Raw genomic sequence first — 57,671 nt, forward strand, 5'->3', positions numbered from 1 at the left:
CGCGGACCCGCAGAAGGTGCGCCGGCAGGCCGCCGAGAACCCGAAGGACGTCCAGGCGCAGATCGCCGCCGCCGACCTGGATCTGGTGGGCGGTCATGTCGAGGACGCCTTCGGGCGGTTGATCGAGACCGTGCAGCGCACGGCGGGCGACGACCGGGACGCGGTACGGCGCCGGCTGCTGGAGCTGTTCGAGGTCGTCGGCCAGGAGGACCCGCGGGTGGTGGGCGCGCGCCGCGCGCTCGCTCGCGCCCTCTTCTGACCAGTCGCTAAACGCACCGGTGTGTGATCCCGGAGTGAAAGGTTTGCCGACGAGGCGCCACATCGACCGCGCTTTGCCAAATCTTGGCAATCGCGGTCGCTGTTACTGCGAGTAAAACGAAGCCGTTGATCTGTCTGGATTCGTCCAGCGATCAACGGCTTTGCTCTGCCCAGCGATGCCACCGAGCGTCGCGCTCCGAGACCGGCTGGTCGTCCTCCGGTTATCCGCCCGTTACTAGCCAGTAACGAACCCCCTTGTGCGCGGGCCGAGAATGCACCACGATCGGCGACGCTCGGTCCATTTCCGCACCCCGGCATCCGGCCGGGTCGCGGGAGACTCTGGGTCCCCACCGAGCAGGACCGGCGGCAGTCGCGTCGGTTCCGGGGCAGGGGGGTCTTCGCCGGCCGGTGAAGCCTGTCCAGCAAGGTTGTGCGTGATGCGTGTCAGGCGCGACCAGTGGTTGTCGCTCGGGGGTGATCGCCGGTGATTCGGGCGCTGTTCGCGCCGCCGAGCGCAGGCGCTCTCCTTCCCGAGGACGTAGCACTTCTCCCATCCCTGTCCGGCCGAGCCACCGACTGTGGCGAGCCCGGGCCAGGAGATGTACGTCCGAGAAGGAGGAAATATGGAGTCCCAGGTGCGTGGCGGGACCAGATGGAAGCGGTTCGCTGTGGTCATGGTGCCCAGCGTGGCCGCCACGGCGTGTATAGGTGTCGCCCTCGCGCAGGGTGCTCTCGCCGCCTCGTTCAGCGTGTCCGGCCAGTCGTTCAAGGTGTCCGCCGACCAGCTCGTCGGCACCGGCTTCGAGCAGTACGGCGCCATCGACAGCGGCTACACGATGGACGGCAAGAAGACGGCGCACCCGGTGGCCGTCTCGGCGTTCAAGCACGCCGAGATCACCAACCTGTGCCAGTCCGTGGTCACGCCCGACGTGCCGATCTTCGGCAACGTCAGCCTGATCCTGCGGGCCGGCGGCGCGGGCCACGACAAGGTCCAGGCCGACAACATCTACATCGACGTCGCCGACCTCAACGCCGACGCCGTCTTCGACAACATCGACATCGGTGTGGCCACCCGGGACGCCTCCAAGGGCCCCGGCATGAAGGGCGGCGCCGAGCAGGCCAACCCCTTCGGTTTCGCCCAGCAGGCCGACAAGGCCACGCTGTCCGACGTGAAGCAGACGGCGTGGGCGACCACGGCCGGCACCTTCAAGCTGAGCGGCCTGAAGATGTCGCTGTCGACGGGTGTCAAGGAGTGCTACTAGGCACTCGCTGACGGGCGGGGGAGCCGGTGGCGCCCCCGCCCGTCCACTCTCCGGCCGCGTTCGCACACGCGGCACACATCACCACCACAGCAACGCCGCACCAGGGAGCTGTTTTCCATGAGCGCCGAGACTCCTGCCGCCGCACCCGGCCAGTTCACCAGCCGGAGGCTGCAGTTCCGCGCCTGGCGGGGCACGCGTCCGTTCTGGGCCGGTCTGTTCGTCATGCTCGGCGGCTTTCCGATCATGTACTTCCCGTACGCCCACCTCCAGTTCGGGCATCTGACGCTGGCGATGGCGACCACCGCGGGAGCCGGGTCCCTGATCATCGGCGTGCTGCTCATCGTGCTGGGGATCAGCCTCTGGTTCCAGAAGCACGTACGGACCTTCGCGGGCGTCGCCGCGATCCTGCTGGCGCTGGTGTCCATCCCCGTGTCCAACTTCGGCGGCTTCGTCGTGGGCTTCCTGCTCTCCCTGATCGGCGGGGCGATGGCCGTGGCCTGGGCGCCGGGCGCGCCTCCGCAGACACAGCCACCCGCCGAGGCCGCCCCGGACGAGGGCGGCGCCCCCGGCACGGCTCCGCTGCCGCACCAGGGCACGCACCCGGCCGCCGAGGCCCCCCAGGGGCCGTACAAGGCGCCGTGGGAGAACGACCTGTCAGGAACGAGCCCGGCCAACGGGGCGAACGGGAGGCACAGTGCCGGCTGACGAGGTGATCCGCGGGAGCGACGTGGACGCGTCCCGCGCGAGAACCGGGCCCCGCCACGCGGCCCCCAGGAAGCCCCTGTTCACCAGGTTCCACATGCCGGCCGGCAAGGCCATCGCGTCGGTGGCGATGCCCACGGCGGTGCTCATGGGCATGGGCTTCACCTCCACGCTCGCCCTCGCCGACAACAACGGCGGCAGCCCGTCCCCGTCGACCTCGGCGAAGAGCCTGACGGCCGACGAGTACAAGGACTGCGTCAAGGCGCTGGGCGACGACAAGACCCCCTCGGCCTCGCCGTCGCCGTCCGCGTCGGAGAGCACCACGGCCTCGCCGTCGCCGTCGAAGACCGCGGACGGCGGGAAGACCGGGGAGTCGGGCAAGTCCGCGCAACCGGAGTCGGGTTCCGGCGGTGACACGGCCGAGCCCGCACCGGCCGATACGACCGGCTCGGGGTCGGACTCGGGTTCCGGTACGTCCGGTTCCGGGACCGGCGGCTCCGACTCCGGTTCGTCCGGCTCGGGTTCCACCGGTTCCGGTTCGTCCGGCTCGGGTTCCTCCGGCGGCGACACGGCCACGCCGACGCCCACGAAGACCCAGGGCGGCGGCGGGAACATCCTGGACACCATCGGCGACACGATCGGTGACATCCTCACCGGCGGCGGCAAGGACTCCGGTACGGCGGCGCAGACCGCGACGCCGGCGCCGACGCCGACGGCCTCGCAGTCGTCGGACGCGGGCACCTCGTCGGCGGCCACCCCCGCCGGCGCCGGCAAGGGCTCCGGGACTGCCGGCACCGTCAAGGACACGGCGAAGAAGGCCGGCCAGACGGTCGGCAACACCGCCAAGAACACCGTGAAGGACACGGCGAAGGACACCTCCGGCACCGTCTCCAAGGCCGGTGAGGACGCCTCGAAGACGGCCGGGGACGCGTCCGCCACGCCCAGCCCGTCCGCCAGCGAGTCCGCCTCCGCCGCCGACTGCCCGGTCGCCACGGAGGACAAGAGCGGCGTCGACAACAAGGTGGCGGTGGCGGACGACCCCTGGTACCTGAACGCCAGCTCCCTGCTCCTCAAGGGCGCCGACTACCAGGGCATCGTCGAGGTGAAGACGGCCAACGGCACCACCAAGAAGGTGCTGAAGTACGTCATATCCGGCGGCACGGACATCGGCGACCTGCACCAGACGGTCCAGGACAAGCAGGCCAACAAGACCTACCACGTCCAGGCGGCCAAGGGCTCGACGTCCACCATCACCGGCGGCGACACGGTGATGTACACCGAGAGCATCTCGGGCAACCTGTTCGGGCTGATTCCGGTGACCTTCAGCCCCGACAGCCCGCCCCCGCTGAACATCCCGCTGATCTACTTCACCCACGTCAAGGTGGTGCAGGCGGCCCAGTTCGGCGGCAACCTGCACGTGCCCGGCATGCACCTGTACACGACCGACTGACCGGTCGCACCAGCCACTCCGGGAGCCGCACAACACCGAGGGGCGCCCCCCGTCACGGGGAGCGCCCCTCGGTGCCGTACGAAACCCGCCGACCTCAGCCGCTCTGGTTGCCCAGGTGGTGGACGCGGAGCATGTTGGTGGTGCCCGGGACGCCGGGGGGCGAGCCGGCGGTGATGATGACGGTGTCGCCAGCGTCGAACCGGCCCAGCTTGGCGATCTCCTGGTCCACCAGGTCGACCATCTCGTCGGTGGTGTTCACGAACGGCACGACGTGCGACTCCACACCCCAGCTGAGGGTCAGCTGGTTGCGGGTGGACTCGTCCGTGGTGAAGGCGATGATCGGCTGGGTGGCGCGGTAACGGGACAGGCGGCGCGCGGTGTCACCGGACTGGGTGAACGCGATCAGGCCCCGGCCGCCGAGGAAGTCGGCGATCTCGCAGGCCGCGCGGGCCACCGAACCGCCCTGCGTACGCGGCTTCTTGCCCGGCACCAGCGGCTGCAGGCCCTTGGAGAGCAGCTCCTGCTCGGCCGCGGTGACGATCTTCGACATGGTCTTGACCGTCTCGATCGGGTACGCGCCCACCGAGGACTCGGCGCTCAGCATGACCGCGTCGGCGCCGTCCAGGATCGCGTTGGCGACGTCGGAGGCCTCGGCGCGGGTCGGGCGGGAGTTGGTGATCATCGACTCCATCATCTGGGTCGCGACGATCACCGGCTTGGCGTTGCGCCGGCACAGCTCGATCAGGCGCTTCTGCACCATGGGGACCTTTTCGAGCGGGTACTCGACGGCCAGGTCACCACGGGCGACCATCACGGCGTCGAACGCCGCGACGACGTCCTCCATGTTCTCCACCGCCTGCGGCTTCTCCACCTTGGCGATGACGGGGACGCGGCGGCCCTCCTCGTCCATGACGCGGTGCACGTCCTGGACGTCCTTGGCGTCGCGGACGAAGGACAGCGCGACCATGTCGCAGCCCATGCGGAGGGCGAAGCGCAGGTCCTCGACGTCCTTCTCGCTCAGCGCGGGCACGTTGACGGCCGCGCCGGGCAGGTTGATGCCCTTGTGGTCGGAGACGACACCGCCCTCGATGACGATCGTCCTCACCCGCGGGCCCTCGACGTCCAGGACCTTCAGCTCGACGTTGCCGTCGTTGATCAGGATCTGGTCGCCGCGCGAGACGTCGCCCGGCAGCCCCTTGTACGTCGTACCGCAGAGGTGCTTGTCACCCGGCACGTCCTCGGTCGTGATGACGAACTCGTCACCGCGCTCCAGCTCGACCGGACCCTCGGCGAAGGTCTCCAGGCGGATCTTCGGGCCCTGCAGGTCGGCGAGGACGCCGATGGGGCGGCCGGTCTCCTTGGACGCGGCCCGGACGCGGTCGTACCGCGCCTGGTGCTCGGCGTGGGTGCCGTGGCTGAAGTTGAACCGGGCAACGTTCATGCCCGCCTCGATCATGGCGACGAGCATCTCGTGGGAGTCGACCGCGGGGCCGAGAGTACAGACGATTTTCGAACGGCGCATGGGGCGATCCTATCGGTTTGTTTCGCTACGGAATATTCCGTCTGGCGGAAGATACAAATGAGTGCCGCACCGCTCAGGTGCTATTCAGTTGTTCTTTCCGACCAGTGCGTAGGTCTGCGTCGCGATCTCCAGTTCCTCATCCGTCGGCACCACGGCGACCGCCACCCGGGCGGAGTCCGGCGAAATCAGCCGCGGCCCGCCGCCGCGTACGGCGTTCCGCTCCGGGTCGACCGCCAGGCCCAGGCCCGTCAGGCCCGCGATCGCCGCCTCCCGCACCGGGGCGGCGTTCTCGCCGACCCCCGCGGTGAAGGCCACCGCGTCCAGGGTGCCGAGCACCGCGTAATAGGCGCCGATGTACTTCTTGATCCGGTGAATGTAAATGTCGAAGGCGAGTGCGGCCTCTTCGTCGCCCTCGTCGATCCGGCGGCGGATCTCCCGCATGTCGTTGTCCCCGCACAGACCGAACAGACCGCTCCTCTTGTTGAGAAGAGTGTCGATCTCGTCCATGGACAAATCCCCAACACGCGCCAAATGGAAGATGACGGCCGGATCCAGATCACCGGACCGCGTACCCATCACCAGCCCCTCCAAGGGGGTCAGCCCCATCGAGGTGTCCACGCAGCGGCCTGCCCGCACCGCGGAGGCGGAGGCGCCGTTGCCCAGGTGCAGCACGATCACGTTGACCTCGGCCGGGTCCTTGCCCAGCAGCCGCGCCGTCTCCCGGGCGACGTAGGCGTGCGAGGTGCCGTGGAAGCCGTAGCGGCGGATCCGGTGCCGGTCGGCGATCTTCGGGTCGATCGCGTAGCGCGCCGCGGACTCCGGCATCGTCGTGTGGAAGGCGGTGTCGAACACGGCGACCTGGGGCAGGTCGGGGCGCAGCGCCTGCGCGGTGCGGATGCCGGTGAGGTTGGCCGGGTTGTGCAGCGGGGCGACCGGGATCAGCCGCTCGATCTCGGTGAGCACCTCGTCGTCGATGACGGTGGGCTCGGTGAAGAACATCCCGCCGTGCACCACCCGGTGCCCGATCGCCGCCAGTTCGGGGGAGTCCAGGCCGACGCCGTCGCGGCTCAGCTCCGCGGCGACCGCCTTGAGGGCGGCGTCGTGGTCCGCGATCGGGCCGGTGTGCTCACGGGTGTCGCCGCTGGTGAGGCAGGTGTGCTCGATCCGGGAGGTCTGCTCGCCGATGCGCTCGACCAGGCCCACCGCGAGCCGGCTGCTGTCGCGCATGTCCAGCAGCTGGTACTTCAGCGACGAGGAGCCGGAGTTGAGGACGAGGACACGGGTGGGGGAGCTCACTGCTGGGTCGCCTTCTCGTTGAGGTGCTGGGCCTGGATCGCCGTGATGGCGACGGTGGTGACGATGTCCTGGACGAGGGCGCCCCGGGACAGGTCGTTGACCGGCTTGCGCAGGCCCTGCAGGACGGGGCCCACGGCGATCGCGCCGGCCGAGCGCTGCACGGCCTTGTAGGTGTTGTTGCCGGTGTTCAGGTCGGGGAAGATCAGCACGCTGGCCTGGCCCGCGACCTCGGAGCCGGGCAGCTTGGTCGCGGCGACGGACGGCTCCACGGCCGCGTCGTACTGGATCGGCCCCTCGATCCTCAGGTCGGGCCGGCGCGCGCGGACCAGCTCGGTGGCCTCGCGCACCTTGTCGACGTCGGCGCCCGTCCCGGACGTCCCCGTGGAGTACGACAGCATCGCGATCCGCGGCTCCACGCCGAACTGCGCCGCCGTGCCCGCCGACTGGATGGCGATGTCCGCGAGCTGCTCGGCGTCCGGGTCCGGGTTGACCGCGCAGTCGCCGTAGACCAGCACCTTGTCGGCCAGGCACATGAAGAACACCGACGACACGATCGAGGCGTCCGGCCTGGTCTTGATGATCTCGAAGGCCGGGCGGATGGTGGCCGCCGTGGAGTGCACGGAGCCCGACACCATGCCGTCGGCCAGGCCCTCCTGGACCATCAGGGTGCCGAAGTAGTTGACGTCGGAGACGACGTCGTACGCCAGCTCCACGGTGACGCCCTTGTGGGCGCGCAGGGCCGCGTACTGCTCGGCGAAGGCGTCGCGCAGCTCGGAGTCGGCCGGGTCGATCAGCTCGCTGTCGCCGAGGTCGATGCCGAGGTCGGCGGCCTTCTTGCGGATCAGGTCGACCGGGCCGAGCAGGGTCAGGTCGCACACGCCCCGGCGCAGCAGCACCTCGGCCGCGTGCAGCACCCGCTCCTCCGTGCCCTCCGGCAGGACGACCCGGCGCCTGTCGGAGCGGGCCTGCTCCAGGAGCTTGTGCTCGAACATCATCGGGGTGACCCGGTCGCTGCTCGGCGCGGAGACCCGGCGGGCCAGACCGGTGGTGTCGGTGTACCGCTCGAACAGGCCGAGCGCGGTCTCCGCCTTGCGCGGGGTGGCCGCGGTCATCTTCCCCTCCATGGAGAAGAGGTGCTCGGCGGTGGGGAAACTGGTGCCGGACACCGAGAGCACCGGGGTGCCCGGGGCGAGCCGGGCGGCGAGGGTGAGGATCTCCTCCCTCGGCACCTCGTCCAGGGTGAGCAGCACGCCGGCTATCGGCGGGGTGCCGGCGCTGTGCGCGGCGAGCGAGCCGACGACCAGGTCGGCGCGGTCGCCGGGGGTGACGACCAGGCAGCCCGGGGTCAGGGCGGCCAGGAAGTTCGGCAGCATCGCGCCGCCGAAGACGAAGTCCAGCGCGTCGCGGGCGAGCCCGGAGTCGTCGCCGAGCAGCACCCTGGCGCCGAGGGCCTGGGCGATCTGGGCGACCGTCGGCGCGGACAGCGCGGGCTCGTCGGGCAGCACGTACGTCGGTACCGGCAGCCGGTCGGCGAGCCGCTCGGCGATCTCGTCGCGGTCCTCGCGGGCCACCCGGTTGGCGACCATCGCCAGCACGTCGCAGCCCAGGCCGTCGTAGGCGCGGAAGGCGTTGCGGGTCTCGGCGAGCACGGCCTCGGCGGGCTGCTTGCGGCCGCCGACCACCGGGAGCACGGAGGCGCCGAACTCGTTGGCCAGCCGGGCGTTCAGGGACAGCTCGTCCGGCAGCTGGGTGTCGGCGAAGTCGGTGCCGAGGACGAGGACGACGTCGTAGTCCCGGGCCACCAGGTGGAAGCGTTCGACGAGGGCGGAGACCAGCTCGTCGGTGCCCTGCTCGGCCTGGAGCGCGGAGGCCTGGTGGTAGTCCATGCCGTAGACGGTCGCCGGGTCCTGCGAGAGGCGGTAGCGCGCCCGCAGCAACTCGAACAGCCGATCGGGGCCGTCGTGGACGAGCGGACGGAAGACCCCGACCCGGTCGACCTGCCGGGTCAGGAGCTCCATGACTCCCAGCTCCACGACCTGGCGGCCGTCACCGCGGTCGATCCCGGTCACGTACACGCTGCGCGTCACGTGTCCACTCCGTTCCTTCTTGTCGCTTGTGTCGCCTCTGCCGGCTGTTCGGCATGAAAATCGCTCACCAAGGTGAGCGGAACCCTCTTGACAATACCCCCGCCGACGGATAAGGCGCCCGTCAAGACTTCACCTGTCCGGCGGACGTGAAACAATCGACACCGGCTCACCGGCACCGACAGCGAGCAGGAGACACAGCACGATGCGCATCGGAGTTCTCACCGCAGGCGGCGACTGCCCCGGCCTGAACGCCGTGATCCGGTCGGTCGTGCACCGGGCGGTGGCGCAGTACGGCGACGAGGTCATCGGCTTCGAGGACGGCTACCGGGGTCTCCTGGACCGCCACTACCGCGCCCTCGACCTGGACGCCGTCAGCGGCATCCTGGCCCGTGGCGGCACCATCCTCGGCTCCTCCCGGCTGGAGCGCGACCGGCTGCGCGAGGCCTGCGAGGGCGCCGCCGACATGGTCGAGGAGTTCGGCATCGACGCGCTGATCCCGATCGGCGGCGAGGGCACGCTGACCGCGGCCCGCATGCTCTCCGACGCCGGCCTCCCGGTCGTCGGCGTCCCGAAGACCATCGACAACGACATCTCCTCCACCGACCGCACCTTCGGCTTCGACACCGCCGTCGGCGTGGCCACCGAGGCCATGGACCGCCTGAAGACCACCGCCGAGTCCCACCAGCGGGTGATGGTCGTGGAGGTCATGGGCCGGCACGCGGGCTGGATCGCCCTGGAGTCCGGCATGGCCGCCGGCGCCCACGGCATCTGCCTGCCCGAGCGGCCCTTCGACCCCGCCGACCTGGCCAAGATGGTCGAGGAGCGGTTCGCCCGCGGCAAGAAGTTCGCCGTCGTCTGCGTCGCCGAGGGCGCCCACCCCGCCGAGGGCAGCATGGACTACGGCAAGGGCGAGATCGACCAGTACGGCCACGAGCGCTTCCAGGGCATCGGCACCGCCCTCGCCTACGAGCTGGAGCGGCGCCTCGGCAAGGAGGCCAAGCCGGTCATCCTCGGGCACATCCAGCGCGGCGGCGTCCCGACCGCGTACGACCGCGTCCTGGCCACCCGCTTCGGCTGGCACGCCGTCGAGGCCGCGCACCGCGGCGAGTTCGGCCGTATGACCGCGCTGCGCGGCACCGACATCGTCATGGTGCCGCTCGCGGAGGCGGTCACCGAGCTGAAGACGGTGCCGAAGGACCGGATGGACGAGGCCGAGTCGGTCTTCTAAGGGATTCCTGCCGGGGGATTCCTGTTGGGGGATTCCTTCTGGGGATTCCTTCAAGGGGCCCTTACGAGGCGTCCTTTCAGGGGTCCCTAGGCGGTCCGCTTCTCCACCGCGGTCCAGAAGTTCTCCACGATCCGGTCCAGGAACTCCCGCCCGGACTCGCTGGCGCTCCGACTGCCGCCACCCCAGCTGAGGGTGGCGGCCATGTGCCCCTGGTAGTCCTCGTACAGCTCGTGCAGCGCCCCTTCGAGGACGCCCGGCTCCAGCGGCACCAGCTTGCCGACCGGCCGCACGTAGGCCTGCCAGCGCGTGGTCACCGCACTGCGCAGCAGGTCGGCGAGTTTCGCCTCGCGGCCGGTGACGGCGACGAAGTCGGGCAGCGCGAGATCGAGGGCCCGGGCGAGCGCGGCCGACTGGCGCTCGTTGCCCCGCCACTGCCCGCTCTCCTCCATGCGCAGGTACGACCGCACGTCCACGCCGACGGCCCGGGCGACGTCCTCGGCCGCGACGGCGCGGGCGATGCGGTGCTCGCGCAGGGTTTCCGGCCGGCCGAGCAGTTCACCCGGTGAGCACCACAACACGCCCGCCAGCGCGGTGAGTTCGGGATGGCTCGGGGCGGCCGCACCGCGTTCCCAGGCGATCACGAGATCGGGTGTGACGTACGGCAGTCCGTACGAGACCCGCATGCCGTAGGCGACGTGCTCCGGGCCCATGCCGAGCGCGGCACGCAGTCTGCGGGCAGCCGGAGCGTTGAAGGGGGGAACTGAGGGGACAGAGGGTTCGCGCACCCCGCACAAGCTAGGGGCCCGCCCACCGGAAGGCTACGGTCCGTTCAGCCAGGACCACGGATTGTGTGAACGCACAGTTCCGGCCGTTCGGTATGCAAGGGACGGAACGCCCACGCCCTCACCCTCCCCGTCACCCCTTGACCGCGCCGCCGAGCGCGAAGCCGCCGCCCAGCCGCCGCGCCACCAGGACGTACAGGAGGATCACCGGCGTCGAGTAGAGCACGGAGAACGCGGCGAGCTGGCCGTAGGCCACCATGCCACGGTTGCCGAAGAAGTCGTTGATGCTCACCGAGGCCGGCATCTGGTCCGGGGTGAGCAGCAGCATGAACGGGACGAAGAAGTTCCCCCACATCATCACGAACGAGAACACCGTCACCACGGCGAGCCCCGGCCCCATCAGCGGCAGCACGATCCGCACCAGGGACTGCGCCGCCGACGCCCCGTCCGTCCAGGCCGCCTCCTCCAGCTCCCGCGGCACACCGTCCATGAAGTTCTTCGTCAGCCAGATGGCGAACGGAAGCTGGGAGGCGGCGAAGAAGAGGATCGTGCCCTGGAGGGTGTCGATCAGGTTCACCCGGACGAACAGGGCGTACACCGGCACCATGATCGCCGTGATGGGCAGGCTCGTCGCGAACAGGATCGTCAGCAGGAACGGCCGGTTCAGCCGGGACCGGAACCGGGACAGCGGATACGCGGCGAGGGCGGCGCAGCCGACGGTCAGCGCCGTGGCACCGCCGCACAGGACAAGGCTGTTGAGCAGCGGGGTGTAGGTGATGTCGGGGGTCAGGACCGCCCGGAAGTTGTCCAGGCTGACCCCGTCCGGGACCCGCACCCGGAGCCCGGCGTGCGGGTCCACGGCGGACAGCAGCACCCAGCCCAGGGCAGCGAGAAGGCGACCGCCACGGCCAGCAGCGAGACGTCGGCGGCGAGCCGCCGGGAGGTGCGCGCGCGGGGCATCAGACCTCCGTCCGCAGCAGCCGCAGATAGACGACGGAGAACAGGGAGCCGACGACCAGCAGGAGCAGGGCGACCGCGGTGCCGTACCCGATCATGCTGTTCTGGAAGGCCTGCTCGTACATGAACAGCGGCAGGGTCTGGCTCCGGTCGCCGGGGCCGCCCCGGGTCATCACCCAGATCAGCCCGAACACCGAGAGCGTCTGGAGGGTGTTGAGCATGAGGTTGGTGCCGATGGAACGCCGGATCATCGGCAGCGTGACGTGCCACAGCCGCCGCCACCCGCCGGCGCCGTCCACCTCGGCGGCCTCCGTGATCTCGTCGGATATCCCGTCCAGCGCGGCGGAGTACACGAGCATCGAGAACGCCGTCCCGCGCCAGACGTTGGCGAGGGACACGGCGAGGATCGGCAGCGTGAACAGCCAGTTCTGCCGGGGCAGATGCAGCCAGTCCAGGATCGCGTTCAGGGTGCCCTCGCGCCGGAAGAACGCGTAGAGCAGGAACCCGGCGACGACCTCCGGCAGCACCCACGCGGTGACGACGACCCCGCCGACGAGGGTACGGACGGGCTTGGAGGCACGCTTCATCAGCGCGGCCAGCGCCAGGCCCAGCGTGTTCTGCCCGACCAGCGAGGACAGCACCGTGAACACCAGGGTCAGCCGGACGGCGTTCAGGAACGCGTCGTCCCCGAACGCCCGGCGGAAGTTGGCGAACCCGACGAAGAAGGAGTGCGCCTGGCCGGTCAGCTGGAGGTCGGTGAAGGCGATCCACACGCAGTAGGCAACCGGCCCGGCGAGGAAGAGGAACAGCAGAACCAGGGCGGGGGCGAGGGGGAGGGCCCGTACGGCCGGGTTCCCGCGCCTCACTGGTGGACCACTTGGCCGCCGGTGACGTCCTTGACCGTGGCGTCGTACCCGCTCGCCGCCTCCGCCACGGACAGGTCGCCGGTCGTGACCCCCTCCATGGCCTCCTGCACGGCGGTCGACACCTTCGGGTACGCCGGGTACGCGGGCCGGTAGTGCGTGCTCGCCACCAGACCGGTGAAGAACGCGAGACCTGGCTGGGCCTTCGCGTACGCGGGGTCGGACGCGACGTCCTTGCGCACGGCGATCCCGGAGTTGGCGATGTACCACTTCCGGGCGTTGTCCTTCGTCTGCATCGTCCGGACGAACTGGAAGGCGAGGCCGGGATTGCCGGCCTTGGCCGGGATGGACCAGGTCCAGCCGCCGGACATGCTCACCCTGCCGGGCGCCTGCCCGTCCTGCGTCGGCATGGGGGCGAGCCCCAACTGCCGTGACCACGCGGGCCATGCGTGCCCGCTGCCCGGCAACCAGGCCTGCGGCAGCCAGGAGCCGTCGAGGTCGATGCCGAGTCTGCCCTCGGGGAGCAGTTCGCCGTTGACGGCGGTGTTGAAGTTGGGGTCGAGCGCGTCGGAGACGTCGGGGCCGAGCCCGTCCCGGTAGACGGTCCTGACGAAGTCGAGGGAGTCCCGGAACCCCCGCGACCCGATGACCCACTTCTTGCCGCGACTGTCGTAGAGCGGATCCCGCCTGCCGTCGCCGGTGCCGTACAGGAGCATCTCGAAGCCCTGCATGGTGGCCCGTTCGCCGGCCGGTTTGCCGGTGTAGACGTTGAGCGGGATGACGCCGGGGACCTTGCGCTTGATGGTCCGGGCGGCGGCGAGCACGTCACCCCAGTTCCTCGGCCGCCAGTCGGCCGGCAGTCCGGCCTTCCGGAACACCCGCCTGTCGAACCAGAGCCCGCGCGTGTCGGTCCCGTCCGGGACGCCGTACGTCCTCCCGTCCTCACCCCTGGCCGCCGCCTTCGCGGTGCCGATGAACTGCCCCCAGTCCGGCCACTTGGCCAGGTACGGGTCCAGCGGCCTCAAGTACCCGCTCGTGATGTCGGAGTTGATCAGGAACGTGTCCTCGTAGACCAGGTCCGGGGCGGTGCGCGGCGAGCGCAGCATCTGCTGGAGCTTGGTGTAGTACTCGGCGTCCGGCGCCTTGATCGGCACGAACTCGACCTTCTTGCCGGGGTGTTCGTGCTCGAACTGCTTCTTGATCCCGGCGAGGTAGGTGTCCATCACCTTGACGGAGTTGTCGGTGGACTGCTTGTACGACACCTTGATCGTGTCGGGACCACTCCTCGAACCGCTGCCGCACGCGGTGAGCGCGGTGGCGGCGAGCGCGGTGGCGAGGAGCAGCGGAACGGCGGCGGTGGGGCGCACGGGCATGACCTCCTGAGCACACGTGGGGGTGGCGCGGAGATTGCTGCGGTGTGAAGGTATGAGGGGCGGTCTGGTCGGGTCAATGCGTGTGCGGGTCAATCCCCGCTCCGGCGACCCGGGTACGGTCCCGGGAGGCCGACGGCGCGGGCCCCGGCAGGGCGGTCGGCGGTTGGGTGGGTGACCTGGGAGGCCACGCACCGGGGAGACGCCTTCCGTCGGGTGGACGGCATGGACCGGTGGTACGAGCGGCCGCCGACACGACCCTGCTCACCGCCCCTGGGACACCCACCGGTACACCAGCTCCGGTCGCCCCACCTGGCCGTACAGGGGGCTGCGGGCCGCTCGGCCCGTGTCCACCAGGTGCTCCAGGTAACGGCGTGCGGTGATGCGGGAGATGCCCACCGCCTCGGCCACCCGGGCCGCCGTCAGGCCCTCCGCCGCGGACTCGCGGAGAGCGGACGTCACTCGTTCCAGGGTCGGTCCGCTCAACCCCTTCGGCAGGGCCGCCGGTGAGGGTGCGCGCAGGGAGGCCAGGGCGCGGTCCACCTCGTCCTGGCCGCTCGCCTCGCCGACCGCCGCGTGGAACTCGGCGTAGCGGACCAGACGGTCCCGGAGCGTCGCGAAGGTGAACGGTTTGAGGACGTACTGGACGACACCGAGCGAGACCCCTTCCCGTACCACCGCCAGGTCCCGCGCCGACGTCACCGCTATCACGTCGGCGTGGTGGCCGGCGGCCCGCAGGGACCGGGCCAGTTGCAGGCCGTGGACATCGGGGAGGTGGAGGTCCAGCAGCAGCAGGTCCACCGCCGTACGGTCCAGGATCCGCCGTGCCTCCGCGCCCGTGTGCGCCTTCCCGACCGCGACGAAGCCCGGCACCCGCCCGACGTACAGCACGTGCGCGTCGGCGGCGACCGGGTCGTCCTCGACGACGAGGACGCGGATGGGCTGCTCCTCGTTCGTCATCTGACGCCGCCCAGGGGTGTGCGCAACGGCAACCGCACCTCGAACACCGCTCCGCCCTCGCCGTCCTCGCCGGACTCCGTCACCGTCAGCGTGCCCTCGTGGCGGTTCACCGCCTGCCGGACCAGGGCCAGCCCGAGGCCCCGCCCGCCGGGCCCGGCCGGCTTGGTGGAGAACCCCCGCTGGAACACCAGGTCGGCATGGTCCGGGTCGACCCCCGGCCCGGTGTCCGACACCCGCAGCACCACTTCGGCGGCCGTAGCGTACGCCGTCACCGTCACCCGCGCCCGCACGCTGCCCTGCGCCGCGTCCACCGCGTTGTCGATCAGGTTGCCCAGGATCGTCACCAGGTCGCGGGTGGACAGGCTCTCCGGCAGCAGCCCGTCGTCCAGCCGGCTGTCCGGCGAGACGACCAGTTCCACGCCCCGCTCGTTCGCCTGCGCGGTCTTGCCCAGCAGCAGCGCGGCCAGCACCGGCTCACGCACCGCGGCCACCACCTGGTCGGTCAGGGCCTGCGCCAGCTCCAGCTCGGCCGTGGCGAACTCCACCGCCTCCTCGGCCCGGCCCAGCTCGATCAGCGAGACGACCGTGTGCAGGCGGTTCGCCGCCTCGTGCGCCTGGGAGCGGAGGGCCTGGGTGAAGCCGCGCTCCGAGTCCAGCTCGCCCATCAGGGACTGCAACTCGGTCACGTCCCGCAGGGTCGCGACCGTGCCCCGCCGCTCACCCCCCGACACCGGGGAGGTGTTCACGACCAGCACCCGCGACCCGGTCAGGTGGACCTCGTCCACCCGGGGCTCGGAGGACAGCAGGGCGCCGGTCAGCGGGGCCGGCAGGCCCAGCTCGGCCACCGAGCGGCCGATCGCCTCCTCCTCCGGGCCCACGCCCAGCAGTTCCCGGCCGCCGTCGTTGATCAGGGCCACCCGGTACTGGCCGTCCAGCATCAGCAGCCCCTCCCGGACGGCGTGCAGCGCCGCCTCGTGGTAGTCGTGCATCCGGCTCAGCTCGGTGGCGTTCATGCCGTGGGTGTGGCGGCGCAGCCGGGCGTTGATCACATAGGTGCCGACCGCGCCCAGCAGCAGCGTTCCGCCGGCCACCCCGAGCAGGGCCGTGACCTGGTCCTGGACCCGCGCGCTGATCCTCTGCACCGTGATGCCGGCGCTGACCAGGCCGACGATCCGGCCGTTGTCCCTGACGGGGGTCACCGCGCGGACGGACGGGCCGAGCGTGCCGGTGTAGGTCTCGGTGAAGGTACGGCCGTGCTGGGCGGGCCCGATGGTGCCGAGGAAGCGCTTGCCGATCTGGTTGCGGTCGGGGTGGGTCCAGCGGATGCCGGACGGGTTCATGATCGTGACGAAGTCGACGTTCGCGTCCCGTATGACCTGCAGGGCGTACGGCTCGAGCCGGGCGGTGGGATCGGTGGTGCGGATCGCCACGCGGACCGAGGGGGAGTCGGCGATGGACCGGGCCACGGCCGTGGCCTGCCGGGCGGCGGCGTCCTCGGCCTGCCGCTGGTCGTTGACGTAGGTGAACAGCGCGTACCCGGCCACGACGAACGCGATCAGCACGGCCTGCATGGCGAACAGCTGGCCGGCCAGGCTGCGGGGTCGGGGGAGGACGGGCGGACGCATGTCAGCAGTGTGCCTCTCCGGTTCAGTGTGAACTAAATGAACGGAAGGGTGACCGCCCTCACAGGCCGGGAGATAGTCACGGCATCCCCCAATAACGCCCGGACGTGAGCCGCACGCCGGTGTTACGCCGACGAAGACGTCAAGGAGGGCAGTCGTGGCCGCCAGCACTTCCGATACGGCACCTGCCGCAGCCCGCGTGAAGCGGGACCGGACCCACTACCTGTACATCGCCGTCATCGTGGCGGTCGCGCTCGGCATCGCCGTGGGCCTGATCTGGCCCGACGCGGCGATGGAGCTGAAGCCTCTGGGCACCGGGTTCGTGAACCTGATCAAGATGATGATCTCGCCGATCATCTTCTGCACGATCGTGCTCGGTATCGGATCGGTACGGAAGGCGGCCAAGGTCGGTGCCGTCGGCGGTATCGCCCTCGGCTACTTCCTCGTGATGTCGCTCGTCGCGCTCGCCATCGGGCTCGTCGTCGGCAACGTGCTGCACCCCGGCGACGGGCTGCACATCACCAACGCGATCAAGGCGACCGGGCACAGCCAGGTGTCGGCCGACGCGCTGCCGCCGGTGGACTTCGTCCTGTCGATCATCCCGACCACGTTCGTGTCCGCCTTCACCGAGGGCCAGGTCCTGCAGACCCTGCTCGTGGCCCTGCTCGCCGGGTTCGCGCTGCAGGCCATGGGCTCGGCCGGGCAGCCGGTGCTGCGGGGCATCGAGCACATCCAGCGGCTGGTCTTCCGCATCCTGTCCATGGTGATGTGGGCCGCGCCCATCGGCGCGTTCGGCGCGATCGCGGCGGTGGTCGGGTCCGCGGGCATCGACGCGCTCAAGAGCCTCGCCGTGCTGATGCTCGGCTTCTACGTCACCTGCGTGCTGTTCGTCTTCGTGGTGCTCGGCACGCTGCTGCGGATCTTCGCGGGTCTGAACGTGTTCTCCCTGTTCAAGTACCTCGGCCGCGAGTTCCTGCTCATCCTGTCGACGTCGTCGTCGGAGTCCGCGCTGCCCCGTCTGATCGCCAAGATGGAGCACCTGGGCGTCAGCCGGCCGGTCGTCGGCATCACCGTGCCGACCGGGTACTCCTTCAACCTCGACGGCACCATGATCTACATGACCATGGCCTCGCTGTACATCGCGGACGCGCTGGGTACGCCGATGTCGGTGGGCGAGCAGATCCCGCTGCTGCTGTTCCTGCTGCTGGCGTCCAAGGGCGCGGCCGGCGTCAGCGGCGCCGGGCTCGCCACCCTGGCAGGCGGTCTGCAGTCGCACAAGCCGGCGCTGGTCGACGGGGTCGGGCTGATCGTCGGCATCGACCGGTTCATGAGCGAGGCGCGGGCGCTGACGAACTTCGCGGGCAACGCGGTCGCGACGGTGCTCGTGGGCACGTGGACCAAGGAGATCGACAAGGCCCGGGTCCGTCAGGTGCTGGCCGGTGACCTGCCCTTCGACGAGACCACGCTGCTGGACGAGACGCACCGCCCGGACACGCCGGACCTGCCCGAGCCGCAGCAGAACGACGAGAAGCAACTCGCCAAGGCGTGAGCTCGCCTGCCGGCGCCGGTGCCGGCGCCGGCAGGCGAGGGTGGCGCACCAAGAACCCGGCACACCCGTGCCGGCACCCTCTCCGGACGTCCGGCCCCGCCTGAACCCGGGCCGGGCGTTCGGTTCGAGCAGCCGGGCGATCGAGGCTCCCCCGTACTCGGTCGCCCGGCTTTCGGCTTGCCCGGGGGCTACGACACCTCGGCCACCAGCTCGGTGGCCCGTGAGGCGGGTACGCCCGCCGCGGTCAGTACGGCGACCGTGGCGGAGCGGCCCGCCTCCTCCGCTGCCAGGAGGCCGTCGTTCACCGCCTCCATCACCGCGAACAGCATCTGCTCGTGCACGTACGCGAGGGCCGGCGCGGGCAGCGGGGAGGCGAAGGCGCCCTCGTCCAGACCGCGCTGGAGGAGACGGACCTTGTGCTCGCGCAGCGGTGCCAGGCGGTCGCGGATGCCCTGCACGGTGACCGTGCGCTGGGCCAGGGCGATCAGCAGCCGGTAGCGGTCGGCGATCGGCCACAGCGCGAGCACCGAGCGGGCCACCGCCTCCGCCGGGTCGGTGACACCGGCGCCGGCGAGCGTGTCCGCGTCCACCAGCGCCTCCACGGCCCCGTCCACCAACGTGCTGATCAGCGCCTCCCGGCTGGGGAAATGGCCGTACACCGTGCGCCGTACGACGCCCGCGGCGCGCGCGATCTGATCCATGGAGGCGTCGGGATCACGCAGCAGTTCGGTGAGGGCGACGTCGAGGATGCGGTGCCGGTTGGCGTCGGCGCGGCTGGTGTTACCCGTGGTCATGGCGGTCATTGTGCCTCCCCGGGGCCTTCTCACGGACCCCGACTCGACTTGCACAGCGCTGTGCAACGACGTACATTGCACATGATTGTGCAATTGCACGTCACTGTGCAAATACCGTCGCGTACCCGAGGAAGGCGACCCCTGCCATGCGACTCGTCATGACCGAACCGGTCGACAGGACGGACCGCCCCTACGCCCGACGCTGGTGGGCGCTGCTGGTGCTCTGTCTCAGCCTGCTGATCATCGTGATGGCGAACACCGCGCTCACCGTCGCCGCGCCCGACATGACGAAGGACCTCGGTCTCTCCAGCGCCGACCTGCAATGGGTGATCGACGGCTACACCGTCCCGTACGCGGCGCTGATGCTCCTGCTCGGCGCGATCGGTGACAAGTACAGCCGGCGCGGGGCACTCGTCCTCGGTCTGGTGGTGTTCGGGGGCGGAGCCGTCTTCGGCTACTTCGCCGACAGCTCCACGACCGTCATCGCGGCCCGCGCCGTGATGGGCGTCGGCGCGGCCCTGATCATGCCCGCCACGCTCTCCCTGCTCGCCGCGACCTTCCCGCGCGCCGAGCGGGCCAAGGCGATCACGCTGTGGACCGCCACCGCCGGGCTCGCCATCGCCGCCGGACCGGTGGTCGCCGGCGCCCTGCTGCGCGACCACGGCTGGGCCTCCACCTTCCTGATCAACGTGCCCATCGCGGCCGTCGCGATCGTCGGCGCCTTCGTCCTCGTACCGCCCTCCAAGGCCGGCCACCACGACCGCATCGACTACGTCGGCGGCCTGCTCTCGGTGATCTGGACGGGCTCGCTCGTCTACATGATCATCGAAGGCCCGCACTTCGGCTGGGGCGCCAAGGCCGTCGGCGCGGCCGTCGTCGCCGGCGCCGGACTGGTCGCCTTCGTCCTGTGGGAGCTGCGCCACCCGCGCCCGATCCTGGACGTGCGCCGCTTCGCCGGCCGCCGGTTCGCCGGCTCCAACCTCGCCGTCGCCCTGTTCTTCCTCGCCGTCTTCGGCGCCTTCTACTACCTCACCCAGCACCTGCAGTTCGTCCTCGGCTACGACGCCCTGGAGACCGGTGTGCGCATGCTGCCGCTCGCCGGCGCCGTCTTCGTCGGCTCGGCGCTGACCGGCTGGCTCACCCCGCGCGTCGGCATGAAGTGGACGGTCAGCGCGGGCATGGTCGGCGGTACGACCGCCCTCGCCCTGCTCACCCGGATCGACGCCGGCTCCACCTACGGCGACTTCGTAGCGCCCCTGATCGTCCTGGGCCTCGCCATCGGCCTGGCCCTCTCGCCCTGCACCGACGCCATCATGGGGGCGTTCCCGGAGTCCGAGCTGGGTGTCGGCGGCGCCGTCAACGACACCTCGCTGGAGCTGGGCGGCTCGCTCGGCATCGCCCTCCTCGGCTCACTGCTCGCCACCTCCTACGGCAACCACCTCTCCGACGCCACCGCCGGCAGCAAGCTCCCGGCGAGCGCCCTGGACACCGCGCAGGACTCGGTCGGCGCCGGGTACGCCGTCGCGCAGGGCATCGGCGAGAAGGCGCAGCAGGCCGCCGCGCGGGCCCACCAGGCGGCCGACCCGCAGCAGGCCGCGCAGCTCAAGCAGCAGGCCGGTGAACTGGCCGCCGGCGCCCGGCAGATGGCCGACGCGGTCGGCTCCGCCTTCTCCGACGCGGTCGCCCACACCAGCCTGGTCGGCGCGGTGATCCTCGGCGTCGGCACGGTCCTGGTGGCCGTCCTGCTGCCGGGCCGCGAGGCGGCGACGCCGGAGGAGAAGGCCACGGGGAAGACCGAGGGGAAGACCGAGGGGAAGACGGAGGACACGGAACTGGTCGACAGCGCGGCCGACTGACCATCCCGCGCCCCATCCGTTAACGTGCCGCTCCGGACCACCGGAACGGCACGTTCGCGTATGGCGTCACTACATGTGGCGCGCGGACACGTGGCGCCCGGACATGTGGGTTTCGTACATGTGGGGTCGGGACATGTGGCGCCCGTACATGTGCGGCCCGTCCGTGTGGCGTCAGCACGGGCGTGACGGCAAGAGTGTGGAGGCACGGGGGATGAGCATCGACTGGGACCGGCGGACCTGCGCGCGCAAGGGCCATGTGACCTACGCGCCCGACGACCCCCGGCTGCGGATCCGGCTGCACGCCCAGACCGCGCTCGGTGAGGTCTGGCGCTGCCTGCGCTGCGGTGACTTCGTGCTGGGCGAGCCGCGCGGCTCGGGGCCGGCCTCCGAGGCGCCGCTGGTGCCGCGCGGCAAGGTGATCCGTGACCTGTTCGTGCTGCGCTTCCTCGCCGTCGAGCGGGCCGTGCGCGGGGTGTTCATCGTGGCCGTCGCCGTCGCGGTGTGGAAGTTCAGCAACAGCCAGGACGCGGTGCGCCGCCTGTTCGACGAGTACCTGGACGTCTTCCGCCCGGTCTTCCGGCACTTCCACTACGACCTCGACCACTCACCCGTCGTCGGCTCGGTGCAGAAGGCCTTCGGCTACCGGCACTCCACGCTGCTGCTGGTGGCCGCCCTGCTGCTGGCCTACGCGCTGATCGAGCTGGTCGAGGCGGTCGGCCTGTGGTACGCCAAGCGCTGGGCCGAGTACCTGACGGTGGTCGCGACGGCGGCCTTCCTGCCGCTGGAGATCTACGAACTCACCGAGCACGTCAGCTGGCTGAAGATCGCCACTCTCGTGCTGAACATCCTCGCCGTCCTCTACATCGCCCTGACCAAACGGCTCTTCGGCCTGCGCGGCGGCCGCCGGAAGTTCGAGGAGGAGCGCCGCAGCGCGTCCCTGCTGGAGGTCGAGGAATCGGCGGGCCTGGCCCACGCCTGACCCACTGCGAGACCGGGCCCGCGCGCACGGGCGGAACGCCGCCGGGCCCGCCTCCGGTGACCCCTGCGACGGCTGACCGATGCGGCGGTCTTGCGTTGACGCCGACGTCAAGCCCTACCGTCGTAGGCATGCGCATCGGCGAGCTGGCCGCGCGGGCCGGGACCACGACACGCACCCTGCGGTACTACGAGGCCAGGGGGCTGCTGCCGGCCCGGCGTGACGGCAACGGACACCGTACCTACGACGAGAACGACCTCAGGCTGCTGCGGCAGATCCGCACGCTGCAGGACTTCGGGTTCGACCTGGAGGAGACCCGGCCGTTCGTGGAGTGCCTGCGCGCCGGGCATCCCGAGGGCGACTCCTGCCCGGCCTCGCTCGTGGTCTACCGGCGCAAGCTGGCCGAGCTGGACGCGATCATCGGGCAGCTGACGGCGGTCCGCGAGTCGGTCGCGGGGCAGCTGGCGCGGGCCGAGCGGGCGCGGGACGAACTGGCCGTCGAGGCGCTGGTTCCGGGTGGTCCGGAACCGCTGTGCGAACTGGGAGGGCAGGATCGGTGACGAAGGCGGCAGGAGTGCCCGAGGTGGGCGACGCGGACTTCGGGACGGAGGTGCTGGCATCGGAACTGCCGGTGCTGGTGGAGTTCACGGCGGACTGGTGTCCGCCGTGCCGGCAGATGGCGCCGGTGCTGAGCGCCCTCGCCGCGGAGGAGGGGGAGCGGCTCAAGGTCGTCCAGCTGGACGTGGACCACAACCCGGAGACCACGAACGCGTACAAGGTGCTGTCGATGCCGACGTTCATGGTGTTCCAGGGCGGTGAGCCCGTGAAGTCGATGGTGGGGGCGCGGCCCAAGCGGCGCCTGCTGGAGGAGCTGGCGGACGTGCTGTAAAGCTCTCCGCCCGCGAAAAATCCCCCGAGCAATTGCGCTCGGGGGATTCCTGTGCGTATATTCAATGATTCGTGATTTCATTTCGCGAGCCATCGGCGAAGAACCACGAATGACGTTTAGTGAGCACAGTATATCCGGGCGGGAGCGGAATTGTCAAACACCGAATTTCCAGACGATGAAATCCGGCACGAGCAGGAATTCATCGACGGACTGTACGCGCGCGTGGACGTGCTGCGCGGCGAGGCCGAGACCTCCGTCGCGGACGCCCTCGCCCAGGGCGACAAGCCCATGCAGGCCCGGCTGGAGCGGGACATCCTGGTCGCCGAGCGCTCCGGGCTGCTCGCCGCGCTGAACGCCGTGGACGGCTCGCTCTGCTTCGGCCGCATCGACCTCGCCGACGGCACCCGGCACCACATCGGCCGGATCGGCCTGCGCGAGGACGACCCCGAGCGCACCCCGGTCCTCGTCGACTGGCGGGCCGACGTCGCCCGGCCGTTCTACCTGGCCACCGGTCACACCCCGATGGGCCTGCGCCGCCGCCGGCACATCGCCTCCGAGGGCCGTACCGTCACCTCCCTGCACGACGAGATCCTCGACCTCGGCGACGCCACCCGCACCGGGCACGAGGACCCGAGCGGCGACGCCGTCCTGCTGGCCGCGCTGAACTCGGCCCGCACCGGCCGGATGAACGACATCGTGCAGACCATCCAGGCCGACCAGGACCGCATCATCCGCGCGCCGCACCGGGGCGTGCTGGTCGTGGAGGGCGGCCCCGGCACCGGCAAGACGGCGGTCGCCCTGCACCGTGCCGCCTACCTGCTGTACGAGCACCGGGAGCTGCTGGCCCGCCGGGCGGTCCTCATCGTCGGCCCGAACCCGGCCTTCCTCGGCTACATCGGCGAGGTGCTGCCCTCCCTCGGCGAGACCGGCGTGCTGCTGGCCACCGTCGGCGAGCTGTTCCCCGGCGTGAAGGCCACCGCCGCCGACACCCCCGAGGCCGCCGCCGTCAAGGGCCGGGCCGGCATGGCCGACGTGCTGGCCGCCGTCGTACGCGACCGGCAGGCCCTGCCCGACCCGGTCATCGCGATCGAGCACGACCGCGAGGTGCTCATGCTGGACGACGGCCTGGTGGGCGTCGCCCGCGAGCGCACCCGCGCCGCCAAGCTGCCGCACAACGCGGCCCGCGAGCATTTCGAGGGGCACATCCTCAACACACTGACCGAGCTGTACGCCGAGCGCGTGGGCACCGACCCCTACGACGGCAGCAGCCTGCTCGACGCCTCCGACATCACCCAGATCCGCGACGAACTCGCCGAGAACCCCGAGGTCTGGGCCGCCGTCGACCGGCTGTGGCCCCGGATCACCCCGCGGCGGCTGGTCGCCGACTTCCTCGCCGCCCCGGACGACTACCTCCCCGAGGCGGACGCCGACGCGATCCGCCGCCCGGTCACCCGGGCCTGGACCGTCGCCGACGTGCCCCTGCTGGACGAGGCCGCCGAACTCCTCGGCGAGGACGACCGGGTGGCCCGGGCCCGCGCCGACCGCGAGCGCGAGACCCAGGTGGCGTACGCGCAGGGCGTGCTGGACGTCTCCTACGCCTCGCGGACCTACGAGTTCGAGGACCGGCACGACGAGGACTCGGAGGTCCTGTCGGCCCACGACATCATCGACGCCGAGCGGTTCGCCGAGCGGCAGGAGGAGGCCGACCACCGCAGCGCCGCCGAGCGGGCCGCGGCCGACCGCACCTGGGCGTTCGGGCACATCATCGTCGACGAGGCGCAGGAGCTGTCGCCGATGGCCTGGCGGCTGCTGATGCGGCGCAGCCCCACCCGCTCGATGACCCTGGTCGGCGACCCCGCGCAGACGGCGGAGGCGGCCGGTGTCGGCTCCTGGGCGGACATCCTCGCCCCCTACGTCGAGGACCGCTGGGAGCACACCCGCCTCGGCGTCAACTACCGCACCCCGGCGGAGATCATGGACCTGGCGGCGGCCGTGGTCCGTGCCGAGCACCCGGACTTCGTACCGCCCAGCTCGGTCCGCTCCACCGGCGAACACCCCTGGGTGCGCCGCGTCGGCGACGACCTGCCCGGCGCGGTCGCCAAGGCGGTCGCCGAACTCGCCCCGGCGGAGGGCCGGCTGGCGGTGATCGCCCCGCGCGCCCTGCACCGCTCGCTGGCCGCCCGCCTGGACGGCGTCACGGCCGGCGCCGAGCCCGACCTGACGCGGGCGGTCGTCCTGCTCGACCCCCGCCAGTCCAAGGGTCTGGAGTTCGACGCCGTCCTGGTGGTGGAGCCGGGCGCCTACGGCACGAGCGACCTGTACGTCGCCCTCACCCGGGCCACCCAGCGGCTCGGCGTGCTGCACACGGGGTCCCTGCCGCCGGGCCTGGCCGACCGGGCGTGACGGCGCCCGGTCCGTCCCTCGCCCCGGTTCAGGCCGGGCGGAGCCAGACCGTCGCCAGGGGCGGCAGGGTCAGCCGGAGGCTCGCCGGGCGGCCGTGCCAGGGCTGGGGCTCCGGCTTGACGATGTCGGAGTGGGTGACGTCGCCGCCGCCGTAGCGGGCCGCGTCGGTGTTCACGACCTGCACCCAGGCCGGGACGTCGTCCGGCACCCCGAGCCGGTAGTCGGGGCGGACCACCGGGGACAGGTGGGAGACCGCGAGCAGCGGGGTGCCCTCGGCGTCACGGCGCAGGAACGCGAAGACGTTGTCGTCCGCCGCGTCCCCGGTGATCCACTCGAAGCCCGCCGGGTCGGTGTCCCGCTGCCACAGCGCCGGGCTCGCCCGGTACACCGCGTTCAGGTCCCGTACGAGATCCCGCACGCCCCGGTGGTCCGCCTCGGCGCCGTACTCCGGGTCGAGCAGCCACCAGTCGGGCCCACGTGCCTCGGACCACTCGGCGCCCTGGGCGAACTCCTGCCCCATGAACAGCAGTTGCTTGCCGGGGTGGGCCCACATGAAGCCCAGGTAGGCGCGGAGGTTGGCGCGCTGCTGCCACCAGTCGCCCGGCATCTTCGACACCAGGGACCGCTTGCCGTGCACCACCTCGTCGTGGGAGATCGGCAGGACGTAGTTCTCGCTGTAGGCGTACACCATCGAGAACGTCATCTCGTGGTGGTGGTAGGCGCGGTGCACCGGCTCGTGGCCCATGTACGCGAGCGAGTCGTGCATCCAGCCCATGTTCCACTTCAGGCCGAAGCCGAGGCCGCCGAAGCCGCTGGGGCCCTTGTGGTGGGTGGGCCGGGTGACACCGTCCCAGGCCGTCGACTCCTCGGCGACGGTCACCACTCCCGGGCAGCGCCGGTACACGGTGGCGTTCATCTCCTGGAGGAAGGCCACCGCGTCCAGGTTCTCCCGGCCGCCGTGCTCGTTCGGCGTCCACTGGCCCGGCTCGCGCGAGTAGTCCAGGTACAGCATCGAGGCGACCGCGTCGACACGCAGCCCGTCGATGTGGAACTCCTCGCACCAGTACACGGCGTTCGCCACGAGGAAGTTGCGCACCTCGCGCCGCCCGAAGTCGAACTCCAGCGTGCCCCAGTCGGGGTGGGCGGCCCGCCGGGGGTCGTGGTGCTCGTACAGCGGGCGCCCGTCGAACTCGGCGAGCGCCCAGTCGTCGCGCGGGAAGTGCGCCGGCACCCAGTCCATCAGCACCCCGATGCCGGCCTGGTGCAGCCGGTCCACCAGGTACCGGAAGTCGTCCGGGGTGCCGAGCCGGGCCGTCGGCGCGTAGAACCCGGTGACCTGGTAGCCCCACGAGCCGCCGAAGGGGTGCTCGGCGACCGGCATCAGCTCGACGTGCGTGAAGCCCAGGTCCTTCACGTAGGCGGGGAGTTCCTCCGCCAGCTCGCGGTAGGTCGCGCCGGGCCGCCAGGACGGCAGGTGCACCTCGTAGACGGAGAACGGCGCCTCGTGGACCGGGGTGTCCGCGCGGTGCGCCAGCCAGTCCGCGTCGCCCCACTCGTGGTGCGAGGCGGTCACGATCGAGGAGGTGGCGGGCGGCACCTCGGTACGGCGGGCCAGCGGGTCGGCGCGCACGGTGCGCGAGCCGTCCGGGCGGGTGATCTCGAACTTGTACAGCTCGCCCTCGCCGATCCCCGGCACGAACAGCTCCCACACCCCGGTGCCGCCGAGCGAGCGCATCGGGAAACCGGTGCCGTCCCAGAAGTTGAAGCCGCCCGTGACCCGCACGCCCCGCGCGTTCGGCGCCCACACCGCGAACCGGGTCCCGGCGACCTGCTGGTGGGTGGTGACATGCGCGCCGAGCGCCCGCCACAGCTGCTCGTGCCGGCCCTCCCCGATCAGGTGCAGGTCCAGGTCACCGAGGGTGGGCAGGAAGCGGTAGGCGTCCTCCGTCTCGTGCACGGTGCCGTCGTAGGTCACCAGCAGCCGGTAGACGGGGACTTCGGTCAGCGGGAGCAGGCCGGAGAAGAAGCCGTCGCCGTCGTCGTGGAGTGCGGCCCGCAGCCCGTCCGCGACCACGGTGACCGCCTGCGCGTACGGGCGGAACGCGCGGAAGGCGACCCCGCCCGGCACCGGATGCGCGCCGAGCACGGCGTGCGGGTCGTGGTGGGTCCCCTCCAGCAGCCGCGCCCGGTCGCCGGCGTCGACGGCCGGGGACACGGCGCTCTCCACGGCGGGCGCCGGCGGCTGCGCGGGGACCTCCTGCCCCGGCGCCTTCCGGTTGGCGGCCTTCTTCCTGGCCGCGGCTTCCTTCCTGGCCGCGGCTTCCTTCTTGGCCGGGGACGGCTTGTGGGCCTTGGGGGTCACGAACGAGCCTCCTGGTCGGGCAGGGCGAGGCGGCGCACCGCGGTCAGCGGTACGGGCAGCCAGTCGGGGCGGTGCCGGGCCTCGTAGACGACCTCGTAGACCGCCTTGTCGGTCTCGTAGGCCCGCAGCAGCACCGGGTCGGTGCGCGGGTCGCGGCCGGCGACCTCCGCGTACCCGGAGCAGTAGGCGGCCCGGCAGACGTGCGCCCAGTCCGGGGCGGCCGGGGTCACCGAGTGGGCCGCGTAGTCGAACGAGCGGAGCATCCCCGCGATGTCCCGCACCGGCGGCTGCGGCATGCGCCGTTCGGCCAGCGGCCGGGCCGGCTCGCCCTCGAAGTCGATCAGCGACCAGTCCCCGGACGGCGAGCGCAGGCACTGCCCCAGGTGCAGGTCGCCGTGGACGCGCTGGGCGGTCCAGGTGTGGCCCTCGGCGGCCAGGTCGGCCAGCGCCGTGTACGCCGAGCGCAGCCCCTGCTCGTACGGCCGCAGAGCCGGCACCGCCTGCACGGCCGCCGCCAGCCGCTCGGTCATGCCGTCGACCGACTGCGTCAGCTGGGCGTGGCCGAGGGTGACCGTCGGCAGGGCGCGGGCCAGCGCGGTGTGCACCTCGGCGGTGGCCCGGCCCAGCGCGCGGGCCTCGGCGGCGAAGTCCTCGCCCTTGGCCAACTCGCGCAGGGCCAGCTCCCAGCCGTCGGAGGCCCCGCTCACGAACGGCTGGAGCACGGCCAGTACGTACGGCTGCGCGTCCACGTCGGCCTGCAGCCAGGCCGTCGGCGCCGGCACCCGGGGGCAGCCCTCGCGGGCCAGCGCCAGCGGTAGCTCCAGATCGGGGTTGACGCCGGGAACCACCCGGCGCAGGAGCTTCAGGATGAACGTATCTCCGTAGACCACCGACGAGTTGGACTGTTCGGCGGTCATCAGCCGGGCCACCAGGCCCGACCGGATCTCCTGCCGGGACTCCCGCTCGAAGCGCAGTGCGCCGATGCGGGCCCGGGTGCGCAGGCCCTCCATCAGCACCTCGGCGGGCCGGGTGTCGTACAGGGCCTCGTACACCGTGCGTCCGGCGAGCGGGCCCTGCGTCACGTGTCCGATGAGCGCGGGCGCCAGCCGGGGCGGCAGCGCCTCGCGCACGCCTATGAGGAGCTGGTAGCAGTCGTCCGGTTGGGGCGGGGCGCCCGGTGCGGCGGGCTGGTGGACGCGCAGCAGCAGGTGGTACAGGCCCAACCGGCCGTCGGGCGGCAGCAGCTCGGTGACGGACACGGGGGTGAACCCGGTGACCGGACGTCCCTTGCCCGCGAACCAGCGCTGCCGGGGCAGCCAGGCGCGCAACAAGGGGTCGAGCGAGGTGAGGAGAGGGGTGGTGCCGGAAGAGGTGACCGTATCCGCCATGGGCGTCACGTCCTTTCCCCGGGGGTCGTCGGGGTGTTACTACTGCGTGCCCCGGGTGGGGCGGTGGAAACGCCGCACCGCCCCATCCGGTCGCGCTACACGGGTTCCGGGCGCAGCCGGAACCAGTAGAAGCCGTGCCCCGCGAGGGTGAGCAGGTACGGCAGTTCGCCGATCGCCGGGAACCGGACACCGCCGAACAGCTCGACGGGGTGCCGCCCGCCGAACCGGCTCAGGTCCAGCTCCGTGGGCTGCGCGAAGCGGGAGAAGTTGTGGACGCACAGCACGAGGTCGTCCTCGTACTCGCGCAGGAACGCGAGCACCGCCGGGTTGGATGACGGCAGCTCGGTATAGGACCCCAGTCCGAAGGCAGGATTCTGCTTGCGGATCTCGATCATGCGGCGGGTCCAGTGCAGCAGCGACGAGGGCGACGACATCGACGCCTCGACGTTGGTGACCTGGTAGCCGTAGACCGGGTCCATGATCGTCGGCAGGAAGAGACGTCCCGGGTCGCAGGACGAGAAGCCGGCGTTGCGGTCGGGGGTCCACTGCATGGGGGTGCGGACGGCGTCGCGGTCGCCGAGCCAGATGTTGTCGCCCATGCCGATCTCGTCGCCGTAGTAGAGGATCGGTGAGCCGGGCAGGGACAGCAGCAGGGCGGTGAACAGCTCGATCTGGTTGCGGTCGTTGTCGAGCAGGGGCGCGAGGCGGCGCCGGATGCCGATGTTGGCGCGCATCCGGGGGTCCTTGGCGTACTCGGCCCACATGTAGTCGCGCTCTTCGTCGGTGACCATTTCGAGGGTCAGCTCGTCGTGGTTGCGCAGGAAGATGCCCCACTGGCAGTGGGAGGGGATGGCGGGGGTCTTGGCGAGGATCTCGGAGACCGGGTAGCGCGACTCGCGCCGTACGGCCATGAAGATGCGGGGCATGACCGGGAAGTGGAACGCCATGTGGCACTCGTCGCCGCCGCCCCGGAAGTCGCCGAAGTAGTCGACCACGTCCTCCGGCCACTGGTTGGCCTCGGCGAGGAGCACCTTGTCGGGGTACTGCGCGTCGATCTCCTTGCGCACCCGCTTCAGGAACTCGTGGGTCGCCGGAAGGTTCTCGCAGTTGGTGCCCTCCTCCTGATACAGGTACGGCACCGCGTCCAGCCGGAACCCGTCGATGCCGAGATCCAGCCAGAACTTCAGCGCGGAGATCATCTCCTCCTGCACGGCCGGGTTCTCGTAGTTCAGGTCCGGCTGGTGCGAGAAGAAGCGGTGCCAGTAGTACTGCTTGCGTACCGGGTCGTACGTCCAGTTGGAGACCTCGGTGTCGACGAAGATGATGCGGGCGCCCGGATACTGCTTGTCGTCGTCGGCCCAGACGTAGTAGTCCCCGTACGGGCCGTCCGGATCCCGCCTCGACTCCTGGAACCACGGGTGCTGGTCGCTGGTGTGGTTCATGACGAAGTCGATGATCACGCGCATGCCGCGCTGGTGGGCGGCGTCCACGAACTCCACGAAGTCGGCGAGGTCGCCGAACTCCGGGAGTACGGCGGTGTAGTCGGAGACGTCGTAGCCGCCGTCCCTGAGCGGCGACTGGAAGAACGGCGGCAGCCACAGGCAGTCCACGCCGAGCCACTGGAGGTAGTCGAGCTTGGCGGTCAGGCCCTTCAGGTCGCCGACGCCGTCACCGTTGCTGTCCTGGAAGGAGCGGACCAGGACCTCGTAGAAGACGGCGCGTTTGAACCACTCCGGGTCCCTGTCCTTGGCGGGAGTGTCCTCGAAGGTGTCCGGAACGGGCTCATTGACGATCATATGGCGGGTGACCCTCCGATCTGCGGGGTGGACGGTCGCAGGACGGTGAAGACGTGCGCGGGCCGGTGACCCGGTTCGAGGCGCACATAGTTGGCCCTGCCCCAGTAGTAGGTCTCACCGGTGAGCTCGTCGCGCACCGGCACGGACTCGTGCCAGTCCAGGCCGAGTTGCGGCATGTCCAACGAGACCGTGGCCTCCTGGGTGTGGTGCGGGTCGAGGTTGACGACCACCACGACCGTGTCCGAACCCGTGCTCTTGCTGTAGGCGATCACCGCGTCCTTGTCGGCGTGATGGAAGTGCAGGTTCCGCAGCTGCCGCAGCGCCGGGTGCTGCCGTCGGACGGTGTTGAGCCGGGTGACGAGCGGTGCGATGGACCGGCCCTCGCGCTCGGCGGCCGCCCAGTCGCGGGACCTGAGCTGGTACTTCTCCGAGTCCAGGTACTCCTCGCCGCCCTCGCGCAGCGGGGTGTTCTCGCACAGCTCGTAGCCGGAGTAGATGCCCCAGGTGGGGGAGAGGGTGGCGGCGAGCACGGCCCGCACCTCGAACGCCGGCCGGCCGCCGTGCTGGAGGTAGGCGTGCAGGATGTCGGGGGTGTTGGCGAAGAAGTTCGGCCGCATGTAGGCCGCCGCCTCACCCGACAGCTCCGTCAGGTACTCGGTCAGCTCCTGCTTGGTGTTGCGCCAGGTGAAATACGTGTACGACTGCTGGAAGCCGATCTGCGCCAGCGTGCGCATCATCGCCGGGCGTGTGAACGCCTCCGCCAGGAAGATCACGTCGGGGTCCTCGCGGTTGATCTCGGCGATGACCCGCTCCCAGAAGACGACCGGCTTGGTGTGCGGGTTGTCCACGCGGAAGATCCGCACGCCGTGGCCCATCCAGTGCCGCAGGATCCGCACCGTCTCCGCGACCAGGCCGTCCATGTCGGCGTCGAAGGCGACGGGGTAGATATCCTGGTACTTCTTCGGCGGGTTCTCGGCGTACGCGATGCTGCCGTCGGGCCGGTGGTGGAACCACTCCGGGTGCTTCTGCACCCAGGGATGGTCCGGCGAGCACTGCAACGCGAAGTCCAGCGCGATCTCCAGACCCAGTTTCCCCGCCTCGGCGACGAAGAAGTCGAAGTCCTCCAGGGTGCCGAGGTCGGGGTGGACGGCGTCGTGGCCGCCTTCGGGTGAGCCGATCGCCCAGGGCACGCCGACGTCGTCCGGGCCGGCGGTCAGGGTGTTGTTGGGGCCCTTGCGGAAGGTCGTGCCGATGGGGTGGATCGGCGGCAGGTAGACCACGTCGAAGCCCATGTCCGCGATCGGCTTGAGGCGGCGCGCGGCCGTGCGGAACGTGCCGTGCGGCTGCTCGGCCGTGCCCTCCGAACGCGGGAAGAACTCGTACCACGATCCGAACAGGGCGCGTTCGCGCTCCACCAGCAGCGGCATCGGATCCGAGGCGGTGACCAGCTCCCGCAGCGGATACCGGGCCAGGACCGCCTCCACGTCCGGGGCCAGGGCGGCCGCGAGCCGCCAGGCCGCCGGGCGGTCCTCGTCGCGCAGGGCGGCCAGCGCCTCCAGGACGGGCCCGCGGTGCCCCTCGGGGACACCTGCGGCCGCCCGCTCGTACCACTGCGCGCCCTCCGCCAGCACCAGATCCGTGTCGATACCGGCCGGGATCTTGATCCGGGCGTGGTGCCGCCAGGTGGTGAGCGGGTCCGACCAGGCCTCCACCGTGTAGGTCCAGCGGCCGGGTTCGCCGACGGTGACCGTGGCGCCCCAGCGGTCGGTGCCGGGCGCCAGTTCCCGCATCGGCGTCCAGGGCCCGGCCCGGCCCGCCGGGTCCCGCAGCACCACGTTCGCGCCGACGGCGTCGTGGCCCTCCCGGAACACGGTGGCCGACACCTCGAACGACTCCCCGGTCACCGCCTTCGCGGGCCTGCGCCCCTGCCGGACCACGGGGTGGACGTCCAGAACGGGGATGCGGCCCACGGTGGTGGCCGCCTGCGGGGAGGACCGTTCCCCGTCGGCGGACGGGCCGGTGGCGCCGGCCGGCGCCACGCCCTTCCTCCCCGTCGTCCTCTTTCCTGCTGCCTTGGCCTTGCTGCTTGTCGGGGGTGCTGACGAGTGCTGCGTCGCGGGCATGACCGCTCCTGTCCGCTTCAACCTGGATATGGGCGGAATGGGTGTGGGGAGGTGGGTCCTGCGGAACTGCCGTGGTGCGTCTGCGAGGTGTGTACCGGAGGAGCCTTCCCCACCGTTTCGGGTGGGCAATCCGGAACTTTGTTAACTACTCACGCGTACGTCCACCCACAAGACCGGCCCCTTTTCTGCGGGTGCCCCACGAGCGGACCTTGACGCCCCGGCAGTCCCGACACCCGGCCGGTACGTCCCCACCGACCGCGCGGTAACCACTACCGTCGGAGGCGACGACGAGACGCACAGCGCCGTGCGCCTCACCCCGCGACGCGTCCCGAGGTGGAAAGTGAAGGCGATCCGTCGGTTCACCGTCCGTCCCGTACTCCCCGAGCCCCTCCGGCCGCTGAGTGACCTGGCGCGCAATCTGCGCTGGTCCTGGCACGCGGAAACGCGCGACCTGTTCCAGTCCGTCTGCCCGGAGGGCTGGGCCGGCAGCGGTGCTGACCCGGTCCGGCTGCTGGGCGGTGCCCGGCCCGCGCGGCTGGCCGAACTGGCCGGGGACCGGCGGTTCCTGCGCCGGCTCAGGGCGGCCGCCGACGACCTCGACGACTACCTGACCGGCGACCGCTGGTACCAGGCACAGGCCGACGGCCTGCCGAGCGCCGTCGCCTACTTCTCACCCGAGTTCGGCATCACGGCCGCGCTCCCGCAGTACTCCGGCGGCCTCGGCATCCTCGCCGGCGACCACCTGAAGGCGGCCAGCGACCTCGGGGTGCCGCTCATCGGAGTCGGACTGCTGTACCGGCACGGGTACTTCCGGCAGACCCTGTCCCGGGACGGCTGGCAGCAGGAGCACTACCCGGTGCTCGACCCCCACGAACTGCCGCTCACCCAGCTGAAGGAGACCGACGGCACCCCGGCGCAGATCTCCCTCGCGCTGCCCGGCGGCAAGGCGCTGCGCGCCCGGATCTGGCTGGCGCAGGTGGGCCGGGTGCCGCTGCTGCTGCTCGACTCGGACGTGGAGGAGAACGAGCCGGTCGAACGCGGGGTGACCGACCGGCTCTACGGCGGCGGCAACGAGCACCGGCTGCTCCAGGAGATGCTGCTGGGCATAGGAGGGGTGCGGGCCGTACGGACGTACTGCCGGCTCACCGGGCACGCCGAGCCGGAGGTGTTCCACACCAACGAGGGGCACGCCGGCTTCCTCGGCCTGGAGCGGATCGCCGAACTGTGCGCCGAGGGGCTGGACTTCGACGCGGCACTGGAGGCGGTGCGGGGCGGGACCGTGTTCACCACGCACACCCCGGTGCCGGCCGGCATCGACCGCTTCGACCGGGAGCTGATCGGCCGGCACTTCGGCCCCGACGCCGAACTCCCCGGCCTCGACGTGCAGCGGATCCTGGCGCTGGGCCGGGAGACCTACCCGGGCGGCGAACCGAACCTGTTCAACATGGCCGTGATGGGGCTGCGGCTGGCCCAGCGGGCCAACGGGGTGTCGCTGCTGCACGGGCAGGTCAGCCGGGGCATGTTCGCGGGGCTGTGGCCGGGATTCGACCCCGAGGAGGTGCCGATCACCTCCGTGACCAACGGGGTGCACGCGCCGACCTGGGTGGCCCCGGAGGTGCTACGGCTCGGGGCCCGGCAGATCGGCGCCCAGCGGGCCGAGGACGCGCTGGCCGTCGGTGGCTCCGAGCGCTGGGACTCGGTCGCGGACATCCCGGACCAGGAGATCTGGGAGCTGCGCCGCACCCTGCGCGAACAGCTGGTCCTGGAGGTGCGGGAGCGGCTGCGCGCGTCGTGGCGGCAACGGGGTGCCGGTAACGCCGAGTTGGGCTGGATCGACGGGGTGCTGGACCCGGACGTCCTGACCATCGGGTTCGCGCGCCGGGTGCCGTCGTACAAGCGGCTGACGCTGATGCTGCGGGACCGGGAGCGGCTGACGGAGCTGCTGCTGCATCCCGAGCACCCGGTCCAGCTCGTGGTCGCGGGCAAGGCGCACCCGGCGGACGACGGCGGCAAACGCCTGGTGCAGGAACTGGTCCGCTTCACCGACGATCCGCGCGTGCGGCACCGCATCGTCTTCCTGCCCGACTACGGCATGGCGATGGCGCAGAAGCTCTACCCGGGCTGTGACGTCTGGCTGAACAACCCGCTGCGACCCCTGGAGGCCTGCGGCACCTCGGGCATGAAGGCGGCCCTGAACGGCTGCCTGAACCTCTCGGTGCTGGACGGCTGGTGGGACGAGTGGTTCCAGCCGGACTTCGGCTGGGCCATCCCCACGGCGGACGGCGCGGGCACGGACCCCGAGCGGCGGGACGACATCGAAGCGGCGGCCCTGTACGACCTGCTCGAACAGCGGGTCGCACCGCGCTTCTACGAGCGCGGCCGCGCGGGCCTGCCCGACCGCTGGATCGAGATGGTCCGCCAGACCCTCTCCCTGCTGGGCCCCAAGGTGCTGGCGGGCCGCATGGTCCGCGAGTACGTCGACCGGCTCTACGTTCCCGCCGCGCGGGCGCACCGCGCGCTGACCCCGGACACGGCGGGCGAGCTGGCCGCGTGGAAGGCGCGGGTCCGGGCGGCCTGGTCCGGGGTGAGCGTGGACCACGTGGAGACGACGGCGACGACCGCGACGGCGGAGCTGGGCACGACGGTCGGTCTGCGCGTCCGGGTGGCCCTCGGCTCGCTGACCCCCGACGACGTGGAGGTGCAGGCGGTGTCCGGGCGGGTGGACGCGGAGGACCGCATCACCGACGCCACGGTGGTCCCGCTGAAGCCGGCCGGCACCCCCGACCTGGAGGGCCGCCTCCTCTACGAGGGTCCCCTCTCCCTCGACCGCACCGGCCCCTACGGCTACACGGTCCGCATCCTCCCCACCCACCCCCTCCTCGCCTCTCCCGCCGAACCGGGCCTCCTGGCGGTGCCGTCGGAGGAGGTGGGCCAGGGGGCGGGGATGGTGCTGCGGTGACGTGACCGGCGTGACCGGGGGTGCTGCCGGCCGGCGGCGTGGAAGTCGCCCACCAGCCGTCGGTTCATGTTTCGGACAGCCCCCCGCACAGTCGCTTCAGTACCGCTCCGCAGCGGCGGGCGTAGGCGTGCTGCAGGCCGCGGGTGGCAGGCCCGCCCGCGCGGGCGTACCACTTGGCGGCCTTGCTGAAGGCCGCCACCGTGAGCCAGACCGTGCCGTCGCCGGTGCGGTCGACGAGGAAGGCCTCCTCGCCGGATTCGGGGTGGCCCGGGAGGGTGCCGTAGGCCCAGCCGGCGCGGCGGGGTTCCTCGGTGGTCCATATGACGCGGCAGGGGGCCCGGATGACGCCGGCCAGGGTGACGGTGACGTCGACGCCGGGGGCCGCGCGGTCGGCGCCGGCGTCGATGCCGACGCCCAGGGCGCGGTGCATCTCCCAGGTCAGGACCGCTTCGGCGGCTCGCCGGAAGAGCTCGTGGCCCTCGCCGAGGCGGGTGCGGACGAGCATGGGGTGGAAGCCGGGCGGGCAGGAGGTCGGATCGTCGCGGGTCGCGCCGACCGGCTCGTAGGTGAAGGGCGCCGAAGACATGGGTCACAAGGGTAGGGCGGTACCCGGGAGGCCTTCCTCCCGGGTACCGCCCTGGGTCAAGTCCCTTGCGGCTAGTTGACGTTGACCGCCGACCAGGCCGCGGCGACCGTCTTGTACTCGGTGCTGCTGGAGCCGTAGAGCGCCGACGCTGCGTTCAGGGTCGCCGTGCGGGCGGCCTTGTAGTTGGTCGTCGAGGTCATGTACGTGGTGAGCGCCTTGTACCAGATCTGCAGCGCCTTGGCGCGGCCGATGCCGGTGACCGTGGAGCCGTTGTACGTCGGCGAGTTGTAGCTCACGCCGTTGATCGTCTTCGAACCGCTGCCCTCCGCGAGGAGGTAGAAGAAGTGGTTCGCGACACCGGACGAGTAGTGGACATCCTTGTTGCCGACGGAGGAGGACCAGTAGTCCGCCGAGCCGCCGTCCTTGCTGGGCTTGTCCATGTAGCGCAGCGGGGTGCCGTCGCCGTTGATGTCGATCTTCTCGCCGATGAGGTAGTCACCGGGGTCGCTGGCGTTGTTGGCGTAGAACTCCACGCCGGTACCGAAGATGTCGGAGGTGGCCTCGTTCAGGCCGCCGGACTCACCGGAGTAGTTCAGGCCCGCGGTGTTGGAGGTGACGCCGTGGCTCATCTCGTGGCCGGCCACGTCCAGCGAGGTCAGCGGGTCGACGTTGCCGGAGCCGTCGCCGTAGGTCATGCAGAAGCAGCTGTCGTCCCAGAACGCGTTGACGTAGGCGTTGCCGTAGTGCACGCGGGAGTAGGCGCCGACGCCGTCGTTCTTGATGCCGCTGCGGCCGAAGGTGTTCTTGTAGAAGTCCCAGGTCTCCGCCGCGCCGTAGGCCGCGTCGGCCGCCGCCGTCTGGTCGGAGGAGGAGCTGGAGGCGGTGCCGGTGCCGAAGACGTTGCTCGAGCTGGTCACCAGGGTGCCCGTGCCGGACGTCTTGCGGGCGAGGTTGTACGTCTTGTGGTTGCCCCGCGCGCTGTCGGTGAGCTGGTACGTCGAGCCCGACTGCACGGAGTTCAGGGTGACCGTGCCGGAGTACAGCGTCTTGCCGGTCGCGTTCTCGATGCCCTGGTACTCGAAGAGCTTCTTGCCGGTGGCCGCGTCGGTGATGACGTGCAGCTGGTTCGGGGTGCCGTCGTCCTGGAGGCCGCCGACGACCGTCTCGTAGGCGAGGACGGGCTTGCCGGAGCCGGCCCAGATCACCTTGCGGGCGCCGTCCGCGGCGGTCTTGGAGGAGCCCCGGGTCGCGGCGGCGGACACCGCCTGCTTCTCCGCCTTCGCCGCGGTGATCTGCGGCTTGAGGGAGGCGACCTTGATGGCCGACGTGGCCGCCTTGGTGACGCCCTCGGTCTTGCCGGACTTGGCGGTGTGCACGATCAGGTCGCCGCCGAGTACGGGCAGGCCCGCGTAGGTGCGCTCGTAGCGGGTGTGGAGCGTGCCGTCGGCGTCCTTGACGACGTCCTTGACGACCAGCTTCTCCTTGGCGCCGAGGCCTATGTGGTGCGCGGTCTCGGCGGCGCCGGCCTGGGCCTGCTGGAGCAGGCTGGTGCGGGCCGCAGCGGACAGCTGGGTCGGGGCCGCCGCGAGGGGCGCGGCCTTCGACTGGGCGGTGGCACTGGTGGTGACACCGGTGGCGAGCAGGGCTCCGGCGGCGACAGCGGTGGAGATGGCCAGAGTGGTGCGCTTACGACGCGCGTAGAGGGGGCTCACGGAAGCTCCTTCTCGTGGGGGAGTCCGGGCAGTGTGGGGTTACTGGCCGGCGTGTGTGTTGTGAAGTTGCTGTGCTGCTGCGGCGGGTGGAGAGAGAGTGTCATCAAGGGCGCGTACATGTCAGGCCCTCGAAGTGATGTTGGCTGGAAGTCGACCTTTTGGTGAACGTTTCAACGGTGTGAACGGACGCTTTCCGAGGGTGCTCCGCCCTCGGAAAGCGCCGTGTTCCCGGGCCCGGGGCATGCGGTTTACGGGAAGGTGAGCTTCCAGCCGTTGAGGGTGCCGGTGTCGTAGGTGGCCTGATCCTGTACCCGCAGCTTCCAGGTTCCGTTGGCCGTTTCCGCCGAGGCGTTGACCGTGTAGGTCTCGTTCACGTTGTCCGCCGAGTCCGAGGAGCTGAAGTTCTTCAGCCGGTAGGCGGTGCCCGAGGGGCCGACGAGGTCGATCACCAGGTCGCCCCGCCAGGTGTGGGTGATGTCCACGGACACCTGGAGGTTGCTCGGCGCGTTCCCGGTCCGGCCGGAGACCGCGATGTCCGAGGTGACCGCCGGCCCGTTGTCCGGGACGGCCACCGGCGTGGTGTTCTCGTACGACGTGCCGCCGCCCCCGCCGCCACCGGAGCGCGCACCGACCCCGACGCCCGCCCAGGCGTCCTGCACCGCCTTGTACTCGGCGCTGGTGGTGCCGTACAGCTCGCCGGCCGCGGCGAGGGTGCCGGTGCGGGCGCCGGCGTAGTTGGTGGTGGACGTCCACTTGGTGGTCAGCGCCCGGTACCAGATCTGCAGCGCCTTGTCCCGGCCGATGCCGGTGACCGGAAGGCCGTCCGCCGTCGGCGAGTTGTAGCTGACCCCGTTGATGACCTTGGCGCCGCTGCCCTCGCTGAGCAGGTAGAAGAAGTGGTTCGCGGGGCCGGACGAGTAGTGCACGTCGACGCCGCCGATGCCCGAGTACCAGCTGTCCTTGGACGCGCCGTCCTTGCTGGGCTTGTCCATGTAGCGCAGCGGGGAGCCGTTGCCGTTGATGTCGATCTTCTCGCCGATGAGGTAGTCACCGGGGTCGCTGGCGTTGTTGGCGTAGAACTCCACGCCGGTGCCGAAGATGTCGGAGGTGGCCTCGTTCAGGCCGCCGGACTCACCGGAGTAGTTCAGGCCCGCGGTGTTGGAGGTGACGCCGTGGCTCATCTCGTGGCCCGCGACGTCGATCGCGGTCAGCGGCTTGGCGTTGCCGGAGCCGTCGCCGTAGGTCATGCAGAAGCAGCTGTCGTCCCAGAACGCGTTCACGTACGAGTTGCCGTAGTGGACGCGGGAGTAGGCGCCGACGCCGTTGTTCTTGATGCCGCTGCGGCCGAAGGTGTTCTTGTAGAAGTCCCAGGTGACCGCGGCCCCGTAGTGGGCGTCCGCGCCCGCGGTGGCGGCGTTGGAGTTGGTCCCGTTGCCCCAGGTGTCGGAGGACTGGGAGAACAGGGTGCCGGTGCCGGAGGAGCCGTGGTTGAGGTTGTACGTCTTGTGGCCGCCGCGCGCCCCGTCGGTGAGCGTGTACGTCGAGCCCGACTGGGTCGTGGTCAGCGAGACCTGTCCGCTGTACTGGGTGTTGCCGATACCGCTCCTGACGCCCTGGAACTCGAACAGCTTCTTGCCGGTGGCCGCGTCCGTGATGACGTGCAGCTGGTTCGGGGTGCCGTCGTCCTGGAGCCCGCCGACGACCGTCTCGTACGCCAGCACCGGCTTGCCGGTGGCCGCCCAGATCACCCTGCGGACGCTGTCCGCGGCCGGCCTGGTCGCGCCCAGCGCCTTCGCGCGCAGCACGGCCTGCCGCTGGACCGCGGCCTTCGACACGGCCGGGGTGAGAGCGGCGACCTTCAGCGTGGCGCCGGTGGCCCGGACCACCTCCATCGTCTTGCCGGACCTCGCGGTGGTCACGACCAGGTCGCCGCCGAGCACCGGCAGACCCGCATACGTCCGGTCGTACCGCGTGTGCAGCGTGCCGTCGCCGTCCTTGACGACGTCCTTGACCACCAGTTTCTCCTGGGCGCCCAGCCCGAGCGCACGGGCCGCCGCGGCCCGGCCGGCGTCGGCGTGACGGACCAGCTCGGCGCGCTGCGAGGGGGTGAGCCGGACGGCGGTGTGGGCCGCGTCGACCTTCCCGGGCCCCGGCTTCGCCGGTGCCGCGCTGGCCGCGCCCGACTGGACGGCGGCGGCGATCAGGGCGGCGACGCCGGCGAGGGCGACGGTGGCGGTTCTGCGGTGCGAGGTGTGGGAGGTGCGTCCGCGAGAGGAACTGCTTCTCAACACTGACTCCTTCTGCGGGACCGCGGGTCGCGCGGCCAGGGGAGACCGGACGGTGGGTTGGGGCGTCCGGGCAGAACTGGGCGGTGCGAAAGCCACGAGCAGGTGCGGAGCCGGCTCACCGGGGGGTGCGGAGCTGTGGGGTTGCTGTGAGTCGGCCTGGGAAGAGTGGCAGGAGATCTCACTGTCTGTCAGGAGCGCGTCACAAAGTTGGCCGGAAACGGTCCGTTGACCGGATGTTCATGTTCGATATGCGGACTGTTGGGCGGATGGCCGATCGAGGGGCCGATGGAGCCGGCCGCGGGGCGGGTGGCTCACCGCTCCGGCGCGTCCCCGTGCCAGGTCCGCCACAGTGCCGCGTACGCCCCGCCGGCCGCCACCAGCTCCTCGTGCGTGCCCAGTTCGGTCAGCCGGCCCTCCTCCATGACCGCCACCCGGTCCGCGTCGTGGGCCGTGTGCAGCCGGTGGGCGATGGCGATGACCGTACGGCCCGCCAGCACCGCGGCCAGGGCGCGTTCGGTGTGCCGGGCCGTGGCCGGGTCCAGCAGGGCGGTCGCCTCGTCGAGGATCAGCGTGTGCGGGTCGGCCAGCACCACCCGCGCCAGCGCGAGTTGTTGCGCCTGCGAACCGTCCGTCGCCCGGCCGCCCTCGCCCAGCCGGGTGCCGAGCCCGTCCGGCAGCGCGCGCACCCAGTCGTCGGCACCCACGGCCGCGAGCGCCGACCACAACCGGTCGTCGTCGGCGCCCGGTTCGGCGATGAGCAGGTTGTCGCGGACGGTGCCCAGGAAGACGTGGTGCTCCTGGGTGACCAGCACCACCTGCCGGCGCAGCAGCTCCGGTGCCAGCTCGGCCACCGGCACCCCGCCCACCGTCACGCTGCCGGAACCGGGCCGGTCGATGCCCGCGAGCAGCCGGCTGAGGGTCGTCTTGCCGGCACCCGAGGGCCCCACCACCGCGAGCCGCTCCCCGGGCCGTACCGTCAGGTCCACCCCGCCGAGCACCTCGCCGCCGCGCTCGTAGGCGTACCGGACCCCGCGCACCTCGATCCGGTCGTCCGCCGGCACCGGGGACGGGCCGTCGCCCTCGCCCCGGGGCGCCCCCGCCAGCCCCTCCACCCGCGCGAACGAGGCGCCGCTGCTCTGCAGTTGCTCCACCCGGATGAGGATCTGGTCCAGCGGCTCGGTGAACTGCCGCAGGTACAGTGCCGCCGCCACGACCGCACCCACGCCGACCGCACCCCGCTGGTGCAGCCACCCGCCGAGCAGCAGCACCCCGACCACCGGCACGGTGTACGTCACCTCGACCGCCGGGAAGAACACCGTCCGCAGCCACAGCGTGTACAGCCGGGCGCCGCGGGCGGCCGCCAGCGCGTCCCGGCTCGCCCCGATCCGCGCCTCACGCAGCCCGAACGCCTCCACGGTCCGCGCCCCGGCCGCCGTCGCCGCGACGATCTCCGCGACCCGCGAGTTCGCCGCGCCCTCCGCGAGATAGCCGTCCCGGGCCCGCCGCAGGTACCAGCGCAGCGCCAGCTGGATCGGGGTGAGGCAGAGCAGCCCGAACAGCCCCAGCAGCGGGTTCAGGGCGAACACCGCGCCCAGCACGAAGAGCGCCTGCACGCTGTCGATCAGCAGCTCCGGGCCGACGTCGCGCAGTGTGGTGCCGACGGCGGCCACGTCCGCCGTGCCCCGCGCGGTCAGATCGCCGGTGCCGGCCCGCTCCACCACGGACGCGGGCAGCGCCAGCACCCGCCCCACGTACTCCTCGCGCACCCGGGCCAGCGTCCGCTCCCCGAACCGGTACCCCACGTACCGCGCCCAGCGGGCCAGCAGCACCTGCGCCGGCGCGCACAGCACGAGCCAGACCGCCAGCCGGTCCACCGCGTCCACTCCGTGCCCGGCCCGCACCTCGTCGACGATCCGGCCCACCAGCCAGGGCCCGGCCAGTCCGGCCGCCGCGGCCAGCGCGTTGAGCAGCAGCGCGGCGGCGAACGCCCGCCGGTCGGCCGCCACCAGCCGGGCCGCGGCCCGCCGTACGGCGGCCCGTCCGGCGACGGGCAGCAGCGTCTCCTCCGACGTCATCGGGCGGCCTCCTCGGACGCCTCGGTGTCCCGCGCGACCAGGGCCCGGTACTCCGGCTCCTCGGCCAGCAGCCGCCGGTGCGGACCGGCCGCCACGACCTTGCCGCCGGTCAGGAACACGACCGTGTCCGCCCGGTCCAGGACCAGCGGGGACGTCGTGGTCACCAGGGTCGTACGGCCCTCCCGCTCCGCGCGGAGCCGGTCGGCGACCGTGGCCTCCGTGTGGGCGTCCAGGGCCGAGGTCGGCTCCACGGCCAGCAGCACCTCGGGGGAGGCCAGCAACGCCCGCGCCAGGCGGACGCGTTGGCGCTGGCCGCCGGAGAGGCTGCGGCCCTGCCCGGCCACCGCCGAGTCCAGGCCGTCCGGCAGGCCGCGCACGACGTCCTCGGCCGCCGCCGCGTACAGCGCGCGGCGCAGTGCCGCCTCGCCGGCCGGCCCGGCACCCGCCACCACCTCCCGCAGCGGCCCGGCGAACAGGTCCGCCTCGTGGTCGGCGACCAGGATGCGCCGCCGTACGTCCGCCACCGGGACCGCATCGAGCCGTATCCCGCCCCAGGTGGCGTCGGTGGCACCGTACCGGCCGAGCCGGTCCACCACGGCGGCGGCCTCGGCGGGCCGGGCGGCGGCCAGCGCGGTCAGCCGGCCCGGCACCACCCGCACCCCGGACGCGGGGTCGTACAGCTCGGCCGGTCCGGTGGGCGCGGGCCGCGTGCCGGTGTCCGGATCCGGTTCCAGCCGCAGCAGGCGTACGACGCGACGCGCGGCGACCACGCCCCGGTTGAGGTCGTAGGCCATCCGAACGAAGAACGCGACCGGTCCGACCAGCACCGCCACATAACCGTAGACCGACACCAGCTCGCCGACCGTGATCTCCCCCTGGGCGGCGAGCCGGGCGGCGAGCCAGGTCACCACGGCCAGGAACACGGTCGGCAGGCCCACCCCGAGGGCCTGCACCCAGCTGGCCACCGCGCCCACCCGGTAGCCCTGCGCCCGCAGCGCCTGCGAGTCGTCGCGGAACGCGTCCGCGAACAGCCCCTTGCCGCCCAGCCCGTTGAGGACACGCAGCCCGCCCGCGAGGTCGCCGATGCGCGCGGTGAGCGCCCCCTGCCGCTCCCGGTACCCGCTCTCGGCGCGCTGCAGCCGCCGCGCCAACGGGCCGGTCAGCAGTACGACCACCGGCACGCCGAGCAGCACCACGGCGGCCAGCGGCGCGGAGATCGCCAGCAGCAGCCCGGCCACCACCGCGTAGACCACGACGGCACCGGCGCCCGGTCCGACCACGGTCATCGCCGACGCGATGGTCTGGACGTCGCCGACACCGATCGTGACGACCTCACCGGCCCCGGCCCGGCGCCCCAGCGCGGCCCCCAGCCGCACCACATGCCCCACGACCACCTTCACCGTGCGGAAGTTGGCGTCCATCCGCACCCGGGTCATCATCCGGTGCCGCAGGATGCTCACCCAGGCGTTCACCGCCCCGGCCGCGAACATCACCGCCGCCCACCCGGCGAGCGCTCCCAGCCGGCCCGGCAGCAGTCCGTCGTCCACGGCCCGCGCCAGCAGGTACGGCTGCGCGGCCAACAGCACCATCCACGTGCTGCCCAGCACCGCCCCGGCCACCGAACGCCCCGCCTGGCACCGCACCAGCCACCACAGGTACCACCAGCCGCCCCGGGCGTCCGGCGTGCCCGGGTCCTCGTACGCGTCGATCATGCAGTCCCCCCCGATCGGCTCGGCCCCGCGGCGGACGACGGGGCCCGGGTCAGCCCAGGATCCCCCGGTCGTACCCCACCGCCACGGCCGCCGCCCGGTCGTTGACGCCCAGCTTGGCGTACAGGTGGGTGAGGTGGGTCTTGACGGTCGCCTCGCTGATGAACAGCTGACGGGCGATCTCGCGGTTCGAGGTGCCCCTGGCGACCAGGACCAGCACCTCGCGCTCGCGGGCCGACAGCGGCTCGGTGCCGGGCCGGCGCGGGGCGCGCACGGCGTGGACCAGGCGGGAGGCGACGGCCGGGGAGAGGACCGTACGGCCCTCGGCGGCGGCGCGGACGGCGGTGAACAGCTCGTCGCGCGGGGCGTCCTTGAGGAGGTAGCCCGTCGCGCCCGCCTCGATCGCGGGAAGCGTGTCGGAGTCGGTGTCGTAGGTGGTGAGGACCAGCACCTTCGCGCGGGCCCCGCGCCGGGTCAGCTCGCGGATGGCCTCCACGCCGGAGCCGCCGGGCATCCGCAGGTCCATCAGGATCACGTCCGGGTCCAGGGCCGCGGCCCGGTCGACCGCCTCCCGGCCGTTCGCGGCCTCGCCGAGCACGGTGAAGCCCGGCGCGGAGTCGAACATGCCGCGCAGGCCGTCGCGGACCACCGGGTGGTCGTCGACGATCAACAGGGAGACGGAGGCGTCAGCGGTCATCGCGCACCAACGGTACGCGAGCCGACACCGCCGTGCCGTGCCCCGGCTCCGCCTCGACGGTGAGCGAACCCGCGATGCGCTCGGCCCGGGCCCGCATCCCGTCCAGGCCGAACCCCCCGGCGCGGGTGCGCTCCGGTACGGCGGCCGGGTCGAAGCCGGTGCCGTCGTCGCGGACGTCCAGGGTGACCTCGTCGCCCATGAAGGACAGGGTCACCCCCACGCGGGTCGCGCGGGCGTGCCGGGCCGCGTTGGACAGCGCCTCCTGGGCGATGCGCAGCAGCGTCGCCGAGACCTCGTCGTGCAGCTGCTCGGCGGTACCGGTGACGGTGAACTCCGCGCGCGTCCCGGTGCGCTCGCCCCATTCGGCGACCGTCTTCTCCAGCGCCTCGGGCAGTCCGTCGGCGGCCAGGGCGACCGGGGTGAGGTTGTGCACCGAGCGGCGGGCCTCGCCGAGGCTGTGCCGGGCCAGCGCGGAGGCCCGCTCCAGGTGGGTGCGGGCGGTCGTCAGGTCGGGGGCGTTCGCCACCACCTGGAGCTGGGCGATGATCCCGGTCAGGCCCTGGGCGATGGTGTCGTGGATCTCGGCGGCCAGCCGGCGCCGCTCGTCCGCGACGCCCGCCTCACGTGCCTGGACGAGGAGTTGGGCGTGGAGGGCGGCGTTCTCGTCCAGCGCCTGCTGCAACGCCGTGTTGGTGCGCTCCAGTTCGCCGATGGTCTCGGCCTGCACCAGCGAACGGGCCTGCTCCTGCAGGGCGTACCGGGTGAACACGGTGACCATGCCGACGTTGACGGCGAGGACCAGGAAGAAGCCGACCCACAGGACGAGCCCGTGCGGCGGCCAGCCGCCGATCTCGCTGCCGGACATGGTGACGGCGGTCAGGACGAGCCCCGGCATCACCAGCCGGCGGGGCAGCTCACGGGCCGTGGTGTAGTAGCCGGTCACGGCGTAGAAGGCGAAGAACGGGTTGGCCCAGGTCAGCACGAAGGCGATGGCCCAGCGCAGCAGGTAGAGGAGGACACCGGTGCGGCTCGGGTCCGGCCGCTTCCGTTTCATCCTCCCCCAGTACAGCTGCAGCACGACGGCCGCGGGTACGAGGACGGCGGCGACGATCCTCCCGGCCCGGCCCATGCCGGTCAGCGGGGCGGAGATCGCCGCCGCGACCACGCCGACGGCCAGCAGCGCCCAGGGCCCCCACGTGTCGAAGGAGGCCCGGGGCTGGTGCTGCACCGCGTTCGTCATCCGACCAGTGTCCGGCACGGCCCCCTCACTCCCAGCGGAACCAGCGCGCCGCCGCCGCGGTCAGCAGCACCGTCCAGGCCGCGAGCACTCCCAGGTGCCCCCAGCCGGGCCAGTCGCCGGCGGCCGCCTCCCCCAGCGCGCGGGCCGCCGCGCCGAACGGGGTCAGCTGGACCACGCGGGCCAGCGTGTGCGGCATCTCCTGCACCGGCAGCCACACGCCCGCGCAGAACATCATCGGGAAGAACACCGCCGAGCCGATCGCACCCGCGATCTTCGTGGTGCGGGACAGCGCCGAGACGACGGAGCCCAGTGCCAGGGCCGCCGTGGCCGCGAGCAGCAGCGCCAGCAGGTACCCGCCCGGCTGCTCGGGCAACCTCACGTCGAAGGCGAGCCGGCCGACGACGAGCGCGAGCAGCGCCGAGGCCAGCGCCACCGTGCCCTGCACGACCATCTGCGCCGACAGCAGCGCCGAGGGCCGCACCGGGGTGAGCCGCATTCGGCGCAGGATGCCCCGCTCACGGTGGCCGGTGAGGACCTGGGGCAGCGACTGCACACCGGACATGATCAGGGCGATCAGTACCGCGATGGGCACGTAGGCGTCGACCGGCCGCAGCCCGCCGAGGGACTTGTCGGCCTCCCGGAACGAGGGGATCGAGCCGAGGATCACCAGCAGCAGCGTCGGGAACAGGAAGATCCAGAACACGGCGCCGGGCTCGCGGCGGAACAGGCGGAACTCGGTGCGCAGGACGGCGGTGTTCATACGGTGGCCTCCTTGGTCCGGTCGTCGGTCCGGTCGTCGGTCAGGTCGAGGAACGCGTCGTCGAGGGTGGCGTCCAGGACGCGGAGCTGATGGGCGGTGACGCGGTGCCGGGCGAGCAGGGTGATGACCGCGTTCACGGTCTCGTCGGTGCCGGACAGCGTGATCCGGCCGTCCCTGTGCTCGACCGAGGCCAGCGCCGGGAGCGCGGCGAGTTCACGGTCGTCCAGCGGCGCGGAAGGGGTGAAGCTGATGACGGTGGCGCCCGCCGAGCGGCGGATCAGCCCGGCCGGGGTGTCCAGCGCCGCGACCCGCCCCTTGTCGATGACCGCGATACGGTCGCACAGGCGCTGCGCCTCCTCCATGAAGTGGGTGACGAGCAGCACGGTGACCCCGCTCGCGCGGACGTCCTCGATGAGCTGCCAGGTGTCGCGGCGGGCGCGCGGGTCGAGGCCGGTGGTCAGCTCGTCCAGCACCACCACCCGCGGGCGGCCGATCAGCGCCAGCGCGATGAACAGGCGCTGCCGCTGCCCGCCGGACAGCCTGCCGAACCGGGTGCCGAGCTTCGCCGTCAGACCGAGGCGTTCGGCGAGCGGCCGCCAGTCGGCGGGGCGGGAGTAGAAGGCGGCGTACAGCTCCAGCGCCTCCCGCACGGTGAGTTTGGGCTGCAGTTCGCTCTGCTGGAGCTGGGCGCCGAGGATCTCCGCGACCTCGTCGTGGTCGGCGACCGGGTCGTACCCGTCGACCCGGACCCGGCCGCCGTCGGGGACCCGCAGCCCCTCGACGCACTCCACGGTGGTGGTCTTGCCGGCGCCGTTGGGGCCGAGGATCCCGAAGATCTCGCCCTCCTCGACGGCGAAGGAGACGCCGTCGACGACGGTCCGGCCGCCGTACGACTTGCGCAGATCGGTGACTTCGATGACGGATGGCATGCCTTGAGAATCCCGTGCGGGCGGCCCTCGGCACATCGGCCGGCCCGCTCGAAGCGGCATCGTCCGATCGGTTGACGCCCGGCTACGACCCCCGCGTCCGGACGCTCGAACACCCAGGTCGTAGGACCTGCGACGGACCCGGGTCCGGCCGAAACCCGGTGGGCGATGTCGGTGCCGGTCCGTACGCTCGCGGTTGATGACCTCGACACGTGCAACCACCGACCGTTCCGCCGTCCGCGCCCTGCTGCGGCTGTGGCCGTACGTCCGCCCGGTCCGCGCCCGGCTGTTCACCGCCGCGTTCGTCGCGGTCGTCGCCTCCTGTACGGGCCTGGTGATCCCGCTCGTCCTGAAGTGGCTGGTGGACGGGCCGGTCGCCGACCGCGACCCGGCGGGCGTGTGGCTCGGCGCGCTGTACCTGCTGCTGCTCGGGATCGCCGAGGCGGTCCTGTTCGGCATACGGCGCTGGCTCGTGGCGCGGCCGCTCTCCCACGTCGAGGCGGAGATGCGGGCGGACCTGTACCGGCGGCTGCAACGGCTGCCGGTCGCCTTCCACGACCGCTGGGCCTCCGGTCAGCTGCTCTCCCGGGGCACGACCGACCTGATGCTGCTGCGCATGTTCCTCGCCTTCCCGCTGACGTTCCTGCTCGTCAACGGCGTCACCATCGTGGTCGGCGTGGTCATCATGCTGGCGCAGGACTGGGTGCTGGGCCTGGTCATCCTCGGGCCCGCCGTCCCCGTGCTGTGGACCTGCGTGATCTTCGAACGGCGGTACGCCGAGGTGGCGCGCCGCGCCCAGGACCAGGTCGGCGACCTGACGACGCTGGTCGAGGAGAGCGTGCTCGGCATCCGGGTCGTCAAGGGCTTCGGCCGGCACCGCAGCCAGGCCCGCGCCTTCCGCGCCCTGTCGGTCCGGCTGCGCGGCACGGAACTGCGCAAGGCGCGGCTGCTGGCCACCATCTGGGGCGTCATCGTGACCCTGCCCGAGGTGGCCATCGGCGCGGCGCTGGTGCTGGGCGCGGTCCGGGTGGCCGACGGCGAGCTGTCCGCGGGCACGCTGGTCGCGTTCCTCAGCACGGCCCTCGCGCTGCGCTGGCCGGTCGACTCGATCGGCTTCCTGCTGGCGATGAGCCAGGAGGCGGCGACCGCGACCGAACGGTACTTCGAGGTACGGGACGAGGAACCGGAGGAGCCGTCGGCCGCCGGTGGGCACGCGCCCCCGCGCGCGAAGGGCGTGCCCGGGCTCCGGTTCGAGGACGTCTCCTTCCGCTACCCCGACGCGCCCCCCGGCTCCCCGCCCCTCCTCACCGGCATCGACCTGCACATCCACCCCGGCGAGTCCATGGCCCTCGTGGGGGCCACCGGCAGCGGCAAGACGACCCTCACCGCGCTCGTCCCCCGGCTGCACGAGGTCACCTCGGGCCGGATCACCCTGGACGGCGTGGACATCACCGCGATGTCCCGCGAGGAACTGCGCACGAAGGTCGCCGTCGCCTTCGAGGAACCCACCCTGTTCTCGGCGAGCGTCGGCGAGAACGTCCTCATGGGCGCCCCCGCCGACGCCGGCCGGCCGGAACTCGACCGGGCCCTGGCCATCGCGCAGGCCGACTTCGCGCACGCGCTCCCGCAGGGCACCGACACCCGCGTCGGCGAGCAGGGCCTCAGCCTCTCCGGCGGCCAGCGGCAGCGCCTGGCACTGGCCCGCGCGGTCGTCGGCCGGCCCCGGTTCCTGGTGCTGGACGACCCGCTGTCCGCCCTGGACGTGCACACCGAGGCCGCCGTGGAGGCCGCGCTGCGCCGGGTCCTCGCCGACACCACCGCCCTGATCGTGGCCCACCGCCCGTCCACGGTGCTGCTCGCCGACCGGGTCGCCCTGCTCTCCGGCGGCCGGATCGCCGCCGTCGGCACCCACCAGGAACTGCTGCGCCACAACGCCGAGTACGCCCACCTGATGTCCGGGGAACAGGAGGACTCCCGTTGACCAGCACGACCGCCGCCACCCCCGCCGTCGCCGACGACGACCCCGGCCGCCCCCGGGACAGCGGCGGCGACCCCTTCGACCGGGACGTGCTGCCCACCCCGCCCGGCGCCACCGCCGCCCTGCTGCGCTCGCTGCTCGCGCCCATGAAGGCCCGGGTCGCCCTCACCACGCTCCTGCTGCTGCTCCAGCAGGCGGCGGTGCAGGCGGGACCGCTGCTGGTGGCGTACGCCATCGACAGGGCCGTACCGGCGTTCCGCGACGACCGGCACGGCCCGCTGCTCGCGGTCGGCGCCGGCTATCTGCTGTGCGCCCTCGCCTCGGGCGGGCTGCAGTTCGCGTTCATCCAGACCTCCGCGCGGGTCAGCCAGGACGTGCTGCTGGACCTGCGGGGGCGGATCTTCCGGCACGCGCAGGCGCTCAGCGTCGACTTCCACGAGCGGTACACCTCCGGCAGGCTGATCTCCCGGTCCACCACGGACGTCGAGTCGCTGCGCGAACTCCTCGACGAGGGGCTCCAGGAGCTGGTGACCGTCATCCTGTCCTTCGTCTCCATCTCGGCGATGCTGCTGTGGCTGGACCTCGGCCTCGGCGCGGTCGCGGTGGCGTCCTTCGGGCCGCTGTACCTGCTGGTCCGGCTCTACCGGCGGCGCGCGGGGCGGGTGTACCAGAAGCGGTCCACGGCGATCGCCGCGGTGATCGTGAAGTTCGTGGAGACGATGAACGGGATCCGCCCGGTGCGCGCCTTCCGCCGGGAGGCCGCCAACGACGCCGAGTTCGCGGTGCTGAACCGCCGGCACGAACGCACCAACGGGGACGCGCTGCTGGAGATGGCCCGCTATGTGGTCGGCTCGCGGCTGGTGGCCAACACGGCGGTCGCGGCGATCGTGCTCTGGGGCGCCTACCGGGTGGCGTCCGGCTCGCTGGAGCTGGGTGTGCTGGCGGCGGCGGTGCTCTATCTGCGCCGGCTGTACGACCCGATCGACCGGCTCGGCATGTTCCTGAACTCCTTCCAGTCGGCCGCCGCCTCCCTGGAGAAGATCGCCGGGCTGCTGGCCCAGACGCCGTCCGTGCCGGAACCGGACCAGCCGCGCGAACTCCCCCCGCCGAAGGGCCGGATCCCGGGGCGGGAGGTCGTCTTCGACGGGGTCCGGTTCGGTTACCGCACCGGCGGCGAGGTGCTGCCCCGCTTCGACCTCACCCTGCCCGCCGGGCAGACGGTCGCGGTCGTCGGCTCCACCGGCGCGGGCAAGTCCACCCTGGCCAAGCTGCTCGCCCGCTTCTACGACCCCTCCGGCGGGCGGGTGCTGCTGGACGGCGTGGACCTGCGCGAGCTGCCGGTGCCCGAGCTGCGGCGCGGGGTGGTCATGGTGACGCAGGAGGCGTTCCTGTTCTCCGGCACGGTCGCCGACAACATCGCGATCGGCCGGCCCGAGGCCACCCGGGAGGAGATCGAGCAGGCCGCGAAGGCGATCGGCGCACACGAGTTCATCAGCGCCCTGCCCGACGGCTACGACACCGACGTCCGCAAGCGCGGCGGCCGCATCTCCGCCGGGCAGCGCCAACTGGTGGCGTTCGCGCGGGCGTTGCTCGCCGACCCGGCGGTGCTGATCCTGGACGAGGCGACCAGCTCGCTGGACGTGCCGGGGGAGCGGGCGGTGCAGCGGGCGATGGCGACGGTACTGAAGGGACGTACCGCGGTGGTGATCGCGCACCGGCTGTCCACGGTGGAGATCGCGGACCGGGTGCTGGTGATGGAGCACGGCCGCATCGTCGAGGACGGCCCCCCGGCCGAACTCATCGCCGGCACCGGCCGCTTCGCCGACCTCCACCGCGCCTGGCGCGACAGCCTGGCCTAGCGGACGACCTCCCCCCGGCCACCGCGGATCACGGCACCCCCAGTTCGAACAGCACGTACCCGGCGTACGAGCCGGAGGCCAGGGCCGCGATGCCCAGCAGCGTGCACAGCACGGGCAGGCTCAGTCGGCGCAGGGCGACCGCGAGCGGCAGGAACAGCGGGAAGCAGGGCAGCAGATAGCGGGAGACGTTCGCGAAGATCTGCTGGCTGCCCAGGACCAGGGCGAGCGTGAGCACGGTGTACACGACCAGCACGGCCGGCGGGCGCAGCCGCAGCACCAGCAGCAGCAGCGCGAAGGCCAGCAGGACCACGCCGACCCCGACGACGTCCGCGAAGGGGTAGGCGAACAGGTACGTGAAGTGGCCCACCGGCACGGACGTCAGCACGTCCAGGGTCTGCTCGCCGTAGTCGAAGCTGTGCGCCCACGCGCCCGACTGGAGCTTGAAGTAGCCGCCCAGGTCGCCCATGCGGTTGCCGACCCACAGCAGATAGCCGAGCAGCCCCATCGGGGCCACGGCCAGGGCCAGCAGCGGACGCAGCGGGTGCTCCTCGCGGCGGCGCAGCGAGAGCAGCGCGGCCACGCCGAGCGCGGCGATCAGCGCGGCGGCCGTGGGCCGGTTGAGGCCGGCCGCGAAGGTGAGCACACCGGCGGTGAGCCAGCGGCGGCCCATGACGGCGTGGCAGGCCCACACGGCCAGGGCCACGTACAGGGAGTCGGAGTACACCGCCCACTCCACGCCCGACCCCGGCCACACCGCCCACAGCCCGGCCGCCGCCAGCCCGGCCCGCCGGCCGCCGAACCGCTCGGCGACGGCGTACACACCGAGGGCGGCGGCGAAGGACGCGACGATCGCGACCAGCAGCCCGGCGCCGTACGCGCCGAGGCCGGTGACCTCGCTGGTCAGCCGCATCAGCGCCGGGTACAGCGGGAAGAACGCCGCCGAGTTGCCCTCCAGCGTGATCAGGCCGGTCGCGCCCGGCACCGGGACCAGCTTCGGGTCGTAGCCGTGCAGCGCGACCTGCTGGTACCACCAGCCGTCCCAGGTGGCCAGCACGTCCCAGGCGTGCGCGCCGCCACCGAAGCGGGGGTCCCTGCCGTGGAAGTCCCCGGCCGAGGACAGCAGATACAGGAAGGAGCAGAAACCGGCCAGCTTCACCGTGCCGAACAGGGCGAGGACCGGACCGTGCCGGCGGGCGGCGGCCCGGAACCGGGAGACGGGCGCCGGGCCGGGCGGCGCGGTGCGTATGCCGGGCAGGGTCGCGGTCACCGGACCACCGGCCCGGGCCGGCGGCGGGCCAGGGTGCGCCGCATCCGCACGATCCCGCGCAGGTCCGCCAGCGCGGTGGCGAGGATGTCGACGCTGCTGTCCGGGTCGTCCACCCAGTCCACCGGCACCTCGTGGATCCTGAGCCCGGCCCGCTCGGCGAGCACCAGCAGCTCGGTGTCGAAGAACCACTCCCCGTCCCGTACCAGCGGCAGCAGCCGCTCGGCGGCCTCCCGCCGGACCGCCTTGAAACCGCACTGCGCGTCGGAGAAGCCGACGGCGAGCGTGCACCGCAGCAGGACGTTGTAACACCGGGAGACGACCTCCCGCTTGGTTCCGCGCACCACCCGCGCGCCCGGCGCCAGCCGGGTGCCGATGGCCAGGTCGGAGTGGCCCGAGAGGAGCGGGGCGACCAGCGGCAGCAGCGCGGTGAGCCCGGTGGACAGGTCCACGTCGAGATACGCCAGCACGGGCGCCCGGGATCCCGACCAGGCGGCCCGCAGCGCCCGGCCGCGGCCCTTGCGGGACAGCCGCAGCGAGGTCACCTCGGTCAGTTCGCCGGCCAGCCGGGCGGCGATGGCCGGGGTGCGGTCGGTGCTCGCGTTGTCGGCGATGGTGATCCGGAACGGGTAGGGGAAGGTGTCCCGCAGATACGCGTGCAGCCGCCGGACGTTGGGCTCCAGGTCCTTCTCCTCGTTGAACACCGGTACGGCCACGTCCAGGACGGGCTCCTCGCGGCCCGCCGGCGGCGGGGTGCGCCGGGGCGCGGGTGCCGCGGCCGGCGGTGGACTCGGCCGGCTGGGTCGGGTGAATATCACGTATTACCCCGTTTGTTCACAGAGGTCGGGCATGCCGAGGGCACGCGCGAGCGGATGGGAGTGGGCGGGAGCTGCCGGGACGCGCGGGCTAGCCGGTCGCGCCGATCGTCGACGAGGGCTCCTGTGACGGCGCGCCGGACTCGCTCACCGGCGCCGTGGCCGACGGGCTCGTCCCGCCGGACTGGGCGGTGGCCGTGGCCGGCGGCGGCTCCGAGGCGGTCGCCGTGGTGGTGCTCCCCGTGGTCGCCGGCGGCCCGGACGACGACCAGGAGTGGGTCGGTGTCCGGGAGTACGACGTCGCCGGGGACGTCACGGACGGCGGGGCGCTCGGCGAGTCGGTGGGTGACGGCGGCGGTGCCGTGCTCGGCGTGGGGGACGGGCTGACCGCGGGCCGGGGGTGCGGTGCCGTGGGCCGGTCGGCGGTGTGGCCGTGCGGCCACAGGAACAGCCCCAGACCGAGCCCGGCCACCGCCAGCACCGAACCGGCCGCCCGGCGCGCGGTGCGCACCCGGCGCCGGGCCCGCACACCGGCGCGCAGCGCCTCCCGGTGCCGGGCCTCGAAGGGCACCGGCTGCCCGGCGCGGTGCATGAGCTGCGCCAACTGCCGCTCGAAGGCGTCGGCACCGTCCGTCCGCCCCCCGGGCGTTCCGTCCAGCGGGTCCATACGGCGCGTCTCGTCCAAGCGGTCCGTTCGGTCCGTACCGTCGCTGCCATCCGTACGATCCGTGTGATCCATGCGGTCCATGGGCCCTCCCTCACCCCACCGGCTCGATGACGTCGGCCAGGAGCCGGCGCAGCCGGGCCACCCCGCGCGCGGCATGGGACCGGGCCGTGCCCACCGGGCAGCCCAGGGTCTCCGCGACCTGCCGGTCGGGCAGGTCCTGGTAGTAGCGCAGGACCACGGCGGCCCGCTGCTGCGGCGTCAGCTGGGCGAGCGCCGCCTCCAGCCGGGAGCGCTCCGCCACCGTCGCCGACATGTCACCGGCCGCCGCCACCTCGGGCAGCTGCTCCACCGGCCGCTCACCCCACCAGCGCCGCCGCGCCGAGCGGGCCGCGGCCCGCGCCAGCACCTTGCGCACATAGGCCTCCGGCGCCTCGTCGGCGACCTTCGGCCAGACGAACCACAGCTTGACCAAGGACTCCTGCAACAGGTCCTCGGCGCGATGCCGGTCACCTCCAGTGAGCAGACGGGCGAGATGGAACAACACCGACCAGCGGGCCGCCACGAACGCGTCGTACTCACCGGCCCCGGTCTGCTCCATTCCTCGGTCCCCGTTCTCGCCGGCTCTTCCTCCACCAGGGGTAAGGCCCTGGACCCCCGGGGACGCTGCACCCGCCGTGCGTGATCCGCGTCACGCACGGGACGCACCGGTGCCGCACCGGCTCAGGCGACCCGCAGCAGCAGCACCGCCCGGGCCGGCACCGTGATCTCCGCCCCCGCCCGGTGGACCGTACCGGGCGCCTGCGCCTGTTCCTCCACCGAGGTGTCCACGACCACCTCGTACCGCTCCGCCCACGGCGGCCCGGGCAGCACGAAGCCGGTCGGCCGGTCGCCGGCGTGCAGCACCGCGAGGAAGCTGTCGTCGACCACCGGCGCGCCCCGCTCGTCCCGGCCGGGGATGTCCCGCCCGGACAGGTACATCCCGAGCGTGGCGGCGGGCGCGTACCAGTCGCCCTCGGTCATCTCCGCGCCCCGCGCGGTGAACCAGGCCAGGTCCCGCAGCCCGTCCGCGGTCTGGGCGCGGCCGGAGAAGAAGGCCCGCCGGCGCAGCACCGGATGCCGGTGGCGCAGCGCGATCAGCCGGGCGGTCAGGTCGCACAGGGCCCGCCAGCCGGGCTCCTGGAGCAGCGACCAGTCCAGCCAGCCGATCTCGTTGTCCTGGCAGTAGGCGTTGTTGTTGCCGCGCTGGGTGCGGCCGAGTTCGTCGCCGGCGACCAGCATGGGCACGCCGGTGGACAGCAGCAGGGTCGTCAGCAGGTTGCGCAGCTGCCGGCGGCGCAGCGCGCGCACCCGCTCGTCCTCGCTCTCGCCCTCGACGCCGCAGTTCCAGGAGCGGTTGTCGTCGGTGCCGTCGCGGTTGTTCTCGCCGTTGGCCTCGTTGTGCTTGGTGCCGTACGACACCAGGTCGCGCAGGGTGAAACCGTCGTGCGCGGTGACGAAGTTGACGGAGGCGTAGGGGCGCCGGCCGCCCCAGGCGTACAGGTCGCTGGAGCCGGACAGGCGGTAGCCCATCTCGCGCACGTCGGGCAGGGCGCCCCGCCAGAAGTCCCGGACCGCGTTGCGGTAGCGGTCGTTCCACTCGGTCCACAGCGGCGGGAACGCGCCCACCTGGTAGCCGCCGGAGCCGATGTCCCACGGCTCGGCGATCAGCTTCACCCGGCGCAGCACCGGGTCCTGGGCGATGACCGCCAGGAACGGGGAGAGCATGTCGACGTCGTGCATGGAGCGGGCCAGCGCCGCCGCGAGGTCGAAGCGGAAGCCGTCCACGCCCATCTCGGTGACCCAGTAGCGCAGCGAGTCCGTGATCAGACGCAGCACCTGCGGCTGGACCACGTGCAGGGTGTTGCCGCAGCCGGTGTAGTCGGCGTACCGGCGGGCGTCGTCCTGGAGCCGGTAGTAGCCGCGGTTGTCGATGCCCTTCAGGGACAGCGTCGGCCCCAGCTCGCCCGCCTCCGCGGTGTGGTTGTAGACCACGTCGAGGATGACCTCGATGCCGGCCGCGTGCAGCGCGCGCACCATCCGCTTGAACTCGCCGACCTGCTGTCCGGCCGTACCGGAGGCCGCGTAGGCCGCGTGCGGGGCGAAGTAGCCGATGGAGTTGTAGCCCCAGTAGTTCCTCAGGCCCCGGCGCAGCAGGTGGTCCTCGTGCGCGAACTGGTGCACGGGCAGCAGCTCGACGGCCGTGACGCCGAGGCGCACCAGGTGCTCGATCGCGGCCGGGTGCGCCAGGCCCGCGTAGGTGCCGCGCAGCTCCTCGGGGATGCCGGGGTGCAGCCTGGTGAAACCCCGTACGTGCAGCTCGTAGATGACCGAGTCGGCCCAGGGCGTCTTGGGGCGGTGGTCGTCGGACCAGTCGTCGTCATCGTGGACGACGACGCCCTTCGGGACGTACGGCGCCGAGTCCCGCTCGTCGCGCACGGTGTCGGCGACCGACTGGTCCGGCCAGTCCCGCACGTGCCCGTACACCTCCGGCGGCAGGCCGAACTCGCCGTCCACGGCCCGGGCGTACGGGTCGAGCAGCAGCTTCGCCGGGTTCCAGCGGGCGCCGGTCCACGGGTCCCAGCGGCCCTCGACCCGGTAGCCGTACCGCTGTCCGGGCATCACGCCCGGCACGAAGCCGTGCCAGATCTCGTGCGTCAGCTCGGTCAGCGGGATCCGTGTCTCCCGGCCCTGTTCGTCGAACAGGCTGACCCGGACCGCCTCCGCGCCGGCCGCCCACAGCGCGAAGTTGGTGCCCGGCACCCCCTCCGGTCCGGTCCGGAACCGGGCGCCCAGCGGGGTCGGCGCACCCGGCCACACGGCCGGGACGGGCGGTACGGCCCGCCGGGGGCCGTTCACCGCCGCCGGTTGCCCGCTCCCGGCGGCCGGCTCCCCGGCCGGCGCCCGCTGCTCGGCTGCGCTCGTCACTGTCGGCCCCTTAGCTCGGTGGGCACGACCGAGGGGCGCGTCCGGCCGTGCCGAGCGGCCGGGGGAGCGTTCCGGCACCCCCGGCCGCCCGGTACGACTGCGCCCCGACGGCTCCGAGGCGGGCGCGGCGGCTCCCCGACGTGTCGTCCTTGCCTCTGTTCTGCCCAGCGCGCGGCTCGCACTCACGTTTCCCCGGAGCGTGCGCCGTCGTTGTGCCCCGTGTGAGGCACGTAACAGGACGCGCACGGCGCACGGCGGCCGCGCTGGCCGCCGCACTGACATGGGCGGGGCTGCTCGCGGGCTGCTCCGCGGACGGCTCCGGACCGCTGGGCATGGGCGGGGCACTGGGCGGGCCGCGGCCCCCCGAGGACGTCATCCGGGTGACCCCGAACGACGGCAGCAAGGCGGTACGCCCCGGCGACCGGCTGCGGGTACGGGTGCCCGGCGGGCGCCTGGAGAAGGTGACCGTGGTCAGGTCGCAGGACGCGCAGGACACCCCGGTCCCGGGGCGGGTCAGCGAGGACGGGCTGACCTGGCGGCCGGACGAGGACCGGCTGGCGCTGGCCGCCAAGTACACCGTCGACGCGGTCGCGCTGGACTCCCAGGGCCGCCGCTCGGCCCGGCACACCACGTTCACCACCTACGTCCCCGACCGGAGGTTCATCGCCTACGTCACC

General features: G+C 72.2%; 41 protein-coding genes and 2 pseudogenes (2 of these 43 cut by a window edge). 15 read left to right on the forward strand and 28 right to left on the reverse strand.

Annotated features, from left to right (window positions below; genetic code table 11):
• From ACZ3ZD_RS29355 to ACZ3ZD_RS29370, 4 genes are all read left to right on the forward strand, one after another.
• Positions 1–259, forward strand: the 3' portion of a protein-coding gene (locus tag ACZ3ZD_RS29355) for a tetratricopeptide repeat protein (protein ID WP_467403569.1). 716 nt of this gene lie to the left of the window's left edge; the window shows 259 of its 975 coding nt (coding positions 717–975); its start codon lies beyond the left edge, outside the window; its stop codon occupies positions 257–259.
• A gap of 622 nt (positions 260–881) precedes the next feature.
• Positions 882–1,520: a DUF6230 family protein gene (locus tag ACZ3ZD_RS29360; RefSeq protein WP_467403571.1), complete on the forward strand. Its 639-nt coding sequence runs from the start codon at positions 882–884 to the stop codon at positions 1,518–1,520.
• 117 nt (positions 1,521–1,637) lie between these two features.
• Positions 1,638–2,225, forward strand: coding sequence for a DUF6114 domain-containing protein (locus ACZ3ZD_RS29365; RefSeq protein ID WP_467403574.1), 588 nt, complete (start codon positions 1,638–1,640; stop codon positions 2,223–2,225).
• Positions 2,215–3,672, forward strand: coding sequence for a hypothetical protein (locus tag ACZ3ZD_RS29370; RefSeq protein ID WP_467403577.1), 1,458 nt, complete (start codon positions 2,215–2,217; stop codon positions 3,670–3,672). The genes ACZ3ZD_RS29365 and ACZ3ZD_RS29370 overlap by 11 nt, the downstream gene beginning before the upstream one ends.
• 94 nt (positions 3,673–3,766) lie before the next feature.
• On the opposite strand, the gene pyk is transcribed toward ACZ3ZD_RS29370, so the two are convergent.
• The 3 genes from pyk to pta form a co-directional block, all read right to left on the reverse strand.
• Positions 3,767–5,194, reverse strand: coding sequence for a pyruvate kinase (gene pyk / locus ACZ3ZD_RS29375; RefSeq protein WP_467403581.1), 1,428 nt, complete (start codon positions 5,192–5,194; stop codon positions 3,767–3,769).
• 84 nt (positions 5,195–5,278) lie between these two features.
• A complete protein-coding gene (locus tag ACZ3ZD_RS29380; protein ID WP_467403583.1) occupies positions 5,279–6,490 on the reverse strand; it encodes an acetate kinase in 1,212 nt (403 codons plus the stop codon).
• On the reverse strand, positions 6,487–8,577 hold the full coding sequence (pta, locus tag ACZ3ZD_RS29385) for a phosphate acetyltransferase (protein ID WP_467403588.1): 2,091 nt from the start codon (positions 8,575–8,577) through the stop codon (positions 6,487–6,489). Before pta ends, ACZ3ZD_RS29380 begins: the two co-directional genes overlap by 4 nt.
• Positions 8,578–8,779: 202 nt before the next feature.
• Between pta and ACZ3ZD_RS29390 the strand changes: the two genes are divergently transcribed.
• Positions 8,780–9,805: an ATP-dependent 6-phosphofructokinase gene (locus tag ACZ3ZD_RS29390; RefSeq protein WP_467403592.1), complete on the forward strand. Its 1,026-nt coding sequence runs from the start codon at positions 8,780–8,782 to the stop codon at positions 9,803–9,805.
• A gap of 86 nt (positions 9,806–9,891) precedes the next feature.
• On the opposite strand, the gene ACZ3ZD_RS29395 is transcribed toward ACZ3ZD_RS29390, so the two are convergent.
• The 6 genes and pseudogenes from ACZ3ZD_RS29395 to ACZ3ZD_RS29420 form a co-directional block, all read right to left on the reverse strand.
• Complete coding sequence (locus ACZ3ZD_RS29395) at positions 9,892–10,590, reverse strand: XRE family transcriptional regulator (RefSeq protein ID WP_467403596.1); 699 nt, start codon at positions 10,588–10,590, stop codon at positions 9,892–9,894.
• A 130-nt stretch (positions 10,591–10,720) separates the two neighbouring features.
• Positions 10,721–11,547 (reverse strand): annotated as a pseudogene (locus ACZ3ZD_RS29400) (carbohydrate ABC transporter permease).
• Entirely contained in the window at positions 11,547–12,410 is an 864-nt protein-coding gene (locus tag ACZ3ZD_RS29405) for a carbohydrate ABC transporter permease (RefSeq protein WP_467403601.1), read from the reverse strand. The pseudogene ACZ3ZD_RS29400 and the gene ACZ3ZD_RS29405 overlap by 1 nt, the downstream one beginning before the upstream one ends.
• Positions 12,407–13,780 carry an extracellular solute-binding protein gene (locus tag ACZ3ZD_RS29410; RefSeq protein WP_467403603.1) on the reverse strand — a complete coding sequence of 458 codons (1,374 nt, stop codon included), beginning with the start codon at positions 13,778–13,780 and terminating at the stop codon, positions 12,407–12,409. The genes ACZ3ZD_RS29405 and ACZ3ZD_RS29410 overlap by 4 nt, the downstream gene beginning before the upstream one ends.
• A gap of 261 nt (positions 13,781–14,041) precedes the next feature.
• Positions 14,042–14,737 (reverse strand): response regulator, encoded by a 696-nt coding sequence (locus ACZ3ZD_RS29415; RefSeq protein ID WP_467403606.1) that lies wholly within the window; start codon positions 14,735–14,737, stop codon positions 14,042–14,044.
• Entirely contained in the window at positions 14,734–16,362 is a 1,629-nt protein-coding gene (locus tag ACZ3ZD_RS29420) for a sensor histidine kinase (protein ID WP_467403608.1), read from the reverse strand. Before ACZ3ZD_RS29420 ends, ACZ3ZD_RS29415 begins: the two co-directional genes overlap by 4 nt.
• Before the next feature lie 154 nt (positions 16,363–16,516).
• Here ACZ3ZD_RS29420 and ACZ3ZD_RS29425 point away from each other — a divergent pair, with 154 nt between their 5' ends.
• Positions 16,517–17,908 (forward strand): cation:dicarboxylate symporter family transporter, encoded by a 1,392-nt coding sequence (locus tag ACZ3ZD_RS29425; RefSeq protein ID WP_467403613.1) that lies wholly within the window; start codon positions 16,517–16,519, stop codon positions 17,906–17,908.
• A gap of 188 nt (positions 17,909–18,096) precedes the next feature.
• On the opposite strand, the gene ACZ3ZD_RS29430 is transcribed toward ACZ3ZD_RS29425, so the two are convergent.
• Positions 18,097–18,711, reverse strand: a complete 615-nt coding sequence (locus ACZ3ZD_RS29430) for a TetR/AcrR family transcriptional regulator (RefSeq protein WP_467403615.1) — start codon at positions 18,709–18,711, stop codon at positions 18,097–18,099.
• Between the two features lie 137 nt (positions 18,712–18,848).
• Between ACZ3ZD_RS29430 and ACZ3ZD_RS29435 the strand changes: the two genes are divergently transcribed.
• From ACZ3ZD_RS29435 to ACZ3ZD_RS29455, 5 genes are all read left to right on the forward strand, one after another.
• Positions 18,849–20,558 (forward strand): MFS transporter, encoded by a 1,710-nt coding sequence (locus ACZ3ZD_RS29435; RefSeq protein WP_467403617.1) that lies wholly within the window; start codon positions 18,849–18,851, stop codon positions 20,556–20,558.
• A gap of 211 nt (positions 20,559–20,769) precedes the next feature.
• Positions 20,770–21,537, forward strand: coding sequence for a DUF2127 domain-containing protein (locus ACZ3ZD_RS29440; protein ID WP_467403622.1), 768 nt, complete (start codon positions 20,770–20,772; stop codon positions 21,535–21,537).
• Between the two features lie 128 nt (positions 21,538–21,665).
• The gene (locus ACZ3ZD_RS29445; protein ID WP_467403626.1) at positions 21,666–22,094 is read left to right on the forward strand and encodes a MerR family transcriptional regulator; all 429 of its coding nucleotides are present in this window, start codon (positions 21,666–21,668) and stop codon (positions 22,092–22,094) included.
• Between the two features lie 14 nt (positions 22,095–22,108).
• Positions 22,109–22,423 (forward strand): thioredoxin family protein, encoded by a 315-nt coding sequence (locus ACZ3ZD_RS29450; RefSeq protein WP_467403759.1) that lies wholly within the window; start codon positions 22,109–22,111, stop codon positions 22,421–22,423.
• A gap of 132 nt (positions 22,424–22,555) precedes the next feature.
• Complete coding sequence (locus ACZ3ZD_RS29455) at positions 22,556–24,826, forward strand: HelD family protein (protein ID WP_467403763.1); 2,271 nt, start codon at positions 22,556–22,558, stop codon at positions 24,824–24,826.
• A 28-nt stretch (positions 24,827–24,854) separates the two neighbouring features.
• Here the strand turns inward: ACZ3ZD_RS29455 and glgB are convergent, their stop codons facing one another.
• The 4 genes from glgB to ACZ3ZD_RS29475 form a co-directional block, all read right to left on the reverse strand.
• Complete coding sequence (gene glgB, locus ACZ3ZD_RS29460; RefSeq protein WP_467403628.1) at positions 24,855–27,188, reverse strand: 1,4-alpha-glucan branching enzyme; 2,334 nt, start codon at positions 27,186–27,188, stop codon at positions 24,855–24,857.
• On the reverse strand, positions 27,185–28,576 hold the full coding sequence (locus ACZ3ZD_RS29465; RefSeq protein WP_467403631.1) for a maltokinase N-terminal cap-like domain-containing protein: 1,392 nt from the start codon (positions 28,574–28,576) through the stop codon (positions 27,185–27,187). Before ACZ3ZD_RS29465 ends, glgB begins: the two co-directional genes overlap by 4 nt.
• A gap of 95 nt (positions 28,577–28,671) precedes the next feature.
• The gene (gene treS / locus ACZ3ZD_RS29470; RefSeq protein ID WP_467403635.1) at positions 28,672–30,372 is read right to left on the reverse strand and encodes a maltose alpha-D-glucosyltransferase; all 1,701 of its coding nucleotides are present in this window, start codon (positions 30,370–30,372) and stop codon (positions 28,672–28,674) included.
• Positions 30,369–32,495, reverse strand: a complete 2,127-nt coding sequence (locus ACZ3ZD_RS29475; RefSeq protein WP_467403637.1) for an alpha-1,4-glucan--maltose-1-phosphate maltosyltransferase — start codon at positions 32,493–32,495, stop codon at positions 30,369–30,371. The genes treS and ACZ3ZD_RS29475 overlap by 4 nt, the downstream gene beginning before the upstream one ends.
• A gap of 340 nt (positions 32,496–32,835) precedes the next feature.
• On the opposite strand from ACZ3ZD_RS29475, the gene glgP reads away from it, so the two are divergent.
• On the forward strand, positions 32,836–35,454 hold the full coding sequence (glgP, locus tag ACZ3ZD_RS29480) for an alpha-glucan family phosphorylase (protein WP_467403641.1): 2,619 nt from the start codon (positions 32,836–32,838) through the stop codon (positions 35,452–35,454).
• A 64-nt stretch (positions 35,455–35,518) separates the two neighbouring features.
• Here the strand turns inward: glgP and ACZ3ZD_RS29485 are convergent, their stop codons facing one another.
• The 9 genes from ACZ3ZD_RS29485 to ACZ3ZD_RS29525 all read right to left on the reverse strand — a co-directional run bounded on the left by ACZ3ZD_RS29485 (position 35,519) and on the right by ACZ3ZD_RS29525 (position 47,450).
• Entirely contained in the window at positions 35,519–36,040 is a 522-nt protein-coding gene (locus tag ACZ3ZD_RS29485) for a DUF1990 family protein (protein ID WP_467403643.1), read from the reverse strand.
• A 71-nt stretch (positions 36,041–36,111) separates the two neighbouring features.
• Positions 36,112–37,752, reverse strand: coding sequence for a M4 family metallopeptidase (locus tag ACZ3ZD_RS29490; RefSeq protein WP_467403646.1), 1,641 nt, complete (start codon positions 37,750–37,752; stop codon positions 36,112–36,114).
• Between the two features lie 248 nt (positions 37,753–38,000).
• Complete coding sequence (locus ACZ3ZD_RS29495) at positions 38,001–40,040, reverse strand: M4 family metallopeptidase (protein ID WP_467403648.1); 2,040 nt, start codon at positions 40,038–40,040, stop codon at positions 38,001–38,003.
• A gap of 311 nt (positions 40,041–40,351) precedes the next feature.
• Positions 40,352–42,115, reverse strand: a complete 1,764-nt coding sequence (locus ACZ3ZD_RS29500; protein ID WP_467403652.1) for an ABC transporter ATP-binding protein — start codon at positions 42,113–42,115, stop codon at positions 40,352–40,354.
• Entirely contained in the window at positions 42,112–43,827 is a 1,716-nt protein-coding gene (locus ACZ3ZD_RS29505) for an ABC transporter transmembrane domain-containing protein (protein ID WP_467403657.1), read from the reverse strand. Before ACZ3ZD_RS29505 ends, ACZ3ZD_RS29500 begins: the two co-directional genes overlap by 4 nt.
• Before the next feature lie 49 nt (positions 43,828–43,876).
• Complete coding sequence (locus tag ACZ3ZD_RS29510; RefSeq protein ID WP_467403661.1) at positions 43,877–44,521, reverse strand: response regulator; 645 nt, start codon at positions 44,519–44,521, stop codon at positions 43,877–43,879.
• Complete coding sequence (locus tag ACZ3ZD_RS29515) at positions 44,511–45,761, reverse strand: sensor histidine kinase (protein WP_467403665.1); 1,251 nt, start codon at positions 45,759–45,761, stop codon at positions 44,511–44,513. Before ACZ3ZD_RS29515 ends, ACZ3ZD_RS29510 begins: the two co-directional genes overlap by 11 nt.
• Before the next feature lie 25 nt (positions 45,762–45,786).
• Positions 45,787–46,521: an ABC transporter permease gene (locus ACZ3ZD_RS29520; RefSeq protein WP_467403669.1), complete on the reverse strand. Its 735-nt coding sequence runs from the start codon at positions 46,519–46,521 to the stop codon at positions 45,787–45,789.
• Positions 46,518–47,450: an ABC transporter ATP-binding protein gene (locus tag ACZ3ZD_RS29525; protein ID WP_467403671.1), complete on the reverse strand. Its 933-nt coding sequence runs from the start codon at positions 47,448–47,450 to the stop codon at positions 46,518–46,520. Before ACZ3ZD_RS29525 ends, ACZ3ZD_RS29520 begins: the two co-directional genes overlap by 4 nt.
• A 196-nt stretch (positions 47,451–47,646) precedes the next feature.
• Between ACZ3ZD_RS29525 and ACZ3ZD_RS29530 the strand changes: the two genes are divergently transcribed.
• Together ACZ3ZD_RS29530 and ACZ3ZD_RS29535 are read left to right on the forward strand one after the other, a co-directional pair.
• Positions 47,647–49,428, forward strand: a complete 1,782-nt coding sequence (locus ACZ3ZD_RS29530; protein WP_467403676.1) for an ABC transporter ATP-binding protein — start codon at positions 47,647–47,649, stop codon at positions 49,426–49,428.
• Positions 49,425–51,284: an ABC transporter ATP-binding protein gene (locus ACZ3ZD_RS29535; RefSeq protein WP_467403679.1), complete on the forward strand. Its 1,860-nt coding sequence runs from the start codon at positions 49,425–49,427 to the stop codon at positions 51,282–51,284. The genes ACZ3ZD_RS29530 and ACZ3ZD_RS29535 overlap by 4 nt, the downstream gene beginning before the upstream one ends.
• A 28-nt stretch (positions 51,285–51,312) precedes the next feature.
• Here ACZ3ZD_RS29535 and ACZ3ZD_RS29540 read toward each other — a convergent pair whose 3' ends face one another.
• The 5 genes and pseudogenes from ACZ3ZD_RS29540 to glgX form a co-directional block, all read right to left on the reverse strand.
• Complete coding sequence (locus ACZ3ZD_RS29540) at positions 51,313–52,551, reverse strand: hypothetical protein (RefSeq protein ID WP_467403682.1); 1,239 nt, start codon at positions 52,549–52,551, stop codon at positions 51,313–51,315.
• 23 nt (positions 52,552–52,574) lie between these two features.
• Positions 52,575–53,363: pseudogene (locus tag ACZ3ZD_RS29545) on the reverse strand (dolichyl-phosphate beta-glucosyltransferase); the annotation flags it as partial.
• Positions 53,364–53,454: 91 nt separating this feature from the next.
• Positions 53,455–54,030: a hypothetical protein gene (locus tag ACZ3ZD_RS29550; RefSeq protein ID WP_467403686.1), complete on the reverse strand. Its 576-nt coding sequence runs from the start codon at positions 54,028–54,030 to the stop codon at positions 53,455–53,457.
• A 91-nt stretch (positions 54,031–54,121) separates the two neighbouring features.
• Positions 54,122–54,628 (reverse strand): SigE family RNA polymerase sigma factor, encoded by a 507-nt coding sequence (locus ACZ3ZD_RS29555; RefSeq protein WP_467403688.1) that lies wholly within the window; start codon positions 54,626–54,628, stop codon positions 54,122–54,124.
• 122 nt (positions 54,629–54,750) lie between these two features.
• Entirely contained in the window at positions 54,751–56,994 is a 2,244-nt protein-coding gene (gene glgX / locus ACZ3ZD_RS29560) for a glycogen debranching protein GlgX (protein WP_467403691.1), read from the reverse strand.
• Positions 56,995–57,215: 221 nt separating this feature from the next.
• On the opposite strand from glgX, the gene ACZ3ZD_RS29565 reads away from it, so the two are divergent.
• On the forward strand, positions 57,216–57,671 hold the start of the coding sequence (locus ACZ3ZD_RS29565; RefSeq protein ID WP_467403693.1) for a L,D-transpeptidase. The gene runs 768 nt beyond the window's last position; only the first 456 of its 1,224 coding nucleotides appear in the window; the start codon lies at positions 57,216–57,218; the stop codon falls past the right edge of the window.

This window comes from Streptomyces sp. NPDC023481, assembly GCF_055560195.1.

Bases quoted from the DNA above. Each gene is read 5' to 3' on its own strand.
- ACZ3ZD_RS29500 (WP_467403652.1), bottom strand. From the start codon at position 42,115: ATGACGTCGGAGGAGACGCTGCTGCCCGTCGCCGGACGGGCCGCCGTA.
- treS (WP_467403635.1), bottom strand. From the start codon at position 30,372: ATGATCGTCAATGAGCCCGTTCCGGACACCTTCGAGGACACTCCCGCC.
- ACZ3ZD_RS29430 (WP_467403615.1), bottom strand. From the start codon at position 18,711: ATGACCGCCATGACCACGGGTAACACCAGCCGCGCCGACGCCAACCGG.
- ACZ3ZD_RS29515 (WP_467403665.1), bottom strand. From the start codon at position 45,761: ATGACGAACGCGGTGCAGCACCAGCCCCGGGCCTCCTTCGACACGTGG.
- ACZ3ZD_RS29550 (WP_467403686.1), bottom strand. From the start codon at position 54,030: ATGGACCCGCTGGACGGAACGCCCGGGGGGCGGACGGACGGTGCCGAC.
- ACZ3ZD_RS29510 (WP_467403661.1), bottom strand. From the start codon at position 44,521: ATGACCGCTGACGCCTCCGTCTCCCTGTTGATCGTCGACGACCACCCG.
- ACZ3ZD_RS29475 (WP_467403637.1), bottom strand. From the start codon at position 32,495: ATGCCCGCGACGCAGCACTCGTCAGCACCCCCGACAAGCAGCAAGGCC.
- ACZ3ZD_RS29360 (WP_467403571.1), top strand. From the start codon at position 882: ATGGAGTCCCAGGTGCGTGGCGGGACCAGATGGAAGCGGTTCGCTGTG.
- ACZ3ZD_RS29440 (WP_467403622.1), top strand. From the start codon at position 20,770: ATGAGCATCGACTGGGACCGGCGGACCTGCGCGCGCAAGGGCCATGTG.
- ACZ3ZD_RS29410 (WP_467403603.1), bottom strand. From the start codon at position 13,780: ATGCCCGTGCGCCCCACCGCCGCCGTTCCGCTGCTCCTCGCCACCGCG.
- ACZ3ZD_RS29505 (WP_467403657.1), bottom strand. From the start codon at position 43,827: ATGATCGACGCGTACGAGGACCCGGGCACGCCGGACGCCCGGGGCGGC.
- pyk (WP_467403581.1), bottom strand. From the start codon at position 5,194: ATGCGCCGTTCGAAAATCGTCTGTACTCTCGGCCCCGCGGTCGACTCC.
- ACZ3ZD_RS29415 (WP_467403606.1), bottom strand. From the start codon at position 14,737: ATGACGAACGAGGAGCAGCCCATCCGCGTCCTCGTCGTCGAGGACGAC.
- ACZ3ZD_RS29485 (WP_467403643.1), bottom strand. From the start codon at position 36,040: ATGTCTTCGGCGCCCTTCACCTACGAGCCGGTCGGCGCGACCCGCGAC.
- ACZ3ZD_RS29390 (WP_467403592.1), top strand. From the start codon at position 8,780: ATGCGCATCGGAGTTCTCACCGCAGGCGGCGACTGCCCCGGCCTGAAC.
- ACZ3ZD_RS29420 (WP_467403608.1), bottom strand. From the start codon at position 16,362: ATGCGTCCGCCCGTCCTCCCCCGACCCCGCAGCCTGGCCGGCCAGCTG.
- ACZ3ZD_RS29520 (WP_467403669.1), bottom strand. From the start codon at position 46,521: ATGAACACCGCCGTCCTGCGCACCGAGTTCCGCCTGTTCCGCCGCGAG.
- ACZ3ZD_RS29525 (WP_467403671.1), bottom strand. From the start codon at position 47,450: ATGCCATCCGTCATCGAAGTCACCGATCTGCGCAAGTCGTACGGCGGC.
- ACZ3ZD_RS29465 (WP_467403631.1), bottom strand. From the start codon at position 28,576: ATGGCGGATACGGTCACCTCTTCCGGCACCACCCCTCTCCTCACCTCG.
- ACZ3ZD_RS29435 (WP_467403617.1), top strand. From the start codon at position 18,849: ATGCGACTCGTCATGACCGAACCGGTCGACAGGACGGACCGCCCCTAC.
- ACZ3ZD_RS29555 (WP_467403688.1), bottom strand. From the start codon at position 54,628: ATGGAGCAGACCGGGGCCGGTGAGTACGACGCGTTCGTGGCGGCCCGC.
- ACZ3ZD_RS29530 (WP_467403676.1), top strand. From the start codon at position 47,647: ATGACCTCGACACGTGCAACCACCGACCGTTCCGCCGTCCGCGCCCTG.
- ACZ3ZD_RS29445 (WP_467403626.1), top strand. From the start codon at position 21,666: ATGCGCATCGGCGAGCTGGCCGCGCGGGCCGGGACCACGACACGCACC.
- ACZ3ZD_RS29365 (WP_467403574.1), top strand. From the start codon at position 1,638: ATGAGCGCCGAGACTCCTGCCGCCGCACCCGGCCAGTTCACCAGCCGG.